The 57,205-nt window shown below is 72.0% G+C and carries 46 protein-coding genes and 3 tRNA genes (1 of these 49 cut by a window edge); 21 read left to right on the top strand and 28 right to left on the bottom strand.

Going from position 1 to position 57,205, the window contains the following annotated elements:
* Positions 1-447: 447 nt before the first annotated feature.
* The 4 genes from ACZ4Z2_RS34510 to ACZ4Z2_RS34525 all read right to left on the bottom strand — a co-directional run bounded on the left by ACZ4Z2_RS34510 (position 448) and on the right by ACZ4Z2_RS34525 (position 2,844).
* Positions 448-2,130 (bottom strand): SWIM zinc finger family protein, encoded by a 1,683-nt coding sequence (locus ACZ4Z2_RS34510; RefSeq protein WP_468081488.1) that lies wholly within the window; start codon positions 2,128-2,130, stop codon positions 448-450.
* Between the two features lie 308 nt (positions 2,131-2,438).
* Positions 2,439-2,515, bottom strand: a tRNA-Ile gene (locus tag ACZ4Z2_RS34515).
* Between the two features lie 178 nt (positions 2,516-2,693).
* Positions 2,694-2,766: transfer RNA gene (locus tag ACZ4Z2_RS34520), tRNA-Asn, on the bottom strand.
* 5 nt (positions 2,767-2,771) lie between these two features.
* Positions 2,772-2,844, bottom strand: a tRNA-Asn gene (locus ACZ4Z2_RS34525).
* A 175-nt stretch (positions 2,845-3,019) separates the two neighbouring features.
* Here ACZ4Z2_RS34525 and ACZ4Z2_RS34530 point away from each other — a divergent pair.
* From ACZ4Z2_RS34530 to ACZ4Z2_RS34545, 4 genes are all read left to right on the top strand, one after another.
* Positions 3,020-3,325, top strand: a complete 306-nt coding sequence (locus ACZ4Z2_RS34530) for a YtxH domain-containing protein (protein ID WP_468081489.1) — start codon at positions 3,020-3,022, stop codon at positions 3,323-3,325.
* Positions 3,326-3,572: 247 nt separating this feature from the next.
* Positions 3,573-5,027 carry an FGGY family carbohydrate kinase gene (locus ACZ4Z2_RS34535; RefSeq protein WP_468081490.1) on the top strand — a complete coding sequence of 485 codons (1,455 nt, stop codon included), beginning with the start codon at positions 3,573-3,575 and terminating at the stop codon, positions 5,025-5,027.
* 146 nt (positions 5,028-5,173) lie between these two features.
* Positions 5,174-6,907, top strand: a complete 1,734-nt coding sequence (locus ACZ4Z2_RS34540) for an ABC transporter ATP-binding protein (RefSeq protein ID WP_468081492.1) — start codon at positions 5,174-5,176, stop codon at positions 6,905-6,907.
* The gene (locus tag ACZ4Z2_RS34545; RefSeq protein WP_468081493.1) at positions 6,907-8,844 is read left to right on the top strand and encodes an ABC transporter ATP-binding protein; all 1,938 of its coding nucleotides are present in this window, start codon (positions 6,907-6,909) and stop codon (positions 8,842-8,844) included. Before ACZ4Z2_RS34540 ends, ACZ4Z2_RS34545 begins: the two co-directional genes overlap by 1 nt.
* Positions 8,845-9,002: 158 nt before the next feature.
* Here the strand turns inward: ACZ4Z2_RS34545 and ACZ4Z2_RS34550 are convergent, their stop codons facing one another.
* The 5 genes from ACZ4Z2_RS34550 to ACZ4Z2_RS34570 form a co-directional block, all read right to left on the bottom strand.
* On the bottom strand, positions 9,003-10,316 hold the full coding sequence (locus ACZ4Z2_RS34550; protein ID WP_468081495.1) for an RNA polymerase sigma factor: 1,314 nt from the start codon (positions 10,314-10,316) through the stop codon (positions 9,003-9,005).
* 202 nt (positions 10,317-10,518) lie between these two features.
* The gene (dnaG, locus tag ACZ4Z2_RS34555; protein ID WP_468081496.1) at positions 10,519-12,420 is read right to left on the bottom strand and encodes a DNA primase; all 1,902 of its coding nucleotides are present in this window, start codon (positions 12,418-12,420) and stop codon (positions 10,519-10,521) included.
* Between the two features lie 29 nt (positions 12,421-12,449).
* The gene (locus tag ACZ4Z2_RS34560; protein ID WP_468081497.1) at positions 12,450-13,721 is read right to left on the bottom strand and encodes an NAD(P)/FAD-dependent oxidoreductase; all 1,272 of its coding nucleotides are present in this window, start codon (positions 13,719-13,721) and stop codon (positions 12,450-12,452) included.
* A gap of 137 nt (positions 13,722-13,858) precedes the next feature.
* The gene (locus tag ACZ4Z2_RS34565) at positions 13,859-15,193 is read right to left on the bottom strand and encodes a deoxyguanosinetriphosphate triphosphohydrolase (RefSeq protein ID WP_468081499.1); all 1,335 of its coding nucleotides are present in this window, start codon (positions 15,191-15,193) and stop codon (positions 13,859-13,861) included.
* A 140-nt stretch (positions 15,194-15,333) separates the two neighbouring features.
* Entirely contained in the window at positions 15,334-16,215 is an 882-nt protein-coding gene (locus tag ACZ4Z2_RS34570) for a sirohydrochlorin chelatase (RefSeq protein WP_468081501.1), read from the bottom strand.
* A gap of 330 nt (positions 16,216-16,545) precedes the next feature.
* Between ACZ4Z2_RS34570 and ACZ4Z2_RS34575 the strand changes: the two genes are divergently transcribed.
* On the top strand, positions 16,546-17,190 hold the full coding sequence (locus ACZ4Z2_RS34575) for a SanA/YdcF family protein (protein WP_468081553.1): 645 nt from the start codon (positions 16,546-16,548) through the stop codon (positions 17,188-17,190).
* Positions 17,191-17,217: 27 nt separating this feature from the next.
* Here the strand turns inward: ACZ4Z2_RS34575 and ACZ4Z2_RS34580 are convergent, their stop codons facing one another.
* Entirely contained in the window at positions 17,218-17,754 is a 537-nt protein-coding gene (locus ACZ4Z2_RS34580; protein WP_468081503.1) for a hypothetical protein, read from the bottom strand.
* A gap of 194 nt (positions 17,755-17,948) precedes the next feature.
* Complete coding sequence (locus ACZ4Z2_RS34585) at positions 17,949-18,434, bottom strand: hypothetical protein (RefSeq protein ID WP_468081504.1); 486 nt, start codon at positions 18,432-18,434, stop codon at positions 17,949-17,951.
* Between the two features lie 317 nt (positions 18,435-18,751).
* On the opposite strand from ACZ4Z2_RS34585, the gene ACZ4Z2_RS34590 reads away from it, so the two are divergent.
* Positions 18,752-20,914, top strand: a complete 2,163-nt coding sequence (locus ACZ4Z2_RS34590; protein WP_468081505.1) for a molybdopterin oxidoreductase family protein — start codon at positions 18,752-18,754, stop codon at positions 20,912-20,914.
* A gap of 57 nt (positions 20,915-20,971) precedes the next feature.
* Here ACZ4Z2_RS34590 and ACZ4Z2_RS34595 read toward each other — a convergent pair whose 3' ends face one another.
* The 4 genes from ACZ4Z2_RS34595 to ACZ4Z2_RS34610 form a co-directional block, all read right to left on the bottom strand.
* Entirely contained in the window at positions 20,972-21,397 is a 426-nt protein-coding gene (locus ACZ4Z2_RS34595; protein ID WP_468081506.1) for a gamma-glutamylcyclotransferase family protein, read from the bottom strand.
* Between the two features lie 9 nt (positions 21,398-21,406).
* Positions 21,407-22,276 (bottom strand): TIGR03943 family putative permease subunit, encoded by an 870-nt coding sequence (locus ACZ4Z2_RS34600; RefSeq protein ID WP_468081507.1) that lies wholly within the window; start codon positions 22,274-22,276, stop codon positions 21,407-21,409.
* A complete protein-coding gene (locus ACZ4Z2_RS34605) occupies positions 22,273-23,286 on the bottom strand; it encodes a permease (RefSeq protein ID WP_468081508.1) in 1,014 nt (337 codons plus the stop codon). The genes ACZ4Z2_RS34600 and ACZ4Z2_RS34605 overlap by 4 nt, the downstream gene beginning before the upstream one ends.
* 124 nt (positions 23,287-23,410) lie before the next feature.
* Positions 23,411-24,055: an NADPH-dependent FMN reductase gene (locus ACZ4Z2_RS34610; protein WP_468081509.1), complete on the bottom strand. Its 645-nt coding sequence runs from the start codon at positions 24,053-24,055 to the stop codon at positions 23,411-23,413.
* 313 nt (positions 24,056-24,368) lie between these two features.
* Between ACZ4Z2_RS34610 and ACZ4Z2_RS34615 the strand changes: the two genes are divergently transcribed.
* Entirely contained in the window at positions 24,369-24,911 is a 543-nt protein-coding gene (locus ACZ4Z2_RS34615) for a hypothetical protein (protein WP_468081510.1), read from the top strand.
* A 129-nt stretch (positions 24,912-25,040) separates the two neighbouring features.
* Positions 25,041-25,679 (top strand): class F sortase, encoded by a 639-nt coding sequence (locus tag ACZ4Z2_RS34620; protein ID WP_468081512.1) that lies wholly within the window; start codon positions 25,041-25,043, stop codon positions 25,677-25,679.
* Between the two features lie 27 nt (positions 25,680-25,706).
* Here ACZ4Z2_RS34620 and ACZ4Z2_RS34625 read toward each other — a convergent pair whose 3' ends face one another.
* Positions 25,707-26,492 (bottom strand): sulfite exporter TauE/SafE family protein, encoded by a 786-nt coding sequence (locus ACZ4Z2_RS34625; RefSeq protein WP_468081514.1) that lies wholly within the window; start codon positions 26,490-26,492, stop codon positions 25,707-25,709.
* A gap of 290 nt (positions 26,493-26,782) precedes the next feature.
* Here ACZ4Z2_RS34625 and ACZ4Z2_RS34630 point away from each other — a divergent pair, with 290 nt between their 5' ends.
* Genes ACZ4Z2_RS34630 through nirD form a run of 3 tightly spaced genes read left to right on the top strand, consistent with a single transcriptional unit; the run spans position 26,783 to position 30,959 of the window.
* Positions 26,783-27,997: an NAD(P)/FAD-dependent oxidoreductase gene (locus ACZ4Z2_RS34630; RefSeq protein ID WP_468081515.1), complete on the top strand. Its 1,215-nt coding sequence runs from the start codon at positions 26,783-26,785 to the stop codon at positions 27,995-27,997.
* On the top strand, positions 27,997-30,612 hold the full coding sequence (nirB, locus tag ACZ4Z2_RS34635; RefSeq protein WP_468081516.1) for a nitrite reductase large subunit NirB: 2,616 nt from the start codon (positions 27,997-27,999) through the stop codon (positions 30,610-30,612). Before ACZ4Z2_RS34630 ends, nirB begins: the two co-directional genes overlap by 1 nt.
* Positions 30,609-30,959 (top strand): nitrite reductase small subunit NirD, encoded by a 351-nt coding sequence (nirD, locus tag ACZ4Z2_RS34640; protein WP_468081518.1) that lies wholly within the window; start codon positions 30,609-30,611, stop codon positions 30,957-30,959. Before nirB ends, nirD begins: the two co-directional genes overlap by 4 nt.
* Before the next feature lie 97 nt (positions 30,960-31,056).
* Here nirD and ACZ4Z2_RS34645 read toward each other — a convergent pair whose 3' ends face one another.
* On the bottom strand, positions 31,057-31,974 hold the full coding sequence (locus tag ACZ4Z2_RS34645) for an oxidoreductase (RefSeq protein ID WP_468081519.1): 918 nt from the start codon (positions 31,972-31,974) through the stop codon (positions 31,057-31,059).
* Between the two features lie 820 nt (positions 31,975-32,794).
* Between ACZ4Z2_RS34645 and ACZ4Z2_RS34650 the strand changes: the two genes are divergently transcribed.
* From ACZ4Z2_RS34650 to ACZ4Z2_RS34660, 3 genes are all read left to right on the top strand, one after another.
* A complete protein-coding gene (locus tag ACZ4Z2_RS34650) occupies positions 32,795-33,952 on the top strand; it encodes an alkaline phosphatase PhoX (protein ID WP_468081520.1) in 1,158 nt (385 codons plus the stop codon).
* Positions 33,953-34,046: 94 nt separating this feature from the next.
* The gene (locus tag ACZ4Z2_RS34655) at positions 34,047-35,351 is read left to right on the top strand and encodes a glycosyltransferase (RefSeq protein ID WP_468081554.1); all 1,305 of its coding nucleotides are present in this window, start codon (positions 34,047-34,049) and stop codon (positions 35,349-35,351) included.
* 94 nt (positions 35,352-35,445) lie between these two features.
* Positions 35,446-36,933 (top strand): condensation domain-containing protein, encoded by a 1,488-nt coding sequence (locus ACZ4Z2_RS34660; protein WP_468081522.1) that lies wholly within the window; start codon positions 35,446-35,448, stop codon positions 36,931-36,933.
* Here the strand turns inward: ACZ4Z2_RS34660 and ACZ4Z2_RS34665 are convergent.
* The 3 genes from ACZ4Z2_RS34665 to ACZ4Z2_RS34675 form a co-directional block, all read right to left on the bottom strand.
* The gene (locus ACZ4Z2_RS34665; RefSeq protein ID WP_468081524.1) at positions 36,914-37,279 is read right to left on the bottom strand and encodes a hypothetical protein; all 366 of its coding nucleotides are present in this window, start codon (positions 37,277-37,279) and stop codon (positions 36,914-36,916) included. The two genes, ACZ4Z2_RS34660 and ACZ4Z2_RS34665, sit on opposite strands and share 20 nt — an antisense overlap.
* Positions 37,280-37,522: 243 nt before the next feature.
* The gene (ppdK, locus tag ACZ4Z2_RS34670) at positions 37,523-40,270 is read right to left on the bottom strand and encodes a pyruvate, phosphate dikinase (RefSeq protein WP_468081525.1); all 2,748 of its coding nucleotides are present in this window, start codon (positions 40,268-40,270) and stop codon (positions 37,523-37,525) included.
* Between the two features lie 406 nt (positions 40,271-40,676).
* The gene (locus ACZ4Z2_RS34675; protein WP_468081527.1) at positions 40,677-41,876 is read right to left on the bottom strand and encodes an ROK family protein; all 1,200 of its coding nucleotides are present in this window, start codon (positions 41,874-41,876) and stop codon (positions 40,677-40,679) included.
* A 229-nt stretch (positions 41,877-42,105) separates the two neighbouring features.
* On the opposite strand from ACZ4Z2_RS34675, the gene ACZ4Z2_RS34680 reads away from it, so the two are divergent.
* Together ACZ4Z2_RS34680 and ACZ4Z2_RS34685 are read left to right on the top strand one after the other, a co-directional pair.
* Complete coding sequence (locus ACZ4Z2_RS34680; RefSeq protein ID WP_468081528.1) at positions 42,106-43,551, top strand: MGH1-like glycoside hydrolase domain-containing protein; 1,446 nt, start codon at positions 42,106-42,108, stop codon at positions 43,549-43,551.
* The gene (locus ACZ4Z2_RS34685) at positions 43,548-45,488 is read left to right on the top strand and encodes an amylo-alpha-1,6-glucosidase (protein ID WP_468081530.1); all 1,941 of its coding nucleotides are present in this window, start codon (positions 43,548-43,550) and stop codon (positions 45,486-45,488) included. Before ACZ4Z2_RS34680 ends, ACZ4Z2_RS34685 begins: the two co-directional genes overlap by 4 nt.
* Positions 45,489-45,507: 19 nt before the next feature.
* Here the strand turns inward: ACZ4Z2_RS34685 and ACZ4Z2_RS34690 are convergent, their stop codons facing one another.
* Positions 45,508-46,746 carry a polysaccharide pyruvyl transferase family protein gene (locus ACZ4Z2_RS34690; RefSeq protein WP_468081531.1) on the bottom strand — a complete coding sequence of 413 codons (1,239 nt, stop codon included), beginning with the start codon at positions 46,744-46,746 and terminating at the stop codon, positions 45,508-45,510.
* 179 nt (positions 46,747-46,925) lie between these two features.
* Positions 46,926-48,092: a tRNA dihydrouridine synthase DusB gene (gene dusB / locus ACZ4Z2_RS34695; protein WP_468081533.1), complete on the bottom strand. Its 1,167-nt coding sequence runs from the start codon at positions 48,090-48,092 to the stop codon at positions 46,926-46,928.
* A 102-nt stretch (positions 48,093-48,194) separates the two neighbouring features.
* Here dusB and ACZ4Z2_RS34700 point away from each other — a divergent pair, with 102 nt between their 5' ends.
* Positions 48,195-49,643, top strand: a complete 1,449-nt coding sequence (locus ACZ4Z2_RS34700; RefSeq protein WP_468081534.1) for an MFS transporter — start codon at positions 48,195-48,197, stop codon at positions 49,641-49,643.
* A gap of 11 nt (positions 49,644-49,654) precedes the next feature.
* Here ACZ4Z2_RS34700 and ACZ4Z2_RS34705 read toward each other — a convergent pair whose 3' ends face one another.
* Positions 49,655-50,074, bottom strand: a complete 420-nt coding sequence (locus tag ACZ4Z2_RS34705; protein ID WP_468081535.1) for a hypothetical protein — start codon at positions 50,072-50,074, stop codon at positions 49,655-49,657.
* Between the two features lie 260 nt (positions 50,075-50,334).
* The gene (locus ACZ4Z2_RS34710; RefSeq protein ID WP_468081537.1) at positions 50,335-51,321 is read right to left on the bottom strand and encodes an AraC family transcriptional regulator; all 987 of its coding nucleotides are present in this window, start codon (positions 51,319-51,321) and stop codon (positions 50,335-50,337) included.
* A 259-nt stretch (positions 51,322-51,580) separates the two neighbouring features.
* Here ACZ4Z2_RS34710 and ACZ4Z2_RS34715 point away from each other — a divergent pair, with 259 nt between their 5' ends.
* A complete protein-coding gene (locus ACZ4Z2_RS34715) occupies positions 51,581-51,787 on the top strand; it encodes a hypothetical protein (protein WP_468081539.1) in 207 nt (68 codons plus the stop codon).
* A gap of 29 nt (positions 51,788-51,816) precedes the next feature.
* On the opposite strand, the gene ACZ4Z2_RS34720 is transcribed toward ACZ4Z2_RS34715, so the two are convergent.
* Both ACZ4Z2_RS34720 and ACZ4Z2_RS34725 read right to left on the bottom strand, forming a co-directional pair.
* Entirely contained in the window at positions 51,817-52,215 is a 399-nt protein-coding gene (locus tag ACZ4Z2_RS34720; RefSeq protein WP_468081540.1) for an SRPBCC family protein, read from the bottom strand.
* Between the two features lie 5 nt (positions 52,216-52,220).
* Positions 52,221-52,898, bottom strand: coding sequence for a CGNR zinc finger domain-containing protein (locus ACZ4Z2_RS34725; protein ID WP_468081541.1), 678 nt, complete (start codon positions 52,896-52,898; stop codon positions 52,221-52,223).
* Between the two features lie 21 nt (positions 52,899-52,919).
* Here ACZ4Z2_RS34725 and ACZ4Z2_RS34730 point away from each other — a divergent pair, with 21 nt between their 5' ends.
* Complete coding sequence (locus tag ACZ4Z2_RS34730) at positions 52,920-53,378, top strand: VOC family protein (RefSeq protein WP_468081543.1); 459 nt, start codon at positions 52,920-52,922, stop codon at positions 53,376-53,378.
* A gap of 125 nt (positions 53,379-53,503) precedes the next feature.
* On the opposite strand, the gene ACZ4Z2_RS34735 is transcribed toward ACZ4Z2_RS34730, so the two are convergent.
* Positions 53,504-54,055, bottom strand: coding sequence for a TetR/AcrR family transcriptional regulator (locus ACZ4Z2_RS34735; protein ID WP_468081544.1), 552 nt, complete (start codon positions 54,053-54,055; stop codon positions 53,504-53,506).
* A 94-nt stretch (positions 54,056-54,149) separates the two neighbouring features.
* Positions 54,150-55,532 carry a glycine--tRNA ligase gene (locus ACZ4Z2_RS34740; protein WP_468081546.1) on the bottom strand — a complete coding sequence of 461 codons (1,383 nt, stop codon included), beginning with the start codon at positions 55,530-55,532 and terminating at the stop codon, positions 54,150-54,152.
* A 183-nt stretch (positions 55,533-55,715) separates the two neighbouring features.
* Here ACZ4Z2_RS34740 and ACZ4Z2_RS34745 point away from each other — a divergent pair, with 183 nt between their 5' ends.
* A complete protein-coding gene (locus tag ACZ4Z2_RS34745) occupies positions 55,716-56,678 on the top strand; it encodes a metal ABC transporter substrate-binding protein (RefSeq protein WP_468081547.1) in 963 nt (320 codons plus the stop codon).
* A gap of 19 nt (positions 56,679-56,697) precedes the next feature.
* Positions 56,698-57,205, top strand: partial view of a metal ABC transporter ATP-binding protein gene (locus ACZ4Z2_RS34750; RefSeq protein ID WP_468081549.1) — the 5' portion only. 260 nt of this gene lie beyond the right edge of the window; 508 of the gene's 768 nt are visible here — the first part of the coding sequence; its start codon is at positions 56,698-56,700; the stop codon falls past the right edge of the window.

Consider the following 57,205-nt stretch of genomic DNA (forward strand, 5'->3'; position numbering starts at 1 on the left):
GTGCGTGCTCTCGGCGTGCCGGGCCCTGACCCGTGTACTGGACGTACTCGGGTCAGGGCCCGGTGCGTCGAGAGCGCGTGCATGGCGTCGCGGGGTGGGTGGGAATTTGACGACAGGGCCTAGGCGCCGCTCTGCTCACCGGCAGCACCGAGGGACTGGCGCCGCCTGCCACCGCCTCCTTCCCGCACGCCACCACTACGGCCCGCTTCGGCAGCGACCTGACCGCCGTCGTCACCGGCACACCCGCCGCGCGGCTGATCACGCTGGTGTCCCCTGGCGGTCCGCAGACCTCTCCCCGTGAGGGGAACTGGGGAATGTCGGGCGGCACCAGCCCAGGTCGAGTGGCCCGCTTGCACCACCCCGGCAGCGGAATTGCCTTCCGACGGGGAGAGCCGGCCTCTGTCCCTGTCGTTCTCCCACTGCCGATGAGTCCTCTGCCGATCCCTTTCACAGCCCGTGCCGGTCAAGGATGCTCATCAGCCTGCGTCGGCGTTTGAGTTCCGCCCGCAGGCCGGCGAGATACCCGGTGAACGCGTCCTCGGTCCCCAGCACGCGATGGCAGTCACGGGCCGCCAGGAGCAATGTGGCCAGGTGCTCGTAGGCACGGTCCCCGGTCGACTCCTTCGACCGCTCGACCAGCCGCAGGTACACGCCGAGCGCCTCGGCCGGTCGTATCTCGCGCGACAGGTCGGCGAGTCGCTCCCACTGTCGGTCGTCCGCGCGGTCGGCCGCCTCCCGCCAGGCGGCGTCCAGGTCGCCGTCGTCAAGCAGTGCGTCTATCAGCACGGGCCCGCCGTACCGGCCGCCGCTCTCACGACGGGCGTCCTCCCTCAAGATGGCCAGCGCCGCCGCGCGCTCGGCCTCCCAGCAGTCTGCCGCCCAGGCGGCAGAGCGCAACTGCCGGTAGGCGGCGAGGGACCGTTCGACGCGGAACCGGTCCCGCCGCACCGCGAACGCGTACGCCGCCCGCCCCGTCTCCGCGTACCGGACGCATACGTGCTCGACCAGGCGGCTGTCGATGTGCGTCTCGGCGGCACACTCCCGCAGTCCCCGCTCGGCCCAGGCGAGTGCCTCTTCCGTGCGGCCTGCCGTTTCCAGTTCCTCGGCGATGCGCAGATGGGTGGCACCGGACGGATCGAGGTCCTGTGCATACAGAGCGACCAGTTCGTCGACGTCGCCCTCCGCCTTGACCAGGCGCTCCATCAGGTACCGCTCCGCCCAGCCGGACGGCCTGCGCCTGAGTGCCTCAGCCGCCAGCTGCCGAATGCGGGCCAGTCCGCTCGGCCCCAGCACGTCGGCGTAGTCGAGCGGATCCAGGTCCGTCACATCGCTGTCGTCGGCGAGCAGACGTCCTACCAGCCACTCCGCCAGCGACTCCGGATCGGGGCGTGCGACCCCGCAGGCCTCCAGATGGACCTCAGCCACTGCAGCGGCGGCCTCCCCGACCACGCCGTCCGAGTCGTCGATCTCCCCGTACGTCTCTCCCAGCACCCGGAGCGCCTCCTCGGCCAGAGCGACCGCCTGCGCGGCCTCCCCGCCGGCGGTCAGGGCGCGCAGGGCACTCGCCGCCTCGGCGACCTGTCGTCCATACCCTGAGGCATCCGCGTACTCGATGTACCCGTAGCGGGCGAAAGGCCGCGGATCGATCAGTGCGGCGATCCGATCCCGGACCGTACCGAGGTCAGTGCGAGCAGCGGCTGCCCGCAGCTCCAAACGTCGGCGCAGTTCCCGGTCCTCGGCGACCTGTTCCCGCACCAGCACCAGGAGTTGGTCGCGTGACAGCCCTGAAAGCCACGCTTCCAAGCCGGAAGACGGTGCTCGCGCCGCGGCCCGCTGCTGCGGAATTGTCTTCGCCCGCCGCAGCACGGTCAGCCCGACCGCCACACAATGCTTGCAGAAGTTGCCCTCCTGCCCGTACGGACAGTCGCACCATCCCGAGATCCCGTCACCCCCGCCGAGGGTGAGTTCCACCTCGTAGACATCCGTACCGTGCACCACGGCGGTGACCGAACCCTCCCCCACATCCAGACCACTCACGGCGTCCAGATACCCCAGCCCCCGCTCGAAGGACCGAGCCCCGGCCAGCACCCTCAGGTCGTCCTCGCCGAATCCCACCACGTTCCTAGCCACACCGGGATTCAACCGCGGATCGGCAGCTTTGGAGACCCGAGCACCCGGCAGTCTGGATGTGCCCGGTGTTGGTGAGGCTGCTGGCCTCAACGCGCACCACTGGGTAACGGCGCTGACAGCAGCGGCCGGAGAGCGGTGCCCGGCACGCCGGGGCGGGGCGGAAAGTGACGGCGCCGACGGTCAGGACGCCCGGCTTCCCGCGGCTCCGCTACTTTCCCCTGTGTCCCCTACGCGTCCCCTGGCTCTTGCCTTCAACTTCGCTGCTCAGAGGCACTGAAGAGACGTTTCGGCAGGTCAGGGCATGATACTGGTGGGGCGGGTGGGACTCGAACCCACGGCCGACGGATTATGAGTCCGCTGCTCTAACCGGCTGAGCTACCGCCCCGTACGGCGTGTCGCGCACATTTGTGCGCGCCGTCTGCCGCAGCATAGCCGCTCATACGATCTCCTGCTTCGGATGGTCGGCTTCACGCGTGCGCTTCTTGACCTTGGAGACCGCGAGGCGGCCCGCACGGTTCCCCCGGGCATGAAAAAGGACCCCGACGGGGTCCTCGTTCAGGCTGCTCCCCCGACTGGACTCGAACCAGTAACCTGCCGGTTAACAGCCGGCTGCTCTGCCAATTGAGCTACGGAGGACCGAGCTCCCCCGACTGGACTCGAACCAGTAACCTGCCGGTTAACAGCCGGCTGCTCTGCCAATTGAGCTACGGAGGAATGCCTCGTTGCATCGAACGCACCTACCTGGGTATTCGCCAGGGGGCGTGCGCTCGCTGCGACACATACATTAGCGCAAGCAGGGGGGTGCTCCGCCAATCGGTATCCCCCACGCCCGACGCCCGCGCAGGGCAACGCAAGGGACCGACGCAGACGTAAGGGAAGGGTGGCCGCCATGCGCTATCGGCTCACGTTCTTTGCCGGACTGGCTCTGGGCTACGTACTGGGCACACGCGCCGGACGGGAGCGCTACGAACAGCTGAAGAAGTCAGCCCGGCAGGTCGCACAGAACCCGGCCGTGCGCAACACCGCGGAGTCGGCGGCGCAGCAGGGACGCGTCTTCGCCGGCAAGGCCTACCACGTGGTCAGCGAGAAGGTGGGCGACCGCGTGCCGGAGTCCGTCGCCGGCCGGGTCCGCTCCCTGCGGGAGCGCAACGCGAACGGCGCGGGACCGGACGACTGGGGCACCAGCACCACCTGAGGCCTCACGACACCTGACCGCCCCGCAGCACCTGACCGCCTCCCGGGAGCGCCTCGCCGCCCCCGGGAGCACCTGACCGCCCCGCGGGAGCGCCGCCCCGCGGGGAACGGCCAGGTCTTCGCTCATGCATCGGCGACCGGCCCACCGCGGCCGGTCGCGGCGTCTACCGTGCCCCGTCTCCCCCGGCGAGCCCCGAGCCTGGCCGCACGGCACGCCCCACCCCTCCCCGTGCGGCAGAATTTCTGCCATGGGGATAGTCGCCGGGCTGGATAGTTCGCCCGAATTTACGCGCATTGTCGTCTGTGACTCGGACACAGGGGCCGTGCTCAGGCAGGGGTATGCCCCACACCCGTTGGAGCCGGCGCCGCACGGAGGGCGTCCCGCGGACGTCGACCCGCAGGCGTGGCTGCTGTCCCTGGGGGAGGCGGCCGGCGGCGGGCTGCTGGAGGGGGTGCAGGCGATCGGGGTGTCGTCGCAGCAGAACGGGCTGATCGCGCTGGACGCACAGGGCAACGCCGTGCGTCCGGCGATGGTCGGCGGCGACAAGCGCGCACAGGTCGCGGCGGCCGACCTCATCGACGCGCTCGGGGGACGCGGCGCGTGGGCCGAGGCCGTCGGATGCGTGCCGGGGGCCGCGCAGCCCGTGACGAAGCTGCGCTGGATGAGCCGTACGGAGCCGGACGCGGCCATGCGGACGGCCGTGCTGCTCCAGGCGCACGACTGGCTGGTCTGGCAGTTGCTGGGGCGGCCCGTGCGCCGGACCACCGACCGGGGCGGCGCCTCCGGCACCGGGTACTGGAACGCGGCGACCGGCCAGTACCGGACCGACCTCGTCGAGATGGCGCTCGGCCACCAGGCCATGCTCCCCGAGGTGCTGGGGCCCGCGGACGCGGCCGGTACGACGCCGGAGGGGCTCCTCATCTCCGCCGGCACCGGCGAGACCATGGCCGCCGCGTTCGGTCTCGGCATCGGGCTCGGTGACGCGGTGGTGTCGCTGGGCGCCAGCGGGTCCGTGATGGCCGTGCACAGCGAGGCGCTCGTCGACTCCTCGGGCATGATCACCTCGCTGGCCGACGCCACGGGGATGCACCTTCCGGTCGTCACCACCCTCAATGCCGTACGGACGCTGCGCGGCGCCGCCGAGATGCTGGGGGTGCCGGATCTGGAGGGGCTGTCCGATCTAGCGCTGAAGTCCACGCCCGGCTCGCACGGGCTGGTGATGCTGCCGTACCTGGAGGGGGAGCGGACGCCGAACCTGCCGCACACGGCGGGGACGCTTGCCGGGCTGCGGCGGGAGTCGATGAGGCCGGAGCACTTCGCACGGGCCGCCTTCGAGGGCATGCTGTGCGGGCTCGCGGACGCGCTGGACGTGCTGCGGGGCCGGGGCGTCGACGTCCGGCGGATCTTCATGCTGGGCGCGGCGGCCGAGCTGCCCGCGGTGCAGGCGGCGGCGCCGGCGCTGTTCGGGGTCCAGGTGGTCGTGCCCCAGCCGGCGGACTACGCGGCGGTCGGTGCCGCGCGGCAGGCGGCCTGGGCGCTCGGGGTGTCCCAGGGCACGCTCGACCCGCGGACGCCGCCGATGTGGCCCGGAGCGGCGGCGCAGGTCCTGGAGCCGGGCGAGGAACTGGCCGTGGGGCAGGCGGTGCGGCAGCAGTACGTGGCGGTCCGCGAGCAGACGCATCCGGGGGCGTTCCGGGCGTGACCCCGGGTCGCGAACGCGCGCCTCGGTCGCAAAGGCTCGCCATGGATCCTTCACCGTTGGGTTAATTCGGTTGAGGTAACGCGGGTGGAGTGTTCGACGATGGGGGGTGGTGCATCCATCCCGTCGCCGATTCCGAGAGATCTCGCGTGCTCATACGACTGCTCAGAAGTCATCTACGTCCGTACAGGAAACCCATCGCCCTGCTGGTGCTGCTGCAGTTCACGCAGACGTGCGCCACGCTCTACCTGCCCACACTGAACGCGGACATCATCGACAACGGTGTCGTGCAGGGCGACACGGGCTACATCCTGGCCTTCGGCGCGCTGATGATCGGGATCTCGCTGGTCCAGGTCGTCTGCAACATCGGGGCCGTGTACTACGGCGCCCGTACGGCGGCGGCGGTCGGCCGGGACATCCGGGCGGCCGTGTTCGACCGGGTCCAGTCGTTCTCGGCGCGTGAGGTCGGTCACTTCGGGGCGCCGTCGCTGATCACGCGGACCACGAACGACGTCCAGCAGGTGCAGATGCTGGTGCTGATGACGTTCACGCTGGTGGTGTCCGCGCCGATCATGTGTGTGGGCGGCATCGTGCTGGCGCTGGGTCTGGACGTGCCGCTGTCGGGCGTGCTGCTGGCCGTCGTACCGGTGCTCGGTATCTCCGTCAGTCTCATCGTGCGCCGGTTGCGCCCCCTGTTCCGCACCATGCAGGAGCGGCTCGACATCGTGAACCGGGTGCTGCGCGAGCAGATCACCGGCAACCGGGTCATCCGCGCCTTCGTACGGGACGACTACGAGAAGGACCGCTTCCGCACGGCGAACACCGAGCTGACGGAGGTGGCCCTGGGCACCGGCCGGATGCTGGCGCTGATGTTCCCGATCGTGATGACGGTCATCAACTTCTCGTCGATCGCCGTGGTGTGGTTCGGCGCCCACCGGATCGACAGCGGCGGGATGGAGATCGGCGCGCTCACCGCGTTCCTCGCCTATCTGATGCAGATCGTCATGGCGGTGATGATGGCCACCTTCATGTTCATGATGATGCCGCGCGCCGAGGTGTGCGCCGAGCGCATCCAGGAGGTCCTGGACACCGGGACGAGTGTCGTACCGCCCGTCGCGCCCGTACGGGAGCTGCGGCGGAGCGGGTTCCTGGAGATCCGGGGTGCCGGGTTCCGCTACCCGGGCGCCGAGGAGCCGGTGCTCAGGTCGATCGAGGTCGTGGCGCGGCCGGGTGAGACGACCGCCGTCATCGGGTCGACCGGCAGCGGCAAGTCGACGCTGCTGGGGCTGGTGCCCCGGCTGTTCGACGCCACCGAGGGCGAGGTCCTCGTGGACGGCGTCGACGTCCGCACGCTCGATCCGAAGCTGCTGGCCAGGACCGTGAGTCTGGTGCCGCAGAAGCCGTATCTCTTCTCGGGGACCGTGGCGACGAACCTGCGGTACGGCAATCCGGACGCCACCGACGAGGAGCTGTGGCACGCGCTGGAGGTGGCGCAGGCCAAGGAGTTCGTCGAGCGGCTGGAGGGCGGGCTGAACGCCCCCATCGCGCAGGGCGGCACCAATGTGTCGGGCGGTCAGCGGCAGCGGCTGGCGATCGCGCGGACCCTGGTGCAGCGCCCGGAGATCTATCTGTTCGACGACTCCTTCTCCGCGCTCGACTACGCGACGGACGCGGCGCTGCGGGCGGCGCTGGCGCGGGAGACCGCCGAGGCGACCGTCGTCATCGTGGCCCAGCGGGTGGCGACCATCCGTGACGCCGACCGGATCGTGGTCCTGGACGAGGGCCGCGTCGTCGGCACCGGGCGGCACCACGAGCTGATGGCCGACAACGAGACGTACCGGGAGATCGTGCTCTCCCAGCTGACGGAAGCGGAGGCAGCCTGATGGCCGGGCCGTTGGGACGCATGGCGGGAGCCGGGGGCGGTCCCGATCAGCAGTCCATGGACTTCAAGGGGTCCGGGAAACGACTGCTCGCGCAGTTCAGGCCCGAGCGGTTCACCATGTACGCGATGATCGTGTGCGCGGTGATCAGCGTCGGCCTGTCGGTGCTGGGCCCGTGGATCCTGGGCCGGGCGACCGACCTGGTCTTCGCGGGGGTCGTCGGGCGGGAGATGCCGGCCGACCGGACCAAGGCCGAGGTACTCGAAGGGATGCGCGAGCGCGGTGACGGCGGTGTCGCCGACATGCTGTCCGGCACGGACTTCACGCCGGGCAAGGGCATCGACTTCGAGGCCGTCGGCGCCGTGCTGCTGGTTGCCCTCGGCATCTTCCTGGTCGCGGGCCTGCTGATGGCGGGGGCCACCCGGCTCTCCAACCGGGCCATCAACCGGACGATGTTCCACCTGCGGGCGGAGCTCCAGGCGAAGCTGTCGCGGCTGCCGCTGTCGTACTTCGACAAGCGGCAGCGCGGTGAGGTGCTCAGCCGGGCCACCAACGACATCGACAACATCGGCCAGACGCTCCAGCAGTCGATGGGGCAGCTCGTCAACTCGCTGCTGACGATCGTCGGTGTGCTGGTGATGATGTTCTGGGTGTCGCCGCTGCTGGCGCTGGTCGCGCTGGTGACGGTGCCGCTGTCGTTCGTGGTGGCCACGCGGGTCGGGAAGCGGTCGCAGCCGCACTTCGTGGCGCAGTGGCGGACCACCGGGAAGCTCAACGCGCACATCGAGGAGATGTACACCGGGCACACCCTCGTGAAGGTGTTCGGGCGGCAGGAGGAGTCGGCGAAGCAGTTCGCCGAGGAGAACGAGCGGCTGTACGAGGCCGGGTTCAAGGCCCAGTTCAACAGCGGGATCATGCAGCCGCTGATGTTCTTCGTGTCGAACATCAACTACGTGCTGGTCGCCGTGGTCGGTGGACTGCGGGTGGCCACCGGTGCCCTGTCCATCGGTGACGTGCAGGCTTTCATCCAGTACTCGCGCCAGTTCTCGATGCCGCTGACGCAGGTCGCGTCGATGGCGAACCTGGTGCAGTCGGGTGTCGCCTCCGCCGAGCGGATCTTCGAACTGCTGGACGCGGAGGAGCAGGCCCCGGACGCCGTGCCCGGGGTGCGGCCGGAGGAGCTGCGCGGGCGGGTGGCGCTGGAGAACGTCTCCTTCCGCTACGAGCCGGACAAGCCGCTGATCGAGGACCTGTCGCTGGTGGTCGAGCCCGGGCACACGGTGGCCATCGTAGGGCCCACCGGCGCCGGCAAGACGACCCTGGTGAACCTGCTGATGCGGTTCTACGAGGTCACCGGTGGGCGGATCACGCTGGACGGCGTGGACATCGCGTCCATGTCCCGTGACGAGCTGCGCGACGGGATAGGGATGGTCCTCCAGGACACCTGGCTGTTCGGCGGGACCATCGCGGACAACATCGCGTACGGGGCGTCCACCGCGCGCGAGGTGACGCGCGGGGAGATCGAGGAGGCGGCGAGGGCCGCGCACGCGGACCGGTTCATCCGGACGCTGCCGGACGGCTACGACACGGTGATCGACGACGAGGGGACCGGGGTGAGCGCGGGTGAGAAGCAGCTCATCACCATCGCCCGGGCGTTCCTGTCGGACCCGGTGATCCTGGTGCTGGACGAGGCGACGAGTTCCGTGGACACCCGCACGGAGGTGCTGATCCAGAAGGCGATGGCCAAGCTGGCGCACGGGCGGACGTCGTTCGTCATCGCCCACCGCCTGTCGACGATCCGGGACGCCGACACGATCCTGGTGATGGAGAACGGGTCGATCGTCGAGCAGGGCGCGCACGAGGAGCTCCTGGCGTCGGGCGGGGCGTACGCGCGGCTGTACAAGGCGCAGTTCGCGGAGGCGGTCGCCGAGGTGGACTGAGGCGCGGGCCCTTGGGGGGCGCGTTGTCGGGTGCGGGGGCGTGGGGGCTGAAGGCCGGCCGCAGGCCGAGCCTTCAGGGGCGCGGGGAACTGCGCGAGAAACCACAACGGACCCGCACCCGCCGAGACCACGCGCACCCCCGAGCCACTGGGCGCTCCTCAGTCCAGGTAACCCCTCAGCTGATCCGCGAACGCGTGGTCGCGCAGCTTGTTCAGCGTCTTCGACTCGATCTGCCGTATCCGCTCCCGGGTCACCCCGAAGATCCGGCCGATCTCCTCCAGCGTCCGCGGCCGCCCGTCCGCGAGCCCGTACCGCAGCTGCACCACCTTGCGTTCCCGCTCCCCCAGCGTGGACAGCACCGCTTCCAGGTGTTCCCGCAGCAGCAGGAACGCGGCCGACTCCACGGGGCTCGCCGCGTCCCCGTCCTCGATGAGGTCGCCGAGCGCCACGTCGTCCTCCTCGCCCACCGGGGCGTGCAGGGACACCGGCTCCTGGGCGAGGCGGAGCACCTCGCTCACCCGCTCGGGCGGCAGGTCGAGGTGCGCGGCGACCTCCTCGGGCGTCGGCTCGTAGCCACGCTCCTGGAGCATGCGGCGCTGGACGCGGACGACCCGGTTGATGAGTTCCACGACGTGGACGGGCACGCGGATCGTACGGGCCTGGTCCGCCAGCGCGCGGGACATGGCCTGGCGGATCCACCAGGTCGCGTACGTGGAGAACTTGTAGCCGCGGGCGTAGTCGAACTTCTCGACGGCCCGGATGAGGCCGAGGTTGCCCTCCTGGACGAGGTCCAGCATGGTCAGGCCGCGGCCGACGTACCGTTTGGCCACGGACACCACGAGCCGCAGGTTCGCCTCGATGAGGCGGCGCTTGGCCATGCGGCCCATGACGACCAGCCGGTCGAGGTCGAGGGCGAGCTGGCTGTCGAGGTCGGGCGTGGTGCCGAGCTTCTCCTCGGCGAACAGGCCGGCCTCCACCCGGCGGGCCAGTTCCACCTCCTCGGCCGCCGTGAGCAGCGGGATGCGGCCGATCTCCCGCAGGTACTGGCGGAACAGGTCGGAGGAGGGGCCGCTGGTGTCGGTGCGGCGCGGCAGTTCGACGGGCTCGGGTTCGGCCGTCTCGATGGCCTCCACTGCCGCCGCGGGCGGCTCGTCGGCGTCGGGCGGGGGCTCGGGCGCCGTCTCGGGGTGGTGCGCGGCGCGGCTCTGGGACGGGACCGCGGTGATGACGTCGGTCTCCGCGCCCGGCTCCGCGCCGGTGGTACTCAGGGCCGTACTGGTGTCGTTCTGTATGAGGGTCTGGGTCTGCACGGGGGCGACCTCCAGGGATGTCGCTGCTGCGGCGTACGGCAGCGGTGTGTCGGGGATGGCGCGGGCGGCCTGTCCACCCTCCATCCCGTACTCATCGAGCGGAACCGCGGGGATCTCGGACCCATGGGGGACGGGTCGGCCGCGCTCCGAGGACTCAGGCACCGGAACCCAGTGTGGAGTACGACACACAGCCGCCACGAGGGGCGTGCGGTGACTTTTTGCGTCCGGTCCGTGACCTCACGGTTACCTTGACGGACGAGTGGGCCGCTGACAGGCCGTGAAACAGCTTGAAGTACGTACGGAACCGGGCGACCTGCGGTGACCGGCGCGTGATTGGCAAGTGCGCCGGGGATGTTCACCGCTTCTACAAGGCCTCCGCGCCCCTCTCGCGCAGCGCCTGGTCGTACTGCTGGAGGACCCACAACTCGTTCTGCACGGCGGCCAGCTGGGCCGGGTCGCCGTGGGCGCCGAGGCGGGCGAGGCTGCTCTGGACGTCCCGGACGCGGCGCTCGACGGCGCGGCGGCGGACGGTGACCAGCTGGGCGCCGGCGTAGACCTCGTCGACCGTCTTGCGCATGATCGCCTCGACGGCGAGTTCGGTCACCATGGCCCGGACCGCGTCGTCCGGCGCGGCCTCCCGGACCCGGACCAGATATTCCTGCGGGTCCTCGACGCCGAACTCGACGCCGCCCGCCTCGATGATCGCCTCGCGCACGGCCGCGTAGGGGGCGGCGGTGAACTCGTCGACCCCGTACGCGTCGAACGCGGGGGCGACCAACTCGGGCCGCTGGAGGGCGAGTTTGAGCAGCTCGCGTTCGGTGGCGTAGACGGGGTTGCGGAGGTTGAGGGCCGGCCCGGAGAGGCGGCGGGCGGCGGCCTCGTACGGCTGCTGGGGGTGCTGCGGGGTGGGGGCGGGGCCCTTGCCGCCGCGGTCACGCGCCCAGCGGGCCAGCTGGGCGACGCGCTTGACGACGAACTGGGTGTCGAGGATGCCGAGCATGCCGGCGAGCTGCACGGCGACCTCGTGCTGGGCTCCGCTGTTCTTGATGCGGGCCACGACGGGTGCCGCCTCGTCGAGGGCGGCGGCGCGCCCGGCGGCGGTCTCCAGGTCGTAGCGCGCGACGATGTGCCGGAGGGCGAACTCGAAGAGCGGCGTGCGGGGTTCGACCAGCTCTGCCACCGCGTCGTCGCCCTTGGCCAGGCGCAGCTCGCAGGGGTCCATGCCGTCGGGGGCGATGGCGATGTAGGTCTCGGCGGCGAACTTCTGGTCGTCCTCGAAGGCGCGCAGGGCGGCCTTCTGGCCGGCCGCGTCCCCGTCGAAGGTGAAGATCACCCGGGCCGAGCCGTTGTCCATGAGCAGCCGGCGGAGGATCTTGATGTGTTCGCCGCCGAAGGCCGTGCCGCAGGTGGCGATGGCGGTGGTGACGCCGGCGAGGTGGCAGGCCATGACGTCGGTGTAGCCCTCGACGACCACGGCCCGGCTGGCCTTGGCGATGTCCTTCTTGGCGAGGTCGATGCCGTAGAGCACCTGGGACTTGCGGTAGATCGGGGTGTCGGGGGTGTTGAGGTACTTCGGGCCGTTGTCCGCCTCGTACAGCTTGCGGGCGCCGAAGCCCACGACGTCGCCGCCGATGTCGCGGATGGGCCACATCAGCCGGCCCCGGAACCGGTCGATGGGACCCCGGCGGCCGTCCTGCGCGAGCCCGGACAGGATCAGCTCCTTGTCCGTGAAGCCCTTGCCGCGGAGGTAGCGGGTGAGGTGGTCCCAGCCCTGGGGGCTGTAGCCGACGCCGAAGTGGACGGCGGCGGCCTGGTCGAAGCCGCGCTCGGCGAGGAAGATCCGCCCGGTGTCGGCCTCGGGGCTGGTCGCGAGCTGCTCCGCGTACCACTCGGCGGCGATCTTGTGGGCCTCGACGAGGCGGATCCGCTCCCCGCGCTGGTGGGAGGGGTTGTACCCGCCCTCCTCGTACCGCAGGGTGATGCCCGCCTGGGCGGCGAGCCGCTCGACGGCCTCCGAGAAGGAGAGGTGGTCGACCTTCATCACGAACGTGATGGTGTCGCCGCCCTCCTGGCAGCCGAAGCAGTGGAAGAGTCCCTTGCTCGGGCTGACCTGGAAGGACGGCGACTTCTCGTCGTGGAAGGGGCACAGCCCCTTCAGGTTGCCCCCGCCGGCGTTGCGCAGCTGGAGGTACTCGGACACCACGGCGTCGATCGGGACCGCGTCCCGTACCGCCTTCACGTCCTCGTCGTTGATCCGTCCAGCCACGCGCTGATTCTACGGGGGCGCGCCGACAGCTAGGGTGCCGCGATCAGCCCGTCCAGGGGGACCTGGGGGTTGGAGAGGGCGTCCACGTCGACCCGGGTCCGTGACCTGATGAGCTTCTGGATCTGCTCCGTGACGTCCCACACATTCACGTTCATCCCGGCGAGGACCCGTCCCTCCTTGACCCAGAAGGCGATGAACTCGCGTTTCCCGGCGTCGCCGCGGATCACCACCTGGTCGTACGAGCCGGGCGGCGCCCACCCCGAGTACTCCATGCCCATGTCGTACTGGTCGGAGAAGAAGTACGGCACCCGGTCGTACGTGACGTCCTTGCCGAGCATGGAGCGGGCGGCGGCCGGGCCGCCGTTCAGCGCGTTGGCCCAGTGCTCGACCCGCAGCCGGGTGTCGAACAGGGGGTGCGGGAAGGACACCACGTCACCGGCGGCGTAGATCGAGGGGTCGGAGGTGCGCAGCCGCGCGTCGACGACCACTCCCCCGCCGTGGGTACGGTCGGCGATCTCCAGCCCGGCGGCCTCGGCCAGGCCGACACGGGGCGCCGCGCCGATCGCGGCGAGGACGTCGTGCGCCGGGTGCTCCTCCCCGGTGTCCGTGCGGGCGGCGAGGACCATGCCGTCCTGGCCGACGATCTCCGTGAGCCTCGCGCCGAAGACGAAGCGCACCCCGTGCTCCCGGTGCAGCTCGGCGAAGAGGTTGCCCAGCTCGGGGCCGAGGACGCCGTGCAGGGGCGTGGGCTCCGGCTCGACGACGGTGACCTCGGCGCCGTACTCGCGGGCCGCCGCCGCGACCTCCAGGCCGATCCAGCCGGCACCCGCGACGACCAGGTGGCCGTTGTCCCGGCCCAGGGCGGCGAGGACGCCCTTGAGGCGCTCGGCGTGGGCGAGGCGGCGCAGATGGTGGACGCCCGCGAGATCCGTGCCCGGGATGTCCAGGCGGCGGGGCTCGGCGCCGGTCGCCAGCAGCAGCTTGTCGTAGTGGACGAAGGTGCCGTCGTCACCGAAGTGGACGGTCTTCGCCTCTCGGTCGATCTTGTCGACGGTCTGGCCGAGGTGCAGCTCGATGTCGTTGCGCGCGTACCAGGACGGCTCGTGCACGAAGACGCTGTCGCGTTCCTCCTTGCCCAGCAGATAGCCCTTGGACAGGGGCGGGCGCTCGTACGGGTGGTCGCGTTCGTCGCAGATCAGTATCACGCGGCCGGTGAAGCCCTCCGCTCGGAGCGTCTCGGCCGCCTTGGCGCCGGCGAGACCGCCTCCGACGATGACGAATGTCTGATCCGCGTCGACCACTTGATGCCTCCTCTTGAGGGTGCGTCCACATGCGAGCGTCCCGCACGGAGCGTGATGCGGGAAGAGGTAGTGACCCGATCAGGCCACGGAGGGTCACATGGATGCCCCGTACGCCCCGTGGGTCACACCTTCCCGGGTCATGATCTGCCGGTCGCGCCCGTCAGTCCCGCGTGCAGCGAACGGGCCGACGCGTCGGTGAGCGAGGCGATCTGATCGACGATCACCCGCTTGCGGGCACGGTCGTCCCGCGCGGTGTCGAACAGCGCGCGGAACTGCGGGTCGAGCCCGTCCGGCGCGCGGGCGGTGAGCGCCTCGGCCAACTCCGCGACCACGACACGCTGGTCGGCACGGAGCCGCTCCTGTTCGGCGCGCTGCATCACATACCGGTCGGCGACGGCCTTGAGGACCGCGCACTCCAGGCGCGCGCCGCGCGGGACGACCAGCTGGGCGGCGTACCGGGTGAGGCGCCCGCCGCCGTACGCCCGCCGGGTCGCTCCCTCGGCGGCGAGGCAGAAGCGGCCGATGAGCTGGCTGGTGGCGTCCTTCAGCCGGGCCTGGGCGACGGCCGTCCCGTCGTAGCCGTGCGGCCACCACTCCTGTTCGAGGAGCCGGTCGAGGGCCTCGGCCAGCTCGGCGGGGTCGGTGTCGGCGGGCACGTACCGGCCGCGCGCCACCTCGAACACGGCCTGCCGCTCGGGCTCCGCGTGCAGGCAGCCCGGGTCGATGTGCCCGGCGTGCAGCCCGTCCTCGATGTCGTGCACCGAGTACGCCACGTCGTCGGACCAGTCCATGACCTGCGCCTCGAAGGTCGTACGGCCCTCGGGGGCGCCCTTTCTGACCCAGTCGAAGACGGGGCGGTCGTCCTCGTAGACGCCGAACTTGGGGGACGCCGGGTCGGTGGGGTGGGCGCCGCGGGGCCACGGGTACTTGGTGGCGGCGTCCAGGGTGGCACGGGTGAGGTTGAGGCCGACGCTGACGGGGTCGCCGGACTCCGGGGACCGCACGAAGCGTTTCGGTTCGAGCCGGGCCAGCAGGCGCAGGGACTGGGCGTTGCCCTCGAAACCGCCGCAGTCCTCGGCGAATTCGTTCAGCGCCTGTTCGCCGTTGTGGCCGAACGGGGGGTGGCCCAGGTCGTGGGAGAGGCAGGCGGCCTCGACGAGGTCCGGGTCGCAGCCGAGGGCCGCGCCCAGCTCCCGGCCGACCTGGGCGCACTCCAGGGAGTGGGTGAGGCGGGTGCGGGGGCTGGCGTCCCAGGCGGGGGTGCGGGTGCCGGGTGTCACCACCTGGGTCTTCCCGGCGAGTCTGCGCAGCGCCGCCGAGTGCAGGACGCGGGCGCGATCACGCTGGAAGGCGGTGCGGCCGGGGCGTTTGTCGTGCTCCGGGGCGTAGCGCTCCGCGGAGGGCGGGTCGTAGGCGGCCGGTGCGTCATGGCTCGCGAGGGTGTCGTGGTCGGGGGGTGCGGTGCCTTCCATGATTCGACAGTACGGGGAAGGTGTGACAAACAGGCGCCTACTCGTCCGCCGGGCCGGGTTGTCGGGCGGGTGCGGCTGTACGTCGTGGCTCGTCGCGCAGTTCGCCGCGCCCCTGACCGTCCGTCCGCCGGGTGGGCGCCCTACGCCGTGGCCAGCTGTCGTGCGGCCACCGTCTCCGGGCTCGTCAGCGCCTCGTCGTAGCGGTGCAGGACCAGGCTCGCCATCGCCGGGTGGGTGCCGAGGGGGGCCGAGGCGATCCAGGGGGCGGCGTCCGCGCACTCCGTGGCGAAGCGGCCGGGGGCCGTGAAGTAGGAGGCGACCGCCACCCGGGTGCGGCCCCGTGCGGCGAGGGCGGCGAGGGCGTCGGGGACCCTGGGCGCGGCGGTGGTGGCGTAGGCGGGGACGACGGGGACGCCGAGGCGTTCGGCGAGGAGGTGGGCGGTGCGGCCGGTGTCGACCCGCGACTCGGGGTCGCGGGAGCCGGCCGCGGCGAGGACGACGGCGCTGGTACGGCGGGCCTCGGCGTCCGCCGGGGTGCGCCAGCCGGCCTCGACCAGGCGGGCGTACAGGGCCTCCACGAGCAGCGGGTGCGGGCCGAGCGGGGCGGCCACGCGGGCGCGTACCGCGGTCTCGGCGGCCATCTCGGGGATGTCCCGCTTGACGTGGTAGCCGCGGCTGAGGAGCAGGGGGACGAGGACGGCCTCACGGTCGCCGAGGGCGGCGAGCGTGTCGGGGAGCAGGGGCTCGTTCAGCTCGATGTGGCCGAGGCGCACGGACAGGCCGGGGCGCTGCTCGCGTACGCGGTCCACGAGGGTGCGTACGGTGGCGAGCGCGCGGGGGTCGCGGCTGCCGTGCGCCACCAGGACGAGCGCGGGGGCGGGCGGGGTGGGGCGCCGGGTCCCGTGCAGCGAGACGAGGCTGAGCTGGCTGGCCAACTGGTCACCGATCCGGTTGATGAGGTGCGCCGTACTGGCGAGGTCCGCGTTCGACTGGTTCGTCGTCCTGCTCGTCGTCGCCGTCATGTGTCGATGGTGCCGGGGGGAGGTTGCCTCCCCGTTGCACGGTGGTGACGGGTGTTTTCCGGGGGTTCACGGTTCACCCACCGGCGGTGTGAACCGACTTGACCTGGGATTTCGACACGATCGGGTGAAACTTGTCATGCCGAGCGGTGAACCGGATCACCGCGGACGACGTCTTCGTTGGTCGGAGGGGCGGGCGCCGCGGGGTCCGTCGGAAACAAGCACGACACATGCGTGCGCGCGACGGACGGGGGCTTTGCGGTGGGACGTGTGGGGGGAGTGCTCCGGCTGCCGCGTACCCGTGCGGGGCGGCGGCGGGCGGTGCAGGTGGTGATGGGGCTGTGCGTGCTGGCGCTGCTGCCCTCCACCTGGATGTTCACCGCCGCCGACGGCCGGCTGCGGACCACGGCCGACGTCCCGCGCACGGACGTGGCGATGGTGTTCGGGGCGGGGCTGTGGCAGGGCGAGCCGTCGCCGTACCTGGCGCGCCGGCTGGACGCGGCGGCCGAGCTGTACCGCGCGGGCCGGATAGAGGTCGTGCTGGTCACCGGCGACAACAGCCGGGAGGAGTACGACGAGCCGGACGCGATGCGCGCCTATCTCACCGACCACGGGGTGCCCGACCGGCACATCGTCAGCGACTACGCCGGGTTCGACACCTGGGACTCCTGTGTCCGCGCCAAGAAGATCTTCGGCGTCGACCGCGCGGTGCTCATCAGCCAGGGCTTCCACATACGCCGGGCGGTCGCCCTGTGCCAGGAGGCGGGCGTCGCCTCGTACGGTGTCGGGGTGCAGGACCGGCACGACGAGACCTGGTACTACGGCGCCACCCGCGAACTGTTCGCCGCGGGCAAGGCATCCCTCGACGCCCTGTTCGAGCCGGACCCCCGGTTCCTCGGGCCGGAGGAGCCGGGGGTCGCCAAGGCACTCGCGTCGGCGCGCCTGCCGAACCGCGCCGCGGGGTCGTCGGCGCGGTGAGGGGTGGGCGCGGCCGGTGGGCGGACGCTATTTGATCACCGCGTTCGCGAGGATGATCGCCAGCCCGATCAACATGTCCATGGCTCCCGCGCGGCACGCGGACGGCCATCCGTACCCGGCGGTGCGGGCGGCCGCGACGCCCCAGCCGAACAGGGCCACGGTGTTGAACAGCAGGGCCACGTCCACCGCGACGGACTCGGCCCACCACCCGGCCGCCGCGCACAGCAGGAGGGCCACCGTCGGCAGGACGGCGGCCACCAGCGGCCACTCGGCGAGCACCAGCCGCGGTCTGCTCGTGGTCACCGCCCCGTCGGCGGACGCGCGCTGCGCGATGACGTGCGCGTACCCGTGGGCGGCGGCCGACGCCAGCGCGGTGAGGACGACCCACAGCGCGTCCGGGCCGGGGTCGGCCTCCTCGCCCGCCGGGTCGAGCGCGGCGACCAGGGCGCTGGCCAGCACCAGCCCGTAGATGCCGGTGAACAGGGACCGCTCGGGCGGCCGGTGCCGTGACATCCAGCTCGGCGCGGCACCCTCGGTGCGGACGTGGCCGGCGCGGTCGCGCATCGCATCGCCTCGGTACGGGAAGGGGGCAGGATCCGCACATGCTCGTCCCCGCGCCCCCGGGGAGCGGGGTGCCACGCGGTGCCCGCGCCGGTGGTGCGCCCCAATGGTGGCGTGCGCGGGACACACGTCGGCCGGGGCCCCTTGTCGGGGCCCCGGCCTGGGGTCATGACGGCGCGTCCGGACCAGGGCGTTTCCTAGTCGTGGTCGATCGAACCCCACCAGCCCTGGTCGACGGCGCAGTCCCAGCCCTTGCCGCGGAGGGTGAGCCTGACCTCGTAGTCCTTGTTGACGTCACCCATGCGCGTCTTGACGCGGAAGCCGGAGCTGCCCTTGGCCGCCAGCTTCTTGGTGGAGACGGTGACGGTCTTGGTCGTCCGCTTGGTGATCTTGCTGCCCTTGGTCGGCGTCGCATACCCGAACTTCAGGTTCACCGGCTTGCTGATCGTCAGGCTGACGCCGGAGAAGCTCTTGTCCTTGCTGGTGTTCTTCACACCGAAGTACAGGCCGCCGTTGGTCACCCAGCCGTTGGCGTCGACGTAGAAGCGCTTGGGGGTGGAGATCTTGATCGGGCACTTGCCGGCCTGGGCGTCGGCGCCGGCCGCGGCGGCGGTCCCGGCGAGGCCCAGCTGGGCGGCGGTCAGGGCCCCTGCGGCGCCCAGGACGGCGACGGTGGTGCGCATGCGGTTCACGGTGTTGATCCTTCTTCCCCCTACGGCCCTCGCGGGCCACACGACAGGACGTGCGCCGCACGGGGACCTTGGCACGACCCCCGTGTCGGTGCGCCCGTAGTTCTTAGCACGCGGGGCCGAACGTCTGGACGGTGAGCGCCCGGGCGGCCGCACACGGTGACAGAACTGCGACATCGTCCGAACGGTTCGTTCACCGCCTCCGCCGTCCGCTCCTCACTCCCGCCCGGGGTCCGCCGGGAGGTCCCCGTGCCGGTCGCGTAACGCGAGGGCGCCCCGGCGCGTAACACGCCCGACGCACGCTGACTGGTATGCCGAACTCCGCGACGCCCACCCACTGCCCGTACTGCGCCCTGCAGTGCGGGATGAACCTGACGCCCGCTGCGGACGGGACCGACGGTGTCGTTGTGGTCTCGGAGCGCGCGGACTTCCCGGTGAACCGGGGCGCGCTGTGCGGCAAGGGCCGTACGGCGCCGGCGGTGCTCTCGTCCCGGGTGCGGCTGACCACTCCTCTGGTCAGAAGGGCGGGCGTCCTGGAGCCCGCCTCCTGGGACGAGGCACTCGACCGGATCGCCGAGGGGCTCACCCGCACGCGTACGGAGCACGGCCCGGACGCGTGCGGTGTGTTCGGCGGCGGCGGACTGACCAACGAGAAGGCGTACGCGCTCGGCAAGTTCGCCCGGGTCGTGCTCGGCACCTCGCAGATCGACTACAACGGGCGCTTCTGCATGTCGTCGGCCGCGGCCGCCGGGATCAAGGCGTTCGGACTGGACCGGGGGCTGCCGTTCCCGCTGGAGGACATCCCGAGGACCGGGTGCGTCGTCCTCGTCGGGTCGAACCTCGCCGAGACGATGCCGCCGGCGCTGCGCTACTTCACGGAACTGCGGGACAACGGCGGCAAACTGGTCGTCATCGACCCGCGCCGCACCCGCACCGCCGAACAGGCCGACCTGCACCTCGCGCCGCGGCCCGGCACCGATCTCGCGCTCGCGCTCGGGCTGCTGCACCTGATCGTCGCCGAGGGGCGCACCGACGAGGAGTACATCCGCGAGCGGACGAGCGGCTGGGAGGAGGCGCGGGCCGCGGCCATGGCGCACTGGCCGGAGTACGTGGAGCGGATCACGGGCGTGCCCGTCCCCCAGCTCCGCGAGGCGGTACGGCTGTTCTGCGAGCCGGAGCACGCGATGGTGCTCACCGCGCGCGGGCCCGAGCAGCAGTCCAAGGGCACGGACACCGTCGGCGCCTGGATCAACCTGACGCTGGCTACGGGGCGCGCCGGGCGGCCGTTGTCCGGCTACGGGTGCCTCACCGGGCAGGGCAACGGGCAGGGCGGGCGCGAACACGGGCAGAAGGCCGACCAGTTGCCGGGCTACCGCAAGCTGGTCGACCCCGAGGCGCGGCGCCATGTCGCCGAGGTGTGGGGCGTCGACCCGGACAGCCTGCCGGGGCCCGGTCGGAGCGCGTACGAGCTGCTGGACGCGCTGGGGACCGACATCCGGGCGCTGTTGCTGATGGGGTCCAACCCGGTGGTGTCGGCGCCGCGTGCCGCGCACATCGAGGAGCGGATCAAGTCGCTGGAGTTCCTGGCGGTGTGCGACGTCGTGCTGTCGGAGACGGCGGCGCTCGCGGATGTCGTGCTGCCGGTGACGCAGTGGGCCGAGGAGACGGGCACGACGACGAACCTGGAGGGCCGGGTGCTGCTGCGGCGGCGTGCGATCACACCGCCCGAGGGGGTCCGCAGCGACCTGGAGGTCATGCACGAGCTGGCCGACCGGCTGGGCGTCGAGAAGGGGTTCCCGACCGACGCCGAGGAGGTGTTCGAGGAGCTGCGGCGGGCGAGCGCGGGCGGGGCGGCCGACTACTCGGGGATCACGTACCGGAGGCTGGCCGAGGAGAACGGGGTGTTCTGGCCCTGCCCGGCGGCGGAGGGCGAGGGTGCCGTCGTGGGGGGCGGCGGCGCGGGCTCGGCGGCGGATGAGGGGGCGGACGTCGTGCCGGGCGGGGGTGTGCATCCCGGCACCCCGCGGCTCTTCCTCGAACGGTTCGCCACGGAGGACGGGCGGGCGCGGTTCGTGCCCGTCTCGCACCGGGCGGCGGCCGAGGAGCCGGACGACGAGTATCCGGTGCTGCTCACCACCGGGCGGGTCGTGGCCCAGTACCAGTCGGGGGCGCAGACACGGCGGGTGGACGAGCTGAACGCGGCGGCGCCGGGGCCGTTCGTGGAGCTGCACCCGAGGCTGGCCGAGCGGCTGGGGACGGCGGAGGGGGACCCCGTGGCCGTGGTGTCACGGCGGGGCCGGGCGGTGGCGCCGGCGCGGATCACCACGTCGATCCGGCCCGACACGGTGTTCATGCCGTTCCACTGGCCGGGGGAAGGGCGCGCCAACACGCTGACGAACCCGGCGCTCGACCCGACGTCCCGGATGCCGGAGTTCAAGACGTGCGCGGTGCGGGTGGAGGCGGCGGAGAAGTAGCGGCCGGGCCGCGGGGCCATGCCTTCAGGCGCCCAAGCGCCCGTCCCCGCACCACCTTCAGGCGCCCAAGCGCCCGTCCCCGCACCAGTCGCCGCTCTCGATCGGTGTCCCCCGCACCCGCAGGCGCGCCGCGACCGACGGCGCTGCGACGTAGACCCACGCCTGAGCGAGCGTGCCGTCGGCGAGGACGGCCACGCGGCGGACCCGTTCGTAGAGGTTGGTGGTGGCGCCGGGGCTGTACTCCTCCAGGTGGTCCAGTGACCGCAGGAGCGCCTCGTACGCCTCGGGGCGGGCCGTGATCAGGTCGCCCGTCACCACGGCCGTCTCGCCGGGCGCCTCGACCGCGTACGGGTAGCCGGGGCCGTCGTAGAGGGTGAGGCCCCGCATCGTGGCCGGCTCCTCGGAGCGGGTGCGGCCCCGGAGATGGAGGGCGTGGTTGTGCCCGCCGGGGCGCAGCGTGCCGTAGACGAAGAAAGGGAGCACCGTTCTCCTTCAGTTGGGCGGGGGCAGGAGGGCGTCCGTGTAGCCGTTCGTGGGGCGGGCGACCTTCTTGATCGTGCGGACGTCGAGGGCGACGTCGGCGGAGCTGGTGCCGAGGGTGCCGCCGGCGTGCCAGGTGCCGGTGACCGTGACCCAGGTGTCCGCGGGCGGGGCCGGGGCGCCGTGGGCGCGGACCTTCACGAACTGGGTGTCCGCCGCGCAGCAGCTGAAGATCGAACGGGTCAGGTACCAGCCGTCGCCGCTGCCGTCGGGCGTCGCGAAACCGGTCATCCGGACCACCCTCCCCTCGATGGCCTTCTCCCGGTCCTGCTGCACGCGCGTCGTGAAGTCCGTGAGCGTCATCGGGAGCGGGGACGTCGCCGGGAGCGGCTCGAACTCGTCCTGCTCCTTGACCGCCACGGCCTTGGGCGCCTCGCGGGACGCGCTGTACGCGCCGATGGCCGGGGGCGCGTAGAAGAGCAGGCTCAGGGCGGGGAAGAGGAGGAGCCAGGCCGTGCGGGGCGGGCCGGAGTGGTCGTGACCGTGGGCTTGGGCGTGGGCGTGGGCGTGGGTGTGCGGGTCGGCGTCAGGGTCGTTGGGCGGGGCGGCGTCGGGGTCGTCGTGCGGGGCGGCGTCGGGGTCGTCGTGCGGGGCGGCGTCGGGGTCGTCGTGCGGGGCGGCGTCATGGCCGTTCGGGGCCGGTGGTGTGCGGAGCGACCACGCCTCCGCCGCGCCCAGCAGGAGCAGCAGGGCTCCTGAGGCGATGAGCAGGGGGCGCATGCCCTCCTTGACGTATCTCAGGTAGAGGTCGGTGAACACCGTCGCGTGGAGCAGACCGACGCCGCTGAGGAGGAGCAGGAGGGCCTGGAGCGGTCGTTTCACAGCAGGACGCCTCCCATCAGGGCACTGGCGAGGATCGCCACGACGACGGTCGCGGCGGAGAAGCGGATCGCGAAGGCCCGGCCGAAGGTGCCCGTCTGGAGGGCGATCAGCTTCAGGTCGACCATCGGCCCGACCACCATGAACGTCAGTCGCGCGAGGGGCGAGAACCCGGAGAGGGAGGCGGCGACGAAGGCGTCGGCCTCGGAGCAGACCGACAGCAGGATGGCGAGCGCGGCGAGGAACAGCACCGAGAGCCAGGGCGAGTCGGCGAAGGTGTCGAGCACGGAACGCGGGACCACGACGTTGAAGGTGGCCGCGGCCATCGCGCCGATGACCAGGAACCCGCCGGCGTGCAGGAAGTCGTGCTGGAAGCCGAGCCGGAACTCGGTCCAGCGGCTGTGCCCCGGCTGGTGCCCGGTGTGCCGCGGGATCGGCTTCAGCCACTCGGTCCGGCCCAGCCAGAGCCACAGCCAGCCCATCACGGCGGCGGTGGCGAGCGAGGCGAGCAGCCGGGCCGGCACCATCTCGGGGCTGCCGGGGAAGGCCACGGCCGTCGCGACCAGGACGATCGGGTTGACGGCCGGGGCCGACAGCAGGAAGGCGAACGCGGCGGCCGGGTCGACCCCACGGCGTATCAGACTGTTGGCGACCGGTACGGACGCGCACTCGCAGCCGGGCAGGACGACTCCGGCGGCCCCCGCCACGGGGACCGCCAGAGCGGGGTTGCGGGGCAGCAGCCGGCTGAACGCCTTCGCCGGTACGAACGCGTTGATGGCCCCCGACAGGGCCGTGCCGAGCAGCAGGAACGGCAGCGCCTGTACGGCGATGGACAGACACACCGTCCGCCACGCCTGGACGGCCGGTTCCTCAAGGCCCCGGCCGACGAGGAACAGCACGGCACCGGGGACCACCGCCGCGCCGAGGAGCAGGAGAGGCCAGTGACGGGGCCAGGACGGCTCGGCCGCGTCGTCGGTTCCGGTCGCCGGGACCGGCCCCTCTGTCTTCTGCATACCAGCTCCGCATGTCGGATGAACGGCTCGAACATAGCGGGTGGTATCGGAGACGGGGTCGAGGGGTGGGACGCCACGGTCCATCGGGGTAACCCGTCGTGACTGGCGTCACTTCGGGTAACCCTCACTCGTACGGGCGCCTCTGCTTCGCCTCCCTCAGGGCCCTGCCCCACCAGGCCAGCTGATCCAGCATCCCCTTTGCCGCGGCGTCGGGGCCGGTCGGGTCCTTGAGGCGGCCGGTGTCGTCGAAGGAGCCGTGGGCGTTGTGGAAGGAGACGGTGTCGCGGACCGTGGTGGCGTGGAGCTCGGCGAAGACCTGCCTCAGGTGCTCCGTCGCACGCAGGCCGCCGGAAACGCCGCCGTAGGAGACGAGCGCCACCGGCTTGGCACGCCATTCGTGGAAGTGCCAGTCGATGAGGTTCTTCAGGGCCGCCGGGTAGGAGTGGTTGTACTCGGGTGTCAGCACCACGAACGCCTCGGCGGCGGCCAGCTTCGGCGTGACCTCCGCCAACCGCGCCGTCACCTCGGGAGTCGGCTCGAACGTCGTCGGGAGGTCGATCTCGGCGACATCCACGACGTCCACCTCGAAGTCGTCGTGCTCACGCACCCGGGCCACGAGCCATTCGGCCACCACCGGCCCGAACCTGCCCGCGCGGTTGCTCCCCACGATCACCGTCACCCGGACCGGGACGGAGGGAGAGGCGGAGGCGGAGGCGGAGGGAGAAGGAGGGGTCTGGGGAACTGCTTGGGTTCCTGTCGAGGTCGTCATGGGGACCACCCTCGTACCTCAACTCAACTTGAGGTCAAGCGGCGGAGCCGGCCGTCGTCCCGCCCCTTGCCCCGCCTTCGCCCCCCCACCCCCGGCCCCTCGCCGTTCACCCATTCGCACCTGCCCTGGTCTCTTCTCCCCGTCCCCTCCCCCGCCGTAGCGATGACCTGCCCGAACACCGTCCGGCCCTGCCCGTGTCCCCCCTTCCCCGGCTCCCTCCACCCCCTTTCTGACGGCCCCTCAGAGGGCGCTTCGGTCCCTGTGCGCCTTACCTCGGAAGGGCAAAGGTGGACTCTCGGGAGGAGCTGGCTCCATGCGACCTGTCGCCCGCCCGCTGACCGGCACCGCGTTCGCCGTCCTCGCCGCGGCCCTCACCGCCCTGCTCCCGGCCGCCCCGGCCCACGGCGGGGCGGAGGGCGGGCGGCTGGAGCTGGTCCCGGCCCGTGTCATCCCCGGGGACGAGGTGACCGCCCGCACGGCGGCCTGCGGTGCGGACGGTACGGGTACGGGCGACGCCAGCGCGGTCGGGGCCGGCTCCTTCCCCCTCGCGCCCGGCGCCGGGCGGCCCCGGCCCAGCGGGCGGTTCGAGGTGCCGCCCAGCGCCCAGCCGGGGACGTACGAGATCGTCGTGACCTGCGCGAAGGGCGAACGGCGGGTCGCCGGGGACCTCGTCGTCTCGTTGACCGGCGCCCACAGCGCGCCGTCGGCGCATCCAAGAGGGAGTGTGAAGACGGGGGTCGGTGGCGCACTCGGCCCCGACCCCGTGCAGACCGCGGCGGGCGTGGCGGCTCTGGCCGTCGCCGCCGCGGGCGGTACCCGGCTCCTGCATCGCCGGGCGAGAGGCGGCAGGATCTGACGGACACCCTCCGCTGTCCGTCCGCCGGTACCGCCGTCCCCCTCCCCTCCGGGCCTTGCGCCCCTTCGGCCCGGAGGGGAGGAGCAACCACCCGCCCGCCCCGTACGACCAGCCCCGGAGGAGACCCCCGTGCGTCGGTTCGTCGACGTCGTCCTGACGGGCGTCACCGTCGTCGCCCTCTGCTGCGGCGCCTGGCTGCTGCGCGGCGGCACCGCCTCCCACCCGCCCCCGCAGCCGTCGGCCGCGCAGGGGCACGAGCGGGGGCAGAGCCGTCCGGGGCCCGAGGAGCCGGTCGTACCGGCCCTGCCGCCTTCGCCGCCGGATCGTGTCCGTATCCCCTCGATCCGCGTGGACGCCCCTCTGACGGGCCTCGGTCTCACCCCCACGGGCAGCCTGGACGTGCCGCCCGCCGAGCAGGAGAATCTCGCCGGCTGGTACGCGGCCGGCACCACCCCCGGCGAGCGGGGCACCGCGATCGTCGCCGGGCACGTCGACGACGCCGACGGTCCCGCCGTCTTCTACGACCTGGGCGCGGTGCGGCGGGGCGCCACGATCGAGGTGGACCGGCGGGACGGGGCCACCGCCGTGTTCACGGTGGACGCGGTCGAGGTGTACGCCGCGCGGGACTTCCCCGACGAGAAGGTGTACGGGGCGGCCGCGCGGCCGGAGTTGCGGGTCATCACCTGCGGCGGCCCGTACTCCCGCTCGACCGGCTACGAGGGCAACGTCGTCGTCTTCGCCCACCTCACCGGCAGCCGCCTCTCCTGAGGAGAGTCCTCGCCCTCGTCCTCGCCCTCATGCCAGCCACTGTTCGTACGCCATCTTCGCCACCAGCGTGAACACCACCGTCAGCAGCACGACCCGGACGAAGCCGCTGCCCTTCTTCAGTGCCGTGCGCGCGCCGACCGTGCCGCCGACGAGGTTGAACAAGGCCATCAGCGCGGCCAACTGCCAGTACACCGTGCCCTTCCAGGCGAACGTGGCGAGGGCACCGGCGTTGGTGCAGCAGTTGACGATCTTGGCGGTGGCGGAGGCGGTGACCAGGTCGAGGTGGAGGACGGCGGTGAGGGTGAGGACGAGGAACGTGCCGGTGCCGGGGCCGACGAGACCGTCGTAGAAGCCGATGCCGACGCCCGCGAGGCCGATCGCGGCGAGGACGCGGCGCGCCGAGACCGGGCCGGTGGCGGGTGCCGTGCCGAAGGAGGGGCGCAGGATCACGAACGCGCCGACGCCCAGGAGGACGACCATGACGACCGGTTTCAGGATCTCCGTGCTCATCCCGGCGGCGACGAACGCGCCGGCCGTCGAGCCGGCGAGCGCCGCGAGACCGATGCGGACGGCGATCCGGACGTCCACCGGGGTGCGGCGGGCGTAGGTCACCGCCGCGCCCGTGGTGCCGACGATCGCGACCGCCTTGTTGGTGCCGAGGGCGTACTGGGCGGCCAAGGAGCCGTTCGGCAGGCCGAGGAGGAGGGCGGGCAGGAGCAGCAGTCCGCCGCCGCCCACCACGGCGTCGATCCAGCCGGCCGCGAGGGCCGCGAGGCAGAGGACGACGACCGTGGTCAGCGATATGTCGGGCATGAGCGGACCCTACGGGGGGACACAGGTGTGCCGTCCATCGACCTGAGGGTTTTCTGAGGTTCCCGGCCGGCCCGCCCCCTGGGCGGGGGTGATCGGGCGCCGCCCTCCCGTATACGCCCGCGTCGTGGCCGTCTCGCCTGGTCAGCGGCGGTCCGGGCGCTGTTCTCACACCCCACCCCGGCCCTGCGGAAACCCCTCACACTCCGGTGCGGCCCGTGGGGAGGGCAGCGTTCCTCACGGGAAACAGAGGTGATGCGGTCGGGTAACACCGGCACCGCACGCTCAAGGACATGACCTCGAATGAGCGTGTGGTGGTGATCGGCTCCGGCCTCGCGGGCGTGCGTCTCGCCCGGCGGCTGGGAGAGCTCGGTGTGCCCGCCACCCTGGTGGGCGAGGAGGAGCACACACCGTACAACCGGGTGCTGCTCGCCGACGTCCTGGCCGGGCGGTACGCGCCCGAGGTCATCGCGCTGCCCGCGCCCCCGCGGCTGACCCGGGGCCGGGTCGTCCGTATCGACCGCGAGACGCGAGCCGTACGTCTCGCGGACGGTACGGACATCGCCTACGACACCCTCGTCCTCGCGACCGGTTCGAACCCCGTGCTGCCGCCGCTGCGCGGCCTGTGGGACCCCGAACGGCACGAGTTCCCCGAGGGTGTGCACGCCTTCCGGACCATGGACGACTGCCTGGGCCTGTCGAAGGCGGTGCGGCCGGGCGTACGGGCCGTCGTCATCGGCGGCGGGCTGCTCGGCGTGTCCGCGTCGCGGGCCCTCGCCCAGCGCGGCGCCCAGGTCGTCCTCGCCCAGCAGGGCGAGCGGCTGATGGAGCGCCAGCTGGACCCGTCGGCGTCGAAGCTGGTCCGGCGGCACCTCGAAGAGCTGGGTGTCGAGGTGCACACCGAGACCCGGGTGCGTGCCGTGCGCAGCGTCGGCGGGAGCGTGCGGTCGGTGTCGCTGGCCGACGGGTACGCGCTCGACGCGGACCTCGTCGTCATCGCCTGCGGAGTCCACCCCCGGGTGGGTCTCGCGCAGGACGCGGGCCTCGCGGTGCACAAGGGCGTCATCGTCGACGAGGAGCTGCGCACCTCCGACCCGCACATCCACGCGATCGGCGACTGCGCCCAGTTCCAGGGCACGGTCTACGGGCTCGCCACTCCGGCGCTCGAACAGGCCGACGTGCTCGCCGAGCTGCTGGCGGGGGACACGGGCTCCCGCTACACCGGCACCCGCGCCCTGACCCGGCTGACGCTCGCCGGTCAGGACTTCTTCGATCTCGCCGCGTTCGGCGAGCCCGACCCCCGGCCCGGTGACGACGTCATCCAGCTCGCGGACGCCACCCGCGGCACCTACCGCAAGGTCGTCGTCCGCGACGACCGCCTGGTCGGCGGGGTGCTCGTCGGCGAACTCGGCACCGTCGGCGCGCTCGCCCGCGCCTGGGAGGGAGCAGAGCCGCTCCCCGACAACGGCCCTCTGCTCCACCTGCTCACCAACGATGGAGGCTCCTGATGACCGCCACTGGGGCGAACCCCACGATCGTGCTCGTCGGCCATGGCATGGTCGGCCAGCGCTTCCTCGAAGCGCTCGCCGAGCGCGGCCTGACCGCCACGCACCGCGTGGTCGTGCTGTGCGAGGAGCCGCGCCCCGCCTATGACCGTGTGGCACTGACCTCGTACTTCTCGGGCAAGACGCCCGAGGACCTGTCGATGACGGACATGGCGTTCATCGAGAGCCACGGCATCGAGCTGTACGTCGGCGACCCGGCCGAGACCGTGGACCGCGAGGCCCGCAAGGTCACCGCGCGGTCCGGGCAGGTCTTCGAGTACGACGTCCTCGTCCTCGCCACCGGCTCGTACCCGTTCGTGCCGCCGGTCCCGAACAAGGACGCCGAGGGCTGCTTCGTCTACCGCACCATCGAGGACCTGCTCGCGATCGAGGAGTACGCGAAGAGCCGGGCCCGGGTGGGTGCCGTGGTCGGCGGCGGTCTGCTCGGGCTGGAGGCGGCCGGTGCGCTCAAGGGCCTCGGGATCGAGTCGCACATCGTGGAGTTCGCGCCGCGGCTGATGCCGGTGCAGGTCGACGACGGCGGTGGCGCGGCGCTGCTGCGGACCATCGAGGAGATGGGCCTGTCCGTGCACACCGGGGTGGGCACGCAGGAGATCGTCGTCGGCGAGGACGGCGCGGTCACCGGGATGAAGCTGTCCGACGGCTCCGAACTCGCCACCGACATGGTGGTGTTCTCCGCCGGTGTCCGCCCCCGCGACCAGCTCGCCCGCGACTGCGGTCTGACGGTCGGCGAGCGCGGCGGCATCACCGTCGACGAGCAGTGCCGTACGGTCTCCGACCCGCACGTCTTCGCGATCGGCGAGTGCGCGCTGGCCGCCGACGGCCGGGTGTACGGCCTGGTGGCCCCCGGTTACGAGCAGGCCGAGACGGCCGCCGCGGCCATCGCCGCCGACGAGGCGGAGCAGTTGTCGTTCACGGGTGCCGACCTGTCCACCAAGCTGAAGCTGCTCGGCGTGGACGTGGCGTCCTTCGGTGACGCGCACGGCACCACCGAGGACTGCCTGGACGTCGTCTACTCCGACTCCCGCTCGGGCCTGTACAAGAAGCTGGTCATCGGCCGGGACGGCACGCTCCTCGGCGGCATCCTGGTCGGCGACGCGGAGGCGTACGGCACGCTGAAGGCGTTCACCGGGTCGGTCCCGCCGGTCTCGCCCGAGTCGCTGGTGCTGCCCGCGGGCGCCGGGGAGTCCGCCCAGCTCGGCCCGACCGCGCTGCCGGACGACGCGATCATCTGCTCCTGCAACAACGTCCGCAAGGGCACGATCCGCGAGGCCGTCACCGAGCACAAGTGCACCACCGTGCCCGAGGTGAAGAAGTGCACCAAGGCCGGTACGACCTGCGGCTCCTGCGTCAAGGTCCTCGGCCAGCTGGTCAACGCGGAGCTGGAGGCCGGCGGTGTCGTCGTCGACAAGGGCCTGTGCGCCTGCTTCTCGCAGACCCGCGAGGAGCTGTACGAGATCGTCCTGGCGCTGCGTATCAACACGTACCAGGACCTGCTGGACCGTTACGGCCGCGAGGAGGCCCGGGGCGGCGACGGCTGCGAGATCTGCAAGCCGGCGGTCGGCTCGATCATCGCCTCCCTCGCCCCGACGATCGGCGCCGACGTCTACGTCCTGGACGGCGAGCAGGCGGCCCTCCAGGACACCAACGACCACTTCCTCGCCAACCTCCAGAAGAACGGCTCGTACTCGGTCGTCCCGCGCATCCCCGGCGGTGAGATCACCCCCGAGGGCCTGATCGTCATCGGGGAGATCGCCCGCGACTTCGGCCTCTACACCAAGATCACCGGCGGTCAGCGGATCGACATGTTCGGCGCCCGCGTCGAGCAGCTCCCGCTGATCTGGACCCGGTTGGTGGACGCGGGCTTCGAGTCGGGCCACGCGTACGGCAAGTCCCTGCGCACGGTGAAGTCCTGCGTCGGGCAGACCTGGTGCCGCTACGGCGTCCAGGACTCCGTGCGCATGGCGATCGACCTGGAGCTGCGCTACCGGGGTCTGCGTTCCCCGCACAAGCTCAAGTCGGCGGTCTCCGGGTGCGCCCGGGAGTGCGCCGAGGCCCAGTCGAAGGACTTCGGCGTCATCGCCACCACCAACGGCTGGAACCTTTACGTCGGCGGCAACGGCGGCGCCACCCCGCGCCACGCGGACCTGCTGGCGCAGGACCTCTCCGACGCCGAGCTGATCCGGCTGATCGACCGCTTCCTGATGTTCTACATCCGCACGGCGGACCGTCTGGAGCGCACGTCGACCTGGCTGGAGCGGATCCCCGGCGGACTGGACCACGTACGGGACGTGGTGGTGGAGGACTCCCTCGGTATCTGCGAGGAGCTGGAGTCGCTGATGGCGGCGCACGTCGCCCACTACCGCGACGAGTGGGCCGACACCATCAACGACCCCGAGAAGCTCGCCCGTTTCGTGTCCTTCGTGAACGCGCCGGACACCCCGGACCCGGTCGTGGGCTTCGTGCCCGAGCGCGACCAGATCAAGCCCGACCTGCCGCTCCTGTCCATCGGCCTGCGCCCCGCCGAAGACGTCCTGGAAGGAACCGCCCAGCGATGACCCTGGCACCCGAGACGACCGACCTGAAGGTCCAGCTGCGGCTCACCGACGGCTGGCTCACGGTCTGCGACCTGAGCGCCCTGCTGCCCGGCCGCGGTGTGGCTGCCCTGCTGCCCGACGGCGAGCAGGTGGCCCTGTTCCGCGACCGCGCGGGCAGCCTGTACGCCATCGACAACCGCGACCCGTTCAGTGGCGCGGCGGTCCTCTCCCGCGGCCTCACCGGCTCGCACCAGGGCCGGCCGTTCGTGGCCTCGCCCCTGCTGAAGCAGCGCTTCGACCTGGAGAACGGGCAGTGCCTCGACGACGAGGCGGTGCGGATCAGGACGTACGAGGTGCGGGCGTCGTAACCCGTGCTCCGACATGCGTGGGCGCCGGAACGGGCATGGACCGTTCCGGCGCCGCCGTGTCGGGCCGCGAGCGGGTACAGGGCGCCACAGCGCCGGCTCAGGACTTCAGCTGGTCGTACGTCACGCCGGTGAGCCGTTCCGAGCGCTCCCAGAGGAGTTCGCCGGCCCGGTCGTCGAGGGTCCAGGGGGCGCGCGGCGACCTGGCGGGCGCACCGCGCCACATCAGGAACCGGGGGCCGATGAAGGAGTCGGGGGCGACGCCGGGCGCGGTGGCCGCGTACAGCGTGGGCAGGGCGCCCGCCTCGGCGGACTGGGCGAAGAAGCGGTTGCCGATCCGCATGATCCGCTCGGTCGCCCGGCGGCCCTCCGCCTTGGCCCCGGCGGTCTGGAGGTTCGTGGCCGCGTACCCGGGGTGGGCGGCCGCGGCGACGACGTCGGAACCGGCCGCCGCGAGCCGCCGGGCCAGCTCGTGGGTGAACAGCAGGTTGGCCGTCTTGGAACGGCCGTACGCCAGCCAGCGCCCGTAGGTGCGCGCGGTGTCCAGGTCGTCGAGGTCGATGTTGGCGCGCAGGTGCATCCCGCTGGAGAGGGTCACGACCCGTGCGCCGGCGGTGGCGAGCAGCAGGGGCGCCAGCAGCCCCGTGAGCGCGAAGTGCCCGAGGTGGTTGGTCCCGAACTGCGTCTCGAAGCCGTCGGCGGTACGGCCCTCCGCTACGGCCATCACCCCCGCGTTGTTGATCAGCAGATCGAGCCGGTCGTACGTCTCCTCGTACGCGGCGGCGAACTCCCGCACGGACGCGAGGTCCCCGAGGTCCAGCCGCAGCAGCTCGACACGACCGCCGGGCACCTCGGCCCTCATCCGCTCCAGGGCGGCGCGACCCCGCTCCTCACTCCGGCAGGCGAGCACGACGCGCGCGCCAAGCCGGGCTAGCTCACGAGCGGTGACGTAACCGATCCCGCTGTTGGCCCCGGTGACGACGGCAACCCGCCCGCGCTGCTCCGGAATGTCCCCCACACCCCACCCCACCACGCCACCACCCTCCCGAAAGCCCCACCAACGCCCTCAGGGTAGGGGGAGGGGGCCCGGTTGTCTGCGGGTGAGGCGGCTTGTGGGTGAGGGGGCTGGCGGGTCGAGGGCGCGGGTCGGGGGCTCGCGGGAGGAGGGACGAGTGACGAGTGACGAGGGCTGCGGGCTCGCAGGTCGAGGAGCCTGCGGGACGGGGCCAGGGGCCGGGGGCTCGCGGGTTGAAGGCTGCGGGTGAGAGGGCTCGCGGGTTGAAGGCTGCGGTCGGGAAGCCTGCGAAACGGGCCGGGGGGCCGATGAGCTCACGCATGGAAGGCTGCAGGTGGGAGGGCTCGCGGGTCGAAGGCCGCGGTCGGGAAGCCCGCGGGACGGAGGGCGGGCGGACGCCGCGGTCGGGAAGCCCGCGGGACCGAGGGCGGGCGGACGCCGCGGTCGGGAAGCCCGCGGGACCGAGGGCGGGCGGACGCCGCGGTCGGGAAGCCTGCGGGACGGAGGGCGGGCGGACGCCGCGGTCGAGGAGCCGGCGCTTGTCGGGCTACAGGGCGGGGCTGCGGGGCGGGGGAAAGCGGGGCGCAGCCCCTGCTTTCAGGGGCGCGGGGAACTGCGCGAGCGACCACCACCGACCCCGCACCCGCCGACGCACCCCACGCCCCGAGCTCGAAGGCGCCCCAGGCCCCCCGGACGCCCGCGAACGCCTCCGCGCGGCCACTGACTGTCCATGCTCCGTCAACCCCGCTCCCCTAAGTTCCAACACCGCGCGACCCCGCCGCCGACCGGCAGGCGGGCCGGTCAACGCACCCTTGGAGCGACAGTGGAACGTCGTACCCTGCTACGCGCGGCCGTTCTCGGCGGCACCTCGACCGCGTTCGGCGGAACCCTGTGGCGCGGCGCCGCGTACGCCGCGCCCGCCCAGCCCGGCGCGGGCCCGTACGGCGCCCTCGGCGCGCCGGACGCCAACGGCATCAGGCTTCCGAGCGGTTTCACCAGCCGGGTGATCGCCCGCTCCGGCCAGCGGGTCGCCGGCACGTCGTACACCTGGCACAACGCCCCGGACGGCGGAGCCTGTTACGCGGACGGCACCGGCTGGATCTACGTCTCCAACTCGGAGATCAGCCCGTCCGGCGGCGCGAGCGCGGTGCGGTTCTCCTCGACGGGCACCGTCACCTCCGCGTACCGCATCCTCTCCGGCACGCGCACCAACTGCGCGGGCGGGAAGACGCCGTGGAACACCTGGCTGTCCTGCGAGGAGGTCGACCGCGGATACGTCTACGAGACCGATCCCTGGGGCGTGAAGGCGGCCGTGCGGCGGGACGCGATGGGCCGGTTCAAGCACGAGGCGGCGGCCGCCGACCCGGTGCGCGGGGTCGTCTACATGACGGAGGACGTCACCGACGGCTGCTTCTACCGCTTCCGGCCGACGACCTGGGGCGATCTGTCGTCGGGCACGCTGGAGGTGCTGGTGGGCGGCACGGGCACCAGCGGCCCGGTGAACTGGGCCCGGGTCCCCGACCCGTCCGGTGCGACCGCCACCCGCAACCAGGTCTCCGGCGCCAAGCGCTTCAACGGCGGCGAGGGCTGCTACTACGCCGACGGCACCTGCTGGTTCACGACGAAGGGCGACAACCGCGTCTGGCAGTACGACGCGGCGGCGCAGACCATCGAACTCGCCTACGACGACTCCTTGGTGACCGGCGGCACGGCTCCGCTCACCGGCGTCGACAACGTCACCGGCACCGTCTCCGGTGACCTCTTCGTCGCGGAGGACGGAGGCAACATGGAGATCTGCGTGATCACCCCGGACGACATCATCGCCCCCTTCCTCCGTGTCGACGGCCAGTCCGCCTCGGAGATCACGGGCCCGGCCTTCTCCCCCGACGGCCGCCGTCTGTACTTCTCCAGCCAGCGCGGCACCAGCGGCAGTTCGTCGGGCGGCATCACTTACGAGGTGACGGGACCGTTCCGCACCTGAGTATTTCCCCGGGGAATTTCGAACCCTTTTACACGCCAAACTCGTTCGATTTCCCTTCTGCTAGGTTCAGCGCGTGGTCTTGCCCAAAGAAACGGTGCCGGCGAGCCCCGGATCCGGCACCCGCCCGCGCAAGGTTCTCCTCGCGGCATGCGGTACTCGCGGGGACGTCCAACCCTTCCTCGCACTGGCCGTGGCGCTCCGTCGCCACGGCCACACACCGTTATTGGCCGCCCCGCTCGCCTACGCGTCGGAGGCCGCCGCGTACGGGGTGGAATTCGCGGCGATCGACGACGGTCCGGCCCGTATTCTCGACGAGCCGGAAACCCGCCGGACCATCGACCACGGTCTGCTGGGAGTCCACGGGAAGATCGCGGCCGCGCGGACGGTCGTCCGGCTCAAACAATTGCTGATCCCTTCCCTGCGGGACGTCGCCGCGATCGCCCACGACCACGGGGACGTGGCGGCGGTGGTGCATTCGGCGGCCTTTCCCGCCCAGCACGTGGCGGACGTGCTGGAGGTGCCCGCCGTCGTCGTCGCCCTGCAACCCGGCTGGATTCCCACCGATGAGTTCCCCTGCCCGCTGCTGCCGTTGCCGAGGGTGCCCCGCTTCCTGAACCGCGGCACGTACGCCGTGGTGACCGCGGCCCAGCGGTCCCGTGAGGTGGAGCGCTGGCGGACGACGGAGCTGGGGCTCGCGGCGCGCAGATACGGCGCCCGGAAGTGGCTGCGCGACCCCGAGGGCAGACGGCGCCCCGTCCTCCAGTCGTTCAGCCGGCATGTGACGCCCGTCGACCCGGCCTGGGGCGACGCCGTGCGCACCACGGGCTTCTGGTTCCTGCCCGCGCGCCCCGACTGGGGGCCGCCCGCGGAGCTGACCCGGTTCCTGGACGAGGGGCCGCCGCCGGTCTACGTCGGCTTCGGCAGCATGACCGGCACCCGGGCCCGCCGGAACCACGCCCTGGTCACCGAGGCGGTCCGGCTGGCGGGTGTCCGGGCCGTGGTCGCGACGGGGTGGGGCGGCATCGAGCCCCGTCCCCCGGCACGGGACGTCCTGACGATCAGGGAGGCGCCGCACGACTGGCTCTTCCCGCGGACGGCGGCGGTCGTCCACCACGGCGGCTCCGGCACCGTGGGAGCCGCGCTGGCCGCCGGCCGCCCCCAGGTCCTCTGCCCCCACATGGGCGACCAGTCCCACTGGTCCGCGCGGATGCGGGCGCTGGGCGTGGCCCCCACGCCCCTCGCCGCCCACGACCTCACGGCGGCGCGGCTCGCGCAGGCGATCGGCCGGGCGGTGGAGGACAGCCACCTGCGGTACCGGGCGACGGAGATGGCCCCCGTGATCCGCTCCGAGGCCGGCGTCGACACGGCGGTCGATTCCCTTGTGGCCCGCCTGATGTGACCGCCACCCGCCTTTCCCCTCCCCCATCCCCTCCATTTCCCCATTCCGCCATTCCGCCATTCCCCCCACACGCATACGAACAGAAAGTCCCGGAGTGCTGCAGATTCCTTTCACCGATGCCCGTATCGCGCCCGGAACCGTCCTGTCCTGGTCCCTGCGCACTCAGCGCTCCCCCCTTTCCGGTGAGGAGAACCCGGCGGGCGCGTCCAAGTCCGCCTCGTTCAACCAGGACAAGCACCATTCGTCGTCCCAGGCGACACGGAGCACGAATGACGGCATCGCCAGTTCCATCACGGTCACCTTCGAGATCGACGGACGGCTCGACATCGCGGCGCTGGAATCCGCCCTTCTTCTCCTCGTACGCCGCCACGAGGTGCTCCGCTGTGAATTCCAGCGGCTTGCCGGTGATCTCAACTGCACGGCGTTCGCGCCCGATTCCCTCTCCCTGGAGGCGGAGGAGATCGGCCATTTCCACTCGGCGGAGGAACTGCACACCCATCTGGACAAGGAGTTCAAGAGCCTCGACACGCTGTCCTGGCCGCTGTTCCTGATGGGCGCGGTGGTCCGGGAGTCGTGTTCCACCGTCTATCTCTGCTTCGACCACATCGTGTGCGACGGCATGTCGATGCCCGTGGTGGTGAACGAGCTCCAGACGGCGTACGCGGCGCTCACGGACGGCCGTCGCCCCGCACTGCCGCCCGTGGCCAGCTATCTGACGTTCGGGGACGCGCAACGCCGCCGCTGGTCGTCCCTGCGGGCCGACGACGACCGGCTCGCGTACTGGAAGGGCTTCATCGCCGGGAACGGCGGGTTCTTCCCCCGGTTCCCCTTCGACATCGGGGTGCCGGACGACCGCCTGTACCCGCTGGTGAACCGGAGCCACCGGCTGCTGGACGCCCGTCGTACGGACGCCCTCGCGGCGGGCGCCCGCGCGGCGGGCGGCAGCGTCTTCACCGGTGTGCTGGCGGCGGCCGCGACGGCGCAGCGCCGGCTGGGCGGTCCGGCGGTGTACCGGGGGCTGCTGCCGGTCAGCGAGCGGAGCGAGGCGGTGTGGGAGCACGCCGTGGGCTGGTTCGTGAATACGATGCCCATCGAGTTCGAGGTGAGCGAGGGGGGCGAGGGGGGAGTCGGGGGCCACGCCGCCACGGTGACCGGGGTGCGGGCCGCCTACGCCGAGATGCAGCGGCACGTGGGCGTGCCGTTCGTCCGGGCCTGGGAGCTGCTCGCCCCGGAGGCGTTCTCCCTGCACCACTGGCCGTGCGCCGTGAACTTCTTCTCGTACATCGACTTCCGCAGGGCTCCCGGCGGGGAGCGGCACCCGCTGTGGAACCCGACCCTGCATGTGTGGGCGGCCCGCGGCAACGGCATCAGCCACTGGTTCCACCGGACCGCGGAGGGTCTGTACGTCAACATGCTGCACGTCGACACACCCGAGGCACAGCAGATCAGTGACGCGCTGAACGACGCGCTCGTGGGGGTGCTGCTGGAGATCGGTGACCTGCGGGACGGGGGCGGGGTGCCGATGCCGATCCCGCGGCCGTCCCGTTCCCGGGACGGCCGGCTCAGCGGAACTCGTGAGTGACCTCGATGGGGCCGACGATGTGGGCGTTGAACTCGTCGAGTTCCTCGGCGGGCACCCACAGCTCCAGGATCGTCTCGCCCCCGGCCTGTCGCACGGGGTAGCGGCGCAGGAAACCGGTCTCGACCTCGAACCGGGTCACGAAGCCGGCGCCGCTGTGCTTCACGTTCCAGTCCCGCGCGATCTTCACGGCGTACTCCTCGTTGAGCACGGGGTAGAAGATCGGCTGCTCGGGAAGGCGCGGCGGCCAGGCCCTCCACCCCGACTCCCGCACCAGGGCGAGCTCCTCGGGTCCGGTGGGACGCCACAGCGTGGTCGTCGCGGACGGCGTCGGGCGCGGCGTACTCACGGGAACTCACCTTCGGGGAACGGGCCGACTGCCGGAACGCGATCGGCGGAGCCCCCGACGCTACCGACAGCCCGGCCCCGCGGGCCACGGACTTTCACCCGCCCGTGAGGGAGGGCGGCACCCCCCGCACGGGGTGCCGCCCTCTCTTTCGTGATCCGGAACCGCCGCCCATCGGTGAGGGTCGGTCGGGGACGAACGGCGGTTCCGGGGTCCTGGGTGCGAGGCGGGGCCTCGCGGTGGTCGCTAGCGGTGGTCGCTGCCCTCCGACTGGGTCGCCGCGCGGCCGGCCTCCAGGCGGGCCACCGGGATGCGGAACGGGGAGCAGGAGACGTAGTCGAGTCCGACCTCGTGGAAGAAGTGGACCGACTCGGGGTCACCGCCGTGCTCGCCGCAGACGCCGAGCTTCAGGTCGGGGCGGGTGGCGCGGCCGGCCTCGGCGGCCAGCTTGACCAGGGAGCCCACACCGTCCTTGTCGATCGTCTCGAACGGGCTGACGCCGAAGATGCCCTTCTCCAGGTAGGCCGTGAAGAAGCTCGCCTCCACGTCGTCCCGGCTGAAGCCCCACACCGTCTGGGTGAGGTCGTTGGTGCCGAAGGAGAAGAACTCCGCCGCCTCCGCGATCTGACCGGCGGTCAGCGCGGCCCGCGGCAGCTCGATCATCGTGCCGATGGCCAGCTTCAGCTGCGTACCGGTCGCCGCCTCGACCTCCGCGACGACCTGGTCGGCCTCCTCGCGGACGATCTCCAGCTCCTGCACCGTGCCGACCAGCGGGATCATGATCTCGGCGCGCGGGTCGCCCTTGGCGTTCTTCCGCTCGGCCGCCGCCTCCGCGATGGCCCGCACCTGCATGGTGAACAGGCCGGGGATGACCAGGCCGAGGCGGACGCCACGCAGACCCAGCATCGGGTTCTGCTCGTGCAGCCGGTGGACGGCCTGGAGGAGGCGGAGTTCGTTCTCGTGGGGCTCCTGGCGGGACTCCGCCAGGGCGACACGGACCGACAGCTCGGTGATGTCGGGCAGGAACTCGTGCAGCGGCGGGTCGAGGAGACGGATCGTCACCGGCAGCCCGTCCATCGCCGAGAACAGCTCGACGAAGTCCTGCTTCTGCAACGGGAGCAGCGCCTTCAGGGACTCCTCACGCTCGGCCTCCGTGTCGGCCAGGATCAGCCGCTCGACCAGCTCACGCCGGTCGCCGAGGAACATGTGCTCCGTGCGGCACAGCCCGATGCCCTGGGCGCCGAAGCGGCGGGCGCGCAGCGCGTCCTCGGCGTTGTCGGCGTTGGCCCGCACCCGCAGCCGGCGCTTGCGGTCGGCGAAGGCCATGATCCGGTGGACGGCCTCGACCAGTTCGTCGGCGTCGTTGGCGCCGGCGTGCATCCGGCCCTCGAAGTACTCCACGACCGGGGACGGGACGACCGGGACCTCACCCAGGTAGACCTTGCCGGACGAGCCGTCGATGGAGATGAGGTCGCCCTCCTCCACCACGTGCCCGCCGGGCACCGTCATCCGGCGTCGCTTGGTGTCGACCTCCAGCTCCTCGGCGCCGCAGACGCAGGTCTTGCCCATGCCGCGGGCGACGACGGCCGCGTGGGAGGTCTTGCCGCCGCGCGAGGTGAGGATGCCCTCGGCCGCGATCATGCCGTCGAGGTCGTCCGGGTTGGTCTCCCGGCGGACCAGGATGACCTTCTCGCCGGACCGGGACCACTTCACGGCCGTGTACGAGTCGAAGACGGCCTTGCCGACGGCCGCGCCCGGCGACGCCGCGATGCCCCGGCCGACCTGCTGGACCTTCGCGTCCTCGTCGAAGCGCGGGAACATCAGCTGCGCGAGCTGCGCCCCGTTGACGCGCTGGAGCGCCTCGGCCTCGTCGATGAGGCCCTGGTCGACGAGCTGGGTGGCGATCCGGAAGGCCGCGCCCGCGGTGCGCTTGCCGACGCGGGTCTGGAGCATCCACAGCTGGCCGCGCTCGATGGTGAACTCGATGTCGCAGAGATCCTTGTAGTGGTTCTCCAGCGTCTCCATGATCTGCATCAGCTGGTCGTACGACTTCTTGTCGATCGACTCCAGCTCCGCCAGGGGGACGGTGTTGCGGATGCCCGCGACGACGTCCTCGCCCTGGGCGTTCTGCAGGTAGTCGCCGTAGACGCCCTGGTGGCCGGAGGCCGGGTCGCGGGTGAAGGCGACGCCGGTGCCGGAGTCGGGGCCGAGGTTGCCGAAGACCATGGAGCAGACGTTGACAGCGGTACCGAGGTCGTGCGGGATGCGCTCCTGGCGGCGGTAGAGCTTGGCACGGTCGCCGTTCCAGGAGTCGAAGACGGCCTTGATGGCCAGGTCCATCTGCTCGCGCGGGTCCTGCGGGAAGTCCCGGCCGGCCTCCTTCTTGACGATCTTCTTGAAGGTGGTGACCAGCTTCTTGAGGTCGGCGGCCTCCAGCTCGGTGTCGACCGTGACGTTCTTGTTCTCCTTGGCCTTGTCGAGGGCGTCCTCGAAGAGTTCGCCGTCGACGCCGAGGACGGTCTTGCCGAACATCTGGATGAGCCGGCGGTAGGAGTCCCACGCGAAGCGCTCGTCGCCGGCCTGGTCGGCGAGGCCCTTCACGGACTTGTCGGACAGACCGATGTTCAGGACGGTGTCCATCATGCCGGGCATGGAGAACTTGGCGCCCGAACGGACCGAGACCAGAAGCGGGTTGTCGGCCTGGCCCAGCTTCTTGCCCATGCGCTCTTCGAGGGCCTCCAGATGGGCGGTCACCTCGTCACGCAGTGCCGCGGGCTCGTCGCCGCTGTCGAGGTAGACCTTGCACGCCTCGGTGGTGATGGTGAAGCCGGGGGGCACGGGAAGACCGAGGTTGGTCATCTCGGCGAGGTTCGCGCCCTTGCCACCGAGGAGGTCCTTGAGGTCCTTGTTGCCCTCGGTGAAGTCATAGACGAACTTCACGCCCTCAACGCTCTGAGCTACGTGGCCTACGTGGGGATCTTTGTTTTCCGACACAGGTCCCAACTCCTTGAGGACGCGGTGGCTGCCCTGACGGCGAGGAACATACCCAGATCGAAGGCTCCTGGGTACGTCCACTTGCGCGTCATGCGCCTGTAACCACCCGTCCGCCAGCAGATCGAAAGTCAAGGCTTGGCAAGGAGTTGAACGGCGAAGCGTTCACCTCTTGAAGGCGACAGGAGGCGAGCCCCCTGAATCGCGCTCGAATGAGCGGCGTTCAACACGTCTGAGTTCGCGCGATGAACGATCAAGGGGTGGCACTGAGTGCCACCCCTTGAAGACCCGCAACCACCCAAGATCCGCTCATCTGAGCGCGACCCTTATCAGGGGTGGCGAGAATCACGCGCTCGCGGAGGCCGGGATTTCACTATCCGGACCGTCGCGCGGGACGGAAACCCGCTCGTCACACCCCCAGGGCCGCCAGCCGCGCCTCCGCCCGTTCGGGCGCGTACAGGTGCTCGACGACCAGGGCGCCCGCCCCGACCAGCCCCGCCCGCTCGCCCAGCCGGGAGGTGACCACGTCCAGGTGGGCCGTGGAGCGCGGCAGCGCCCGCTGGTAGAGGAGTTCACGCACACCCGTCAGGAAGGGGGTTCCGGCCAGATCTCCGGCGATCATCAGCACGCCGGGGTTCAGCAGGGTCACGACCGTCGCCAGGACGTCGCCCACGGACCGGCCCGCCTCCCGCGCGAGGGCCATCGCCTCGGGGTGTCCGGCGACCAGCAGATCGCGCACGTCGGAGCCGGAGGCCGCCGGGACGCCGGCCTCGCTCAGCCGCCGCGCGACGGCGCCGCCGCTCGCGACCGCCGCCAGACAGCCGTAGGACCCGCACTTGCACTGCGCGTCCGCGCCGCCGGGCACCCGGATGTGGCCGATGTCGCCGGCGCCGCCGTCGACGCCCCGGTAGATGGAGCCGCCGACCACCACCCCGGCGCCGATGCCCGTGGACACCTTGACCAGCGCGAACGCCGAGCAGACGGCGTATCCCGAGCGCTGTTCGCCGTACGCCATGAGGTTGGCGTCGTTGTCGACGAGGACGGGGACGCCGGCCGGGCCGCCCGCGTGGTCGGTGAAGGCGCGGGCCAGCCGGCCGCGTATGTCGTAGCCGCCCCAGCCGGGCATGATCGGCGGCTGCACGACCCGGCCCGAGTCCATGTCCACCGGCCCGGGGACGGCGAGCCCGATGCCGCAGACCGCGTCGGCCGACTGCCCCGCCTTCTCCAGCAGTTGGGCGAACCAGCGCCCCAGTTCGTCCAGGACCGTCCCGGGGCCGTCCTCGATGACGAGCGTGCCGGTGTGCTCGGCCTGTATCTCGCCGGTGAGGGAGAGGACGGCGGCGCGGGCATGCCGGGTGTCGAGGTCGGCGGCGAGGACGACCGCGTGCTCGTCGTCGAACTCCAGTGTGATGGAAGGGCGTCCGCCGAGTGGGGAGCCGACCGGGCCGCCGGCACCCTCACGGAGCCAGCCCGCGCGGAAGAGCCGGTCGAGGCGCTGTCCGACCGTGGCCCGGGACAGGCCCGTGGCCTGCTGGAGCGCGCCACGGGTGGTGGCCCGGCCGCTGCGGACCAACTCCAGCAGATCTCCTGCACCGGCGTGACTACCCACCTTCGCGTCCTCCCGTTCGCGCGATCCCTCACCCGATCATCCCCGCCGCCGAGGGCCGACGGCGCACCGCTCACGCGATCGTGCGCGGACCGTTCCGAGCGACCACTCACGCTCACCCTCTTGCGTTCACCAACTCTGCATTACATATTGAGTTTTGCGTGTTAAATAGACGTAACCCTACGGTACCCACTGCCGAACTGGTCGGCACCTTGTCCTCGGGGAGCCCTGAGTGGATCGCACAACCCAGCTCACAGCCCGCCGACCAGGCACGGGCGTCCGCCATGAAGCCGCCGTATACGATCCGGTCGTCCGGGGCGGATCGCTGCACCGCGGGGCCGCCGACGTGCTGGAGGGCAACTGGACGGGGACGTCCACCGTGCCGTCCCGCCGGCTGTATCCGCACCAGTGGTCGTGGGACTCGGCGTTCATCGCGATCGGGCTGCGCCATCTGTCGCCGCTGCGGGCGCAGACCGAGCTGGAGACGCTGCTCGACGCGCAGTGGGGGGACGGCCGGATCCCGCACATCGTCTTCAACCCCTCGGTGCCGCTGGAGGCGTACTTCCCGAGCCCCGACTTCTGGCGCTCCTCGACCGCGGGGCGCGCTGCGGGCGCCCCGCGCACCACCCAGACCTCCGGCATCGTGCAGCCGCCGGTGCACGCGCTGGCGGCGTGGCTGGTGCACCGCTCGGACCCGGGGCTCTCCCGGGCGCGCGGCTTCCTGACCCGGGTGTACCCGCGGCTCGCGGCCTGGCACCGCTATCTGCTGCACCGCCGGGACCTGGGCGGCGGCGGACTGGCCTCCGTGGTCCACCCCTGGGAGCAGGGCATGGACAACAGCCCCGCCTGGGACGCGCCCCTGTCCAGGGTGACCCCGGCCCCGGCCCGTTCCTTCCGCCGTGCCGACCTCGACCACGGCGCGGCCGAGGACCGGCCGACGGACCTGGACTACGGGCGGTACGTGCGGCTGGCGACGGACTACCGGGACGCCGGGTACGCCGACGGACTCGGGGAGTTCGCCGTCGAGGACCCCGCCTTCAACGCCCTCCTCATCGCCTCCGAGCACGCCCTCGCCCGGATCGCCGCGGAGTTGGGGGCGACGGGCACGGCACGCGACGCCCGCGCGGAGCGGCTGACGGCGGCCCTGGTGGAGCGGCTGTGGGACCCGGCGGAGGGCATGTTCTTCTGCCGGGACGTCATCGGCGGCGCCCTCGTGCCCGAGCGCGGCGTCTCCGGACTGCTCCCCCTGCTCCTGCCCGGACTCCCCCGTGAGATCGCCTCCGCCCTGGTACGGACGGCGCACGGGCCGCACTTCGGACTCGGGGACACCACCCGGCTCGTGCCGTCGTACGACCTGCGGGGCGAGGCGTTCGATCCGCACCGGTACTGGCGGGGCCCGGCCTGGTTCAACACCAACTGGATGCTGGAGCGGGGCCTGCGGATCCACGGGGAGCTGGGGCGGGCGGACGCGCTGCGGACGGCACTGCTGGAGACCGCGGGGGCGTCCGGCTTCGCGGAGTACGTCGACCCGTACACCGGCGAGCCCTGCGGCGCCCTCGGCTTCAGCTGGACCGCCGCGCTCGCCCTCGACCTGCTCCACCACGACGACCGGGACCACGACGGCGAGGCCGTCCTCAGCACCAGCGACATGAGTGACAAGGGAGGGGACCTGGGATGACGGACCGGCATCATCTGCTCGTGCGCGGCGGGACCTTCGCCGCCGTGAGCGACGGCGGCGACATCGGCGGGCGGCGGGGCGGCGGCTCCCCGGACGGGTTGTTCGTACGGGACGCACGGCATCTGAGCCGCTGGCAGCTCACCGTCGACGGCGCGGTCCCCGAGACGCTCACCCTCGTCGGCGACGGCGACTCCGCGCGGTGTGTGCTCGTCCCCCGGGGCGGGCGCCAGGAACCGCCCGCCTACACGCTCTTCCGGGAACAGGCCGTCTCCGACAGCGCGTTCGTCGAGTCGCTGCGCGTCACCAGCAACCGCCCGGTACCGACGACGGTACGGATCGCGCTCACCGTCGACGCCGACTTCACCGACCAGTTCGAGCTGCGCTCCGACTTCCGCACGTACGCCAAGGCCGGTGCCGTGAGAAGGCGTGAAGTCCTCGACGACGGGGTGGAGTTCAGCTACCGGCGTGGTGCGTGGCGGTCCTGCACGACGGTCACGGCCGAGCCGGCGCCGGACGCCGTGGAGGAGACGGGGACGGGCGCGCGGCGCCTGGTGTGGGCCCTGGACCTGGACCCGCACGGCTCGATGGAGCTGACCCTGCGGGTGATGGCCCGGCCGCACGGCGACCGGCGGCCCCTGCGGGTGCCGGCCTCCCCGGCCGCCGTGACGCACCAGGTCCTCGCCGCGGAGGGCGAGTTCATGGAGGGCGTCGCCTTCCCCACCGGCTGGCCCGAGCTGGCCGCCGCCTGCGCCCGCGGTCTCGCCGACCTCGCCGCGCTCCAGGTGCCCGCGACCGGGCCGGACGGCGAGAACCTGCGGGTGCCCGCCGCCGGAGCGCCCTGGTTCCTCGCCCTCCTCGGCCGTGACGCGCTGCTGACCTCCCTGTTCACCCTGCCGTACCGCCCGGAACCGGCCGCCGCGACGCTCCTCGCCCTCGCCGCCACCCAGGCGTCCGAGATCGGTGTGGACGCGGTCGCCCAGCCCGGCAAGATCGTCCACGAGGTGCGCCACGGCGAGCTGGCCCACTTCGGGCAGGTGCCGTACGGCCGCTACTACGGCTCGGTCGACGCGACCCCGCTGTTCCTGGTCCTGCTCGGCGCGTATGTGGAGCAGACCGGTGACGTCACCCTGGGCCGCCGGCTGGAGCCGCAGGCCAGGGCCGCGATCGGCTGGATGCTGGACCACGGCGGCCTCACCTCCCGGGGCTACCTCGTCTACCGCGCGGACCAGGGCGGCCTCGCCAACCAGAACTGGAAGGACTCCCCCGGCTCCATCTGCTCCGCCGACGGCAGCCGCCCGCCCGCCGGGCCGGTGATGGCGGCGGGCGCCCAGGGCTACGCGTACGACGCGCTGCGCCGGACCGCCGCGCTGGCCCGCACGGTCTGGGAGGACGAGGTGTACGCGGCCCTCCTGGAGCAGGCCGCCGGTGATCTCCGCGACCGGTTCCAGCGGGACTTCTGGATGCCGGAGCACGACTTCCCGGCGCTGGCCCTGGACGGCGAGGGCCGGCAGATCGACGCCCTCGCCTCCGACGCGGGGCATCTGCTGTGGTCGGGGCTGCTGGACAAGGAGTACGGCAAGACGGTCGGCCGGCGGCTGCTCGAACCGGACTTCTTCTCCGGCTGGGGCGTGCGCACGCTGGCCTCGGGGCAGCCCGCGTTCCATCCGCTGTCGTACCACCGGGGCTCGGTCTGGCCGCACGACAACGCGCTGATCACCCTGGGTCTGGCCCGGTACGGGCTGCACGACGAGGCCCGCACGGTCGCGGGCGGGCTGGTGGACGCGGCCACGGCCATGGGGCACCGGCTGCCCGAGGTGCTCGCCGGGTACGGCCGGGACACGCACCCGGAGCCGGTGCCGTATCCGCACGCCTGTGTGCGGGAGTCCCGGTCGGCGGCGGCACCGCTGGCGCTGCTGACGGCGGTCGGGGGCGCGTAGCGCGCCTCCTGACGCACCCTCAGGGCAGGTCCACCAGCAGCCTGCCCGCGGTCTCCCTCGCCTCCGCCTCCGTGCCCGCCCAGGCCACGGCCGCGCCGGGTGCCGTCGGGGGCCGGTGGGCGGTCCAGGTGTCCCAGTAGCTGCGGATCTTGCCGTAGCGGTCGGGGACGAGGACGTGCGGGAGGGCGAGAAGCAGACCGAGGACGTGGCCGTGGAGGCGGTCGGTGACGGCGACCCGCCCGGAGGTCAGCAGGCGGCAGCCGCGCGCGAGCTGGAGGCGGGCGAGGCCGTCGTAGGCGGCGAGGAGACCGGGAACCGCTCCGACCGGGTCGCCGGACGAGGCCCGGCACAGGGCGCGGGCCCGGCTCCGCCACAGGGTCTCCTTCGCCTGCCGCCACTCGGCGTCCTCGGTCTCGCGGGCCCAGTCGAAGACGTACGGGCCGCCGGGCCGGCCACGGGCCGCGCCCCGCCCGGCCGGCGGGCCCTTCGCGGACTCCTTGTCCTCCCGGGCCAGCCAGACGACGTCATGGCTGGCCGCGCCACCGGTCAGCGCGTCCGGGGGCACGGCGAACGCGAGGTCGGGCGCGAGCAGCGCGGGCGCCTCGAAGACGGAGCGGCAACGGTGCAGGCTGTGCCGGTCGCGCAGCAGCAGGGTGAGGTCGGGGTGGGCGTCGAAGACCCGGCGGGCGCGGGTGAGGTTGGCGTGGTCGGTGAAGTGCACGGACTGGGGCAGCTGGAGGATCCGGCGGTCGGGGAAGTCGCGCAGCACCCGCTCCCGCAGCAGCTGGCTGTCCTCCCAGAGGTCGCCGAGGGTGCCGCCGCCGGTCAGCATGATCGGCCCCTCCGGGGCACATGCCGTCAGGTGTGCGGGGTCGTACGACAGCGGGTCGCAGGCGTAGCGCACCTCGGCGCCGAGCGCGGTGAGCAGGGCCCGCTGGCCGAGCCAGATCGCGCTGTCCCCGACGTTGGAGGTGAGCGGGGCGCCGATGACCGCGCACCGGGTGCCGACGGGAACGAGCCGGTCGAGGACGGTCAGGAGGTAGGAGACGTAGGGGGAGCAGTGCGGGACGCAGGAAGGCGGGGGCGGAGACGGCGCGGGGGTGAACGGGGAGGGGCGGCCCGGTCCCGCCGCCGGTTCGCGCGCGGTCCGGCGGGTGGGCCCGTTCGTCTTCTTCGGCGTCGTCTTCGGGGTCGCCCTCGGCGTCGTCCCCGGCGTCGTCCTGGGCGTCTTCTTCGGGGTCTCGCTCGCTCCGCACACCGAAGCGCGCTACCCGGACATTTCCCCACTCATTCCGAGATGACGGAAACCGGCCGCACTACGACCGGAACACCGACGCATCGGGGCAACAGGCCCTCGAACATGCCCAGTTGCGGGCGGCCGGGAGCGCGATGGGGCAGCTGTGAGGACGCGGGAGAACGGGAGGGCGGGCGGCCCGGTCAGCCGCCGGACGTGTCGAGTTCGGCGTCCTCGCCGACGCCCGCGCAGTCGTAGGGGTCCTTGAGCCAGCCGTCGGGCAGCACGACGCGGTTGTTGCCGGAGGTGCGGCCGCGCGGTCCGTCGGCGCCGGCCGGCCACGGCTGGTCCAGGTCCAGCTCGTCCAGCCCCGCGCGCAGTTCGGCGAGGGAGGAGGTGATGGCGAGCCGCTTGCGCATCTCGGAGCCGACGGCGAAGCCCTTGAGGTACCAGGCCACGTGCTTGCGGAAGTCGACGACGCCCTTGGACTCGTCGCCGATCCACTCACCGAGGAGGGTGGCGTGCCGGACCATGACGTCGGCCACCTCGCGCAGCGACGGACGGGCGATGTCCTCGGTCCGCCCCTCGAAGGCGGCGACGAGGTCGGAGAAGAGCCACGGGCGGCCCAGGCAGCCGCGCCCGACGACGACGCCGTCGCAGCCGGTCTCACGCACCATCCGCAGGGCGTCCTCGGCGGACCAGATGTCACCGTTGCCGAGGACCGGGATCTCGGGCACGTGCTCCTTGAGCCGGGCGATGGCGTCCCAGTCGGCGGTGCCGCCGTAGTGCTGGGCGGCGGTGCGGCCGTGCAGGGCGATGGACGTGACACCCTCCTCGACGGCGATACGGCCGGCGTCGAGGTAGGTGATGTGGTCGTCGTCGATGCCCTTGCGCATCTTCATGGTGACCGGCAGGTCCCCGGCGCCGGCGACGGCCTCGCGGAGGATCGCGCGCAGCAGGTTCCGCTTGTACGGGAGGGCGGAGCCGCCGCCCTTGCGGGTCACCTTGGGGACCGGGCAGCCGAAGTTCAGGTCGATGTGGTCGGCGAGGTCCTCCTCCGCGATCATGCGGACGGCCTTGCCGACGGTCACCGGGTCCACGCCGTACAGCTGGATCGAGCGCGGCTTCTCGGTCGCGTCGAAGTGGATCAGCTGCATGGTCTTCTCGTTGCGTTCGACCAGCGCCCTCGTCGTGATCATCTCGCTGACGAAGAGCCCCTTGCCGCCGCTGAACTCCCTGCACAGGGTGCGGAAGGGCGCGTTCGTGATCCCGGCCATGGGGGCCAGGACGACGGGCGGGATGACGGTGTGCGGACCGATCCGCAGGGGCGCGGCGGCCGTGGCCGGGGGCGTGGTCGAGGGCGTGGACATTCCCCCATTGTCCCGCACCCGGGGCGAGCCCTGTGCGGGGGCGGCGACGACACCGGGTTCATTAGTTAGGCGCACTATCGACTCGGGCGTACGATGGAGGACATGCCCGAGCTCAGCCGTCGCCACCGTCTGCTGGTGCTCGCGATCTGCTGCACCAGCCTCCTGATCGTGAGCCTGGACAACACCGTCCTCAACGTCGCCCTGCCCACCCTCCAGCGCGACCTGGACGCGAGCGTCGCCGGTCTCCAGTGGACGATCGACGCCTACACCCTGGTCCTGGCCTCGCTGCTGATGCTGGCGGGCTCCACGGCGGACCGCATCGGACGCAGACGGGTCTTCATGGCCGGCCTCGTCGTCTTCACCCTCGGCTCGCTGCTGTGCTCGCTCGCCCCGAACCTCGAAGCGCTCGTGGTGTTCCGCATGGTGCAGGCGGTCGGCGGTTCGATGCTCAACCCGGTGGCGATGTCGATCATCACCAACACGTTCACGGACCCGCGCGAGCGGGCCCGGGCGATCGGGGTGTGGGGCGCGGTGGTGGGCATCTCGATGGCGGCGGGGCCGATCATCGGCGGTGTCCTGGTGGAGTCGGTCGGCTGGCGCTCGATCTTCTGGATCAACCTCCCCGTCGGCCTGGCCGCCCTCGCGCTGACCTGGCGGTTCGTCCTGGAGTCCCGGGCACCGAAGGCCCGCCGCCCCGACCCGGTGGGACAGCTCCTGGTGATCGCGCTGCTCGGTTCGCTGACGTACGCGATCATCGAGGCGCCGACCGCTCCGGTGGGGCGGACGCTGGTGTTCGGCGGTGTCGCCCTCGCCGCGCTCCTCGGACTGCTCCGGTACGAGCCGCGCCGGGACGAGCCCCTCATCGACCTGCGTTTCTTCCGTTCGGCGCCGTTCAGCGGGGCGACCGTGATCGCGGTCAGCGCGTTCGCCGCGCTCGGCGGTTTCCTGTTCCTGTCGACGCTGTACCTACAGAACGTGCGCGGGTTGGACGCCCTGCACGCCGGGCTGTGGATGCTCCCGATGGCCTTCCTGTGCTTCGTGTGCGCGCCGGTCGCCGGGCGGCTGGTCGGCAGCCGGGGCCCACGGCTGCCGCTGCTCGTCGCGGGAGTGACGATGACCGCGAGCGGGGTGCTGTTCGCCGCGTTCGAGGCCGAGACGGCGAACGCCACCCTGGTCGTCGGGTACGTGCTCTTCGGCATCGGCTTCGGCTTCGTCAACGCTCCGATCACCAACACGGCGGTCTCCGGCATGCCCCGCGCCCAGGCCGGTGTCGCCGCCGCCGTCGCCTCCACCAGCCGGCAGATCGGCCAGACCCTGGGGGTCGCCGTGATCGGGGCGGTGCTGGCGGCGGGCGTCGGGGCGTCCTCGTACGCCGAGTCGTTCGTGTCGGCGGCCCGCCCGGCGTGGTGGATCGTCGCCGCGTGCGGTTGCGCCGTCCTGATCCTGGGCGCCCTGACCACCGGCGCCTGGGCCCGGCGGACGGCCGAACGGACGGCGACCCGGCTGGAGTCGACGGAACTACGGGACGCGGCGGGGGTAGGGACCCCTTAGGGCCAGTGGTCTCAGTACCACTCGTCGACGCCGTTGAGGCGGAGTCGTCCGCCGACGCCGAGCTGGCTGTTCGGTGTGGAGCCGACGTGGACGCTGGGGGCGAAGCAGCCCCGGGTGAAGTTCGCGTTGAGGGTGCTGGCGGCGCAGTCCACCGCGCTGCCGAAGTTGCTGATGACCTCTCCGGAGATGGACACCGCCACGCTCGCCTTGTTCTGCACCACGAGCACCGCCTGGGCGTCGTTGTTGGCGTTGCGGACGCGGCACACCTTGAAGTTGACGTTGTCGGAGACGCTGTGGCTCCGGTACGGGGTGCACCACCACCTCTCGTCCGTGTGCACCTCCTGCCAGTTCTGCGCGGCACTGGCGGGGGTGACGCCGAAGGCGAGGCTGCCGAGGGCGAGGGCGGCAACGGTCAGGGCTCTGAAGCGCATGGGGGTTCCTTCCGTCTCGCTGATCTCGCTCGAGAATGCCCCCGCACCGCACAGCCGCGTTGGCAGTGCGTGCACACTTCGTTGTCGTCGCGTACACAACAAAACAGCGCAAGCGGGAGGACCGCCAGGCCGTGTCCGCGAAGTCCCGTCGTCCGTACTCGGGCTCTCGCCCGGTGCGGCGAGTGGGGGTACCCCCTGCTCCAAGAGCCTGGGGGAACGTGCCAGGCGTCGCGGGGCAGGCGGGACTTCGCGGACACGACCTATGGCCTCGCTGAAAGGGCGTCGGAGCGGTACTCCTTCGGCGGGACGCCGTAGGCCGCGCGGAAGGCGCGGGTGAAGTCGGAGGCGCGGAGGTAGCCCCAGCGGGCGGCGACGACGTGGATCGGGGTCGTGCGCAGGGAGCGGTCGGCGAGGTCGCGGTGGGCGCCTTCCAGGCGACGGGCCCGGATCCAGGCGGCGACCGTCTCGCCCGTGTGCTGCTGGAAGACGCGGTGCAGATAGCTGACGGAGATGTGGTGCGCGGCGGCGACCACCGGCGGTGTCAGCTCCGGGTCGTGCAGGTTCTGCCGGATGAACGCGGTGACGCGCCGGACGAGCGCCTCCTGGCGGGTCTCCGGCGACAGCGCGGCCTCGGCGTCCAGCGCCTGGGCGAGCACGGCGGACACCAGGTCGAGGACGACCGTCCCGAGGCGGGGCGCGTCGGACGGGCGGAGGGTGTCGGCCTGCCGTTCCAGGCCGAGCAGGAAGTCCGTCAGCAGGGCGGCGATGCCCTCCCGGCCCGGTATGCCCCGGCCCAGCAACTCCGCCACGCGGTGCGGCGGGAGCGGCAGCAGCGCCTTGGGGAAGTCGACGCCCACACCCCGCAGGGGCGCGGGCCGCCGGTCGTCCGTCGGCCGGAGGTCGTACGGCCGCGAACTGTCGGCGAGGTGCAGGTCGAACGCGCCGAACGTGGCGTTCCGTCCGGCGTGGTCGAGCGTCAACTCGCCGTCCAGCAGCAGCGACAGGTGGTACAGCTCGGGGTCGGACTGCCGCACCAGTCTCTGGCTGCGCCGGTAGCGCGTCGGCAGGAACGACGTGGGCCACACCGTCACCGCCCCCAGCTCCATCAGCCGGAACTCGGCCCAGAAATCGGTGGTGTGGGGGCTGATGATGTCGCTGGGCGAACGCATCCGGCCGACCATCTCCCGCCAGTGGTCGAACCTGTCGTCCACAGGCACGTCCTCGCTACGGAACACCGTCCCGATCATCGCGTCCCATCTCCGCTGCCCCGACCGCCTCCCAACGGCCGTCATCCTCGCACGCGCTGATCAGGCGGCCGTCACGCGGGGACCCCGACGGCAAGCACGCGCGGACCACGGCGACGGCGGCGCGTGGGGCCCGCGGCGGCCCGTGGTGGCGCAAGTCATCGGCCGCAGGACCCCCGTTGATGTTGATCGTGCTGCAAACTCCTCACCGGCAGCGGTCGGTGAAATGTCGACGACCCCCGAAGTGTCGGCTGGAGACGTCATGTCGGAGATCAACTCGAGCAAGGTGAGCCGCTGGGACCAGCACGGGCGGCAGCACGTCGTGCGGGTCCAGCGCTCCGGCGTGCAGCGCACGATCCGGTGCGACACGTGCGGCTGGCGCAAGGGCGCGCAGTTCCTGCCGTGGCTGAAGGCCGAGGAACACCTCGCCGAGGCCCACCAGGCGACGGTGGACCCGGCCGGCTCCTGAACCGGCCGGGAGGTCGACCGACCGGGAGGTCAGGCCGGTTCGTCGAGGGCCTCGGCGATCCGGTCCAGCACCCGCCTCCAGTGCGCCCGTCGGCGCTCGCGCTCCTGTGCGCTCGCCATCCGCTCCTGGTGGAAGCGGAGGACGGCCCGGCCCCCGGCGGCGGCCGAGACGGTGACCTGGACGGTCGTCTCGCCGTACGTCACCCGGATGCGCTCGCCGGGCCGGTACCCGCGCACCTCGCCCCCGGCCCCGGCGTCGGTCGTGTACGGGGCGCCGCGCTCGGGGGTGAGCCGCGCCCCGGCCCCGAGCCACAGCCCCAGCCCCCGGGGACCGCTGATGAACTCCCAGACGGCGGCGGGCGGATGGGGCAGGGTCCGGGAGACGCCGATCTCCCATCCCGCGTCCCGGGTCAGTCCGGTGGTGGCCATGGGAATCACTCCTCGTCCGGGGCGGGCTCCTGCGTGCGGCGCGCCCGGTGCGCGCGCACCTTGGTGCGGTTGCCGCAGTGCTCCATGGAGCACCAGCGGCGGCGGCCGGGCCGCGAGGTGTCGACGTAGATCAGATAGCACCGCTCGCCCGAGCACATCCGGACGCGGTCCGCGTACGGGCCGGTGAGCAGGTCGACGGCGTCGCGGGCCACGGTGGAGGCGAGCTGGCCCCCGCTCGCCGGGCGGGGCGACCAGCGCCGGGTGCCGTCCTCGCCGAGGGCGGGGGCGAGCGGGGGCCGCGCCGCGGCGTCGTTGATGACGTCCAGGTCGGCCGGGCCGGCCGGCGGGATGTCCAGCTGGGACAGGCCGCCGGGGCGGAGACGTGAGACCACCGTGCGCAGCAGGGCGTCGCGCAGCCGCCGGACGTGCTCCACGTCGGCGTCGGTGAGATCCAGGGCCGTGGGGGTGGGCGTGAGCCGGGACCGTCCGGCCCAGGCGGCCAGGTCCTCGGGGGTGTGCAGGACCTCGTAGCGGGCGAGGGCGCCGGGGCCGCCGGTGACGAGGAGTTCCAGGCAGAGGGCGCCGGGATCGAACCGGAAGACATGACCGGTGTACGACCGCAGGGGGATTCCCGGCCCTTCCGGGGGGCCTTCCGGCGTGGCTGCCGTGGACGACGAGGGCATGTAACCACTATAACCGGTTACATGACTGCCGCACTGAGCTGGAAACTGGTCATCGACACCCGGGACGCCCGGACCCTGGCCGACTTCTGGGCCGCCGCACTGGGCTACGAGGTGGAGGATCCGAGCGCGCTGATCGCCCATCTCCGCTCCACGGGCGGCCTCCCGGAGGAAGCGGTCGCCGAGCACGACGGTCACGCCGTCTTCCGGGGCTACGCCGCCGTCCGGCACCCCGACGACCCGTACGACCCGTTCACCGGCATCGGCCTGGGGCGCCGTCTGCTCTTCCAGGACGTGCCGGAGCCGAAGACGGTGAAGAACCGCCTCCACATCGACGTCCATGCCGAGCCCGGCGGCCTCGACGAGCTGGTGGCCCGCCTGGAGGCCCTCGGCGCCACCCGGCTGCGCGAGGTGGACAAGGGCCCGGCGGGCCACTGGTGGGTGATGCACGACCCGGAGGGCAACGAGTTCTGCGTGGCGTAGGAGCGATGCCCCGCGCCGGACACCGGGCGCCGTACGCCGTACGCGTCGGCGCCTTCGAGTCTCCGGCCTCGTCGGCGCCTTCGGCCTCTTCGGCCTCTCCGCGGGCGCCGCCCGGTTCCCGCGGCTCAGGCGCGCAGGCCCCGGACCACCAGGTCCACCACCGCCTCGAACTGGGCGCCGATGTCGGGCCGGTCCCAGTCCTGGGCGTGGCCGGGGTCGTGGAAGCGGGCCGTGGCGTGGAAGACGGCGCGGGCGGTGACCGCCGGGTCGGGGGCGGCGAAGGTGCCGGTGTCCACCCCGTCGCGGATGATCCGGGTCAACTGCGCGGTCAGGTCGGCGATGTGGGCGCCGACGGCCTCGACGTTCTCCCCGGTCAGGACCTGGTACGTGGCGAACAGCTCGGGGTCGTCGCCCGCCTTGCGCCGCTTGGCCGCGAAGAGGGCGGCGAGCCAGTCGCGCAGCCGGGCCTCAGGGTCACGGGCCTCGTCGGCGATGCCGGTCAGGGACGCGGACGTACGGTCCAGCCACCGCTTGGTGACCGCCTCCCGCAGCGCCGCCTTCGTACGGAAGTGGCGGTAGACGCTGCCGTGGCTGACGCCGAGCGCGCGGGCGACGTCGACCACGGTGGCCTTGGCCGGACCGTGGCGGCGCAGGAAACAGACAGTTCCCCGGCCCACCCAGGGGCGCGGGGAACTGCGCGGCCGGCCACGAGCGAACCCGTGGCCGGCCGACGACACGAGCCGGGCGGACGCCGACCCGCAACACAACGAGCTAGCAGCCGATGAGGCGCCCCGCGAGGTACCCCTCGATCTGGTCCAGCGACACGCGCTCCTGCTTCATCGAGTCCCGCTCACGCACGGTGACCGCGTTGTCGTCGAGCGTGTCGAAGTCCACGGTCACGCAGTACGGCGTGCCGATCTCGTCCTGACGGCGGTAACGGCGCCCGATCGCACCCGCGTCGTCGAACTCGATGTTCCAGTGCTGCCGCAGCGCCTGCGCGAGCCCCTTGGCCTTCGGGGACAGCTCGGGGTTGCGGGACAGGGGCAGGACCGCGACCTTCACCGGGGCGATGCGGTGGTCGAGGCGGAGCACCGTCCGCTTCTCCAGCTTGCCCTTGGCGTTGGGCGCCTCGTCCTCGTTGTACGCGTCGAGCAGGAACGCCAGCATCGTGCGGCCGACACCGGCGGCGGGCTCGATGACGTACGGGGTGTAGCGCTCGCCGGCCTCCTGGTCGAAGTAGAACAGGTCCTGGCCGGACGCCTTGGAGTGCGCGGTGAGGTCGTAGTCCGTGCGGTTGGCGACGCCCTCCAGCTCACCCCACTCGCTGCCGCCGAACTGGAAGCGGTACTCGATGTCGGCGGTGCGCTTGGAGTAGTGGGAGAGCTTCTCCTGCGGGTGCTCGTACCACCGCATGTTCTCCTCGCGCAGACCCAGGCCGGTGTACCAGTTCCACCGCTCCTGCATCCAGTACTCCTGCCACTTCTCGTCCTCGCCCGGCTTGACGAAGAACTCCATCTCCATCTGCTCGAACTCGCGGGTGCGGAAGATGAAGTTGCCGGGCGTGATCTCGTTGCGGAAGGACTTGCCCATCTGCGCGATGCCGAACGGGGGCTTCTTGCGCGAGGTGGTCTGCACCTGGCCGAAGTTGGTGAAGATGCCCTGGGCGGTCTCGGGACGCAGGTACGCGATCGAGCCGGTGTCCTGGGTGGGGCCGAGGTGGGTGGAGAGCAGACCCGAGAACTGCTTGGGCTCGGTGAACTGGCCCTTGGTGCCGCAGTTCGGGCAGTTGATGTCCGCGAGGCCGTTCTCCGGCAGGCGGCCCTTCTTCGCCTCGAACGCCTCCTCCAGGTGGTCCGCGCGGAACCGCTTGTGGCAGGAGGTGCACTCGGTGAGCGGGTCGGAGAAGGTGGCGACGTGACCGGAGGCGACCCAGACCTCGGAGGCCAGGATGACGGACGAGTCGATACCGACCACGTCCTCGCGCGACGTCACCATGTAGCGCCACCACTGGCGCTTGATGTTCTCCTTGAGCTCGACACCCAGCGGTCCGTAGTCCCAGGCGGCACGCTGGCCGCCGTAGATCTCGCTGCACGGGAATACGAAGCCACGGCGCTTGCTCAGGCTGACGATGGTGTCGATCTTGTCGGCGGCCACGGTGCTCTCTTCATTACGACGACGGGCGACGAAGCGATGCGCTTCAGAGCGAATGCTTCAGGTTACCGGCGGAGGCTGCCCTGCAATCAAATCGGTTCGGGGTCAGACCGGACATACGCCTTACCCAGGGCTTACCTACCGGCTTGTTGACAATCGTTTCCAGAAAAGCTGAAAATGACTGTCATGAACGTAGAACGACGACGCCTGCTGATACCCGCGGCGGCGACCGCGGCCGCCGCCCTCAGCCTCACGACCCTTTCGGCCTGCTCCACCGACAGCGCCGCCGCGGGCAACACGGACAAGTTCGACGTCGTCGCGTCGTTCTACCCGATGGCCTTCCTCGCCGAGCGGATCGGCGGGAAGTACGTGAACGTCACCAACCTCACCGAACCCGGCCAGGAACCCCACGACCTGGAGATCAGCGCCCGGCAGACCGCGCAGCTCCAGGAGTCGGACGCCGTGCTGTACCTCAAGGGCCTCCAGCCCGCCGTCGACGACGCCGTCGGCCAGTCGGAGATCAAGACGAAGATCGACGCCGCGGCGCTGACCTCCCTGGAGGAGCACGGCGACGAGGTCGGCGGGCACGCCGCCGAGCACGACGACCACGAGCACCAGGAACTCTCCGGCAAGGACCCCCACGTCTGGCTCGACCCGGTGAAGTACGCCGAGATCGCCAAGGGCGTCGGCGCCGCCTTCGAGAAGGCCGACCCCGACCACGCCTCCACGTACAAGACCAACACCGAGGCCCTCGTCGAGAAGCTCGGCGCGCTGAACGACCAGTACGAGAACGGCCTGAAGGACACGAAGACCAAGGTCTTCATCACCACCCACGCCGCCTTCGGCTACCTCGCCGAGCGCTACGGCCTCATCGAGGAGGCCATCTCCGGCCTCGACCCCGAGTCCGAGCCGAGCGGCGCCCGCGTCCGCGAACTGGAGAAGATGGCGAAGGCCGACGGCGTCAGCACCGTGTTCTACGAGACACTGGTCAGCGACAAGACCGCGAAGACCATCGCCGCCGACGCCGGACTGAAGACGGACGTCCTCGACCCGATCGAGGGCATCACCGAGAAGTCCCGCGGCAAGGACTACTTCGCGGTCCAGGAAGCCAATCTCAAGGCGCTCCAGACGGCCCTGGGAGCCAAGTGACCATCCGGAGGATGCAGGCATGACCGAGCCCGTCATCTCGCTGCGCGGAGTACGCGCCGAACTGGGCTCGCGCACGGTCCTGCGCGGCATCGACCTCACCGTGCACCGCGGTGAGGTCGTCGCCCTGCTCGGCGCCAACGGTTCCGGCAAGTCGACCGCCGTGCGCACCGTGATCGGCCAGGTGCCCGTCACCGACGGCGAGGTCGAACTGTTCGGCACCCCCCGGCGCCGCTTCCGCGACTGGCGGCGGCTCGGCTACGTACCGCAGCGCACCACGGCCGCGGGCGGCGTGCCCGCGACGGTGACGGAGGTCGTCGCCTCGGGCCGGCTCTCCCGCGCCCGCCTCGGCATCCTCCGCAAGTCCGACCACGAGGCGATCCGCCGGGCCATCGACCTCGTCGGCCTCACCGACCGGGCCAAGGACTCGGTGAACGCCCTCTCCGGCGGCCAGCACCAGCGCGTCCTCATCGCCCGCGCCCTCGCCTCCGAACCCGAGCTGCTGATCATGGACGAGCCGATGGCGGGCG

The sequence above is a fragment of the Streptomyces sp. NPDC030183 genome, assembly GCF_055573455.1.

Bases quoted from the DNA above. Each gene is read 5' to 3' on its own strand.
- ACZ4Z2_RS34530 (WP_468081489.1), top strand. From the start codon at position 3,020: ATGCGCTATCGGCTCACGTTCTTTGCCGGACTGGCTCTGGGCTACGTA.
- ACZ4Z2_RS34535 (WP_468081490.1), top strand. From the start codon at position 3,573: ATGGGGATAGTCGCCGGGCTGGATAGTTCGCCCGAATTTACGCGCATT.
- ACZ4Z2_RS34545 (WP_468081493.1), top strand. From the start codon at position 6,907: ATGGCCGGGCCGTTGGGACGCATGGCGGGAGCCGGGGGCGGTCCCGAT.
- ACZ4Z2_RS34565 (WP_468081499.1), bottom strand. From the start codon at position 15,193: ATGGAAGGCACCGCACCCCCCGACCACGACACCCTCGCGAGCCATGAC.
- ACZ4Z2_RS34570 (WP_468081501.1), bottom strand. From the start codon at position 16,215: ATGACGGCGACGACGAGCAGGACGACGAACCAGTCGAACGCGGACCTC.
- ACZ4Z2_RS34575 (WP_468081553.1), top strand. From the start codon at position 16,546: ATGGGGCTGTGCGTGCTGGCGCTGCTGCCCTCCACCTGGATGTTCACC.
- ACZ4Z2_RS34580 (WP_468081503.1), bottom strand. From the start codon at position 17,754: ATGCGCGACCGCGCCGGCCACGTCCGCACCGAGGGTGCCGCGCCGAGC.
- ACZ4Z2_RS34585 (WP_468081504.1), bottom strand. From the start codon at position 18,434: ATGCGCACCACCGTCGCCGTCCTGGGCGCCGCAGGGGCCCTGACCGCC.
- ACZ4Z2_RS34590 (WP_468081505.1), top strand. From the start codon at position 18,752: ATGCCGAACTCCGCGACGCCCACCCACTGCCCGTACTGCGCCCTGCAG.
- ACZ4Z2_RS34605 (WP_468081508.1), bottom strand. From the start codon at position 23,286: ATGCAGAAGACAGAGGGGCCGGTCCCGGCGACCGGAACCGACGACGCG.
- ACZ4Z2_RS34610 (WP_468081509.1), bottom strand. From the start codon at position 24,055: ATGACGACCTCGACAGGAACCCAAGCAGTTCCCCAGACCCCTCCTTCT.
- ACZ4Z2_RS34615 (WP_468081510.1), top strand. From the start codon at position 24,369: ATGCGACCTGTCGCCCGCCCGCTGACCGGCACCGCGTTCGCCGTCCTC.
- ACZ4Z2_RS34625 (WP_468081514.1), bottom strand. From the start codon at position 26,492: ATGCCCGACATATCGCTGACCACGGTCGTCGTCCTCTGCCTCGCGGCC.
- ACZ4Z2_RS34630 (WP_468081515.1), top strand. From the start codon at position 26,783: ATGACCTCGAATGAGCGTGTGGTGGTGATCGGCTCCGGCCTCGCGGGC.
- nirB (WP_468081516.1), top strand. From the start codon at position 27,997: ATGACCGCCACTGGGGCGAACCCCACGATCGTGCTCGTCGGCCATGGC.
- nirD (WP_468081518.1), top strand. From the start codon at position 30,609: ATGACCCTGGCACCCGAGACGACCGACCTGAAGGTCCAGCTGCGGCTC.
- ACZ4Z2_RS34685 (WP_468081530.1), top strand. From the start codon at position 43,548: ATGACGGACCGGCATCATCTGCTCGTGCGCGGCGGGACCTTCGCCGCC.
- dusB (WP_468081533.1), bottom strand. From the start codon at position 48,092: ATGTCCACGCCCTCGACCACGCCCCCGGCCACGGCCGCCGCGCCCCTG.
- ACZ4Z2_RS34700 (WP_468081534.1), top strand. From the start codon at position 48,195: ATGCCCGAGCTCAGCCGTCGCCACCGTCTGCTGGTGCTCGCGATCTGC.
- ACZ4Z2_RS34705 (WP_468081535.1), bottom strand. From the start codon at position 50,074: ATGCGCTTCAGAGCCCTGACCGTTGCCGCCCTCGCCCTCGGCAGCCTC.
- ACZ4Z2_RS34710 (WP_468081537.1), bottom strand. From the start codon at position 51,321: ATGATCGGGACGGTGTTCCGTAGCGAGGACGTGCCTGTGGACGACAGG.
- ACZ4Z2_RS34715 (WP_468081539.1), top strand. From the start codon at position 51,581: ATGTCGGAGATCAACTCGAGCAAGGTGAGCCGCTGGGACCAGCACGGG.
- ACZ4Z2_RS34720 (WP_468081540.1), bottom strand. From the start codon at position 52,215: ATGGCCACCACCGGACTGACCCGGGACGCGGGATGGGAGATCGGCGTC.
- ACZ4Z2_RS34725 (WP_468081541.1), bottom strand. From the start codon at position 52,898: ATGCCCTCGTCGTCCACGGCAGCCACGCCGGAAGGCCCCCCGGAAGGG.
- ACZ4Z2_RS34730 (WP_468081543.1), top strand. From the start codon at position 52,920: ATGACTGCCGCACTGAGCTGGAAACTGGTCATCGACACCCGGGACGCC.
- ACZ4Z2_RS34745 (WP_468081547.1), top strand. From the start codon at position 55,716: ATGAACGTAGAACGACGACGCCTGCTGATACCCGCGGCGGCGACCGCG.